This window comes from Kaistella gelatinilytica (assembly GCF_015679325.1).
Classification (GTDB): Bacteria; Bacteroidota; Bacteroidia; order Flavobacteriales; family Weeksellaceae; genus Kaistella; species Kaistella gelatinilytica.
Window position 1 is genome coordinate 346,030 of sequence record NZ_JADPVI010000001.1, and the last position, 57,671, is coordinate 403,700.

Consider the following 57,671-nt stretch of genomic DNA (forward strand, 5'->3'; position numbering starts at 1 on the left):
TCTGCATAAATATTTACCACCAGAATGTATTTTGGGTCCTGAAAAATCACCCATCGGAAAATTGAACTTAATGTACCAGTATCAAATTTTGTTAAAGCTGCCAAGAGGGAAAAATTACAGTGAGTACAAGAATTTAATTTTGAAAAGTTTTGAAGAATTTGAGGAAATCACTGCGTATCAAAGTATTAAAAAGCTGATTTTTGTGGATTTTTAACAGTATTTAACATAATTAAGATGTTTTTATTAGGGTGAGAACACGGTTCTTCAATAATAATTGATATTTTTGACCGTTGAAAGTATGTTGCTGTATTCATAAATGGTTAACATCATCAATCAGCGATAATCAAATAAATTTATATTAAATGATTAGACTTAAAAATATTTTTGTTTCTTCCGCACTTGCTGTTTCAGCTTTTGCATTCTCTCAAGGAACTTTTACGAATTCTACTTATCCTCAATCTTACGATAATCAATCTTCAAATTCACCTAAAGACTTCACTTCTACAGAAAAATTAATGACCGCCAAAGAATTGGTTGACATTAATATTAATTCTCTGATGAGTGATCCTGTTCTTCGAAATGCGAGTTGGGGTTTTGTAATTTATGATCCAAAGACCAAAAAGGTGGTGAGTTCTTACAATGAAAATACACCTTTAGTTCCGGCTTCAACTACAAAATTGTTGACTACCGAAACTGCGATGAGTTTGATGGGTGAAAAATTTCGCTGGATCACGCAACTCGAATATTCGGGAACGATCGATGCAGACGGAAATCTGCAGGGGAATTTGTATGTTGTTGGCAGCGGTGATCCTTCTTTAGGAACTAATAAAGCCGGCGCTTCTTCTTACAGAGATATTGTTTCTGATTTTGTTTTGGCAATGGCTGCAAAAGGAATAAAAAAAGTAAGCGGTGATATTATCATTCAAACTGCAGTTTTCAAAGCCAATAAATCTCAGACTTTACCCGAAAATATTGTTTGGTTAGAAAATGGCAATTATTATTTACCGGTTGGTTCTACTTTAGAAATCAGTCCTTCTAATGAAAAGTTGATCGCAAAACAATCTAATCCATTCGCTGAAAATAAAAATTTCTATTACATTTCTCCCTACATCAAACAGATGGTTTATGCCGACAAGTTTGAAGGAAAGGGTTTAACGACAAAAGTTCCAGACGCTCCTGCTTATCTAGCCAATACTTTAAGAGCAACTCTAATAAAAAGTGGTATTCACGTAACTGGAAAAGTAATTCCAAGAATGACGGATCCAAATCCTGAAAAGAGAGAACTGATCACGGCTTACCAGTCTCCAACATTGAGCGATATTATGACTTATACCAATCAGCATAGTGATAATGGTTTGGCTGAAGCTTTTTTGAGAACAGTTGGTTTTCAGAAAAGTGGCGATCAGACTTTAGAATCGGGTAGAAGTGCAGTGGTTGCTCATTTAAATTCGATTGGTTTTGATACGAGCGGCTTAAATTATATCGATGGAAGTGGATTATCTAGAAGTAATCTGGTAACGCCAATTGCTCAGGTTAAATTTCTTACAGGTTTAATGAATGAAAAATTTTATAAAACGTATTTCGACTCTTTACCAATCGGCGGGCAAACAGGAACGTTGAAAAGAATGTTTAATGGAAATGGGAACGGACAAATTTTTGCAAAAACCGGAACATTAAATAAAGTAAAAACTTTAGCAGGTTACATGAAAACAAACACTGGAAAAACATTGGTATTTTCCTTATTGATCAATAATTATGCAGGTTCTGTCGATCAGGTGAAAAGCAAAATGGAACAGCTTTTACAACCTGCGTTGAGTTTATAACAATATTTTCCTAAAATGATTAACCTTTCAATAATAATTGGAAGGTTTTTTTTATCTTTATCGCAAATTAAATTTTTAAATGAAAAAATTATACGTCCTAGTTCTTGCGATGATTTTCGTTCAAATTTATTCCCAAAAAAATGAGGAAGCTGAACGAAAAAGCATGATAAAGAGTGAGCTCAACAGATATTCAAAAATGATTGGTTACAATGAGAATCCGAATACTTTGAATTATGATTTAAAATATCAGCGTTTGGAATTGAGCTTAGATCCTGCAGCACAATTTGTAAGTGGTACCGTTACGAGTCATTTTCAGGCGAAACAAAATATGTCGAGTATTTATTTTGATCTTTCAAATGTTCTTACCGTTTCCGAAGTTAAATACCATGGAGCAAATCTTACCTTCACTCAATTATCTTCGAAGGAACTTAAAATAGATTTTCCTGTTAATATTCCAGCTGCTACTTTAGATTCTTTGTCCGTGAAATATTCTGGTGCTCCTGATACTGCCGGAAGTGCGGGTGACGCGTTCACCGTTTCTACACAGGGCGGAACTCCGGTTCTATTTACCCTTTCTGAACCTTACGGTGCACAGGAATGGTTTCCTACAAAGCAGAGTATGAATGATAAAATTGAAAAAGTCGATATGAAAATTACGACTCCTTCTCAGTATAATGTTGCCTCGAACGGAAAATTATTTTCGGAAACAATCACCGGAAGCAATAAACTAACATTTTGGCAAACCAATTATCCGATTCCTGCCTATTTAATTGCATTGGGAATTACGAATTATACCAAAATTAATGATACAATGGGAACGCCGCCGTTTCCGTTTGTAAATTATTTATATCCTGCTACAACTGCCAACACGACAATCATGTCGAACATTGCCTATACTAAAAATATTATGGAAATGTTCGAAATCTATTTAGGACCATATCCTTACAGAAATGAAAAGTACGGTCACATGGAATTCGGTTGGGGCGGTGGAATGGAACATGCAACAATGTCTTCTATGGGAGCATGGAGCAGATCAATTATTGCCCACGAATTAGCCCACCAATGGTTTGGTGATAAAGTTACTTGCGGCGCGTGGAATGATGTCTGGTTGAATGAAGGTTTTGCCACTTACGGCGCTACTCTTGCCAATGAAAAATTACTGATGACCAATGCGCAATTTATGACCTATCTTTCGAACGAGATCACCAATATAACAAGTTCTCCTGGCGGAAGTGTGTATGTTGCAGATGCTAATTTGAACAATAATAATGTGCTTTTCAGCAGCAGATTAAGTTATTCTAAAGGTGGTTATGCCTTGAAGATGTTGAAATGGATACTGGGAGATGAAGTTTTCTATTCCGCACTTCGGGATTATCATTCCCGTCCAAATCTTGCGTATAACTATGCAAAAACTGCAGATTTCAAAAATTCTCTTTTACTTTCAACTGGAAAGGATTTTACTAAATTTTTTAATGACTGGATTTACGGACAAGGATATCCTACTTATACGATCAAGTGGAATCAAAATGCAGATCAAATATTAAGATTTAAAGTGAGCCAGACTCAAAGTAATCCATCGGTGAGCTTTTTTGAATTGCCTTTACCAATCAAAGTGAACGGAACAGGAGGACAAGTTGCGTATCTTGTTTTAGATAATACCACCAATAATCAGAGTTTTGCAAAAACGGTTGGATTCCCGGTTGCATCTGTTCAGTTTAATTACGAATATCAAATTGTTCAGAAAAATTCAACCGTTACCAAAGACACGGGAATTTTGGCAGTCGGAGATTCAGAAAAAGAAGCGGTTAAAATTTATCCTAATCCTGTAAAAAATCAAATTACAGTGACTGGAATTTCAAAAGCACAATCTTTTGAAATCTACAGCATGGATGGTAAACTGATAAAAACCGGTAAATATTCTTCTGATCAAACGATCGATGTTAATATCCTGCCGAAAGGAATTTATTTCTTAAAAATTGATGATCAAGATCTGAAGTTTATAAAAGAATAAAACTAAAAGCTCTCAGTAATGAGGGCTTTTTTCTTAAATTAGCATTTCTAAAAATTTCAATTATGATTTCAAAAAAATATCTGGAAACACTGCAGGGAGAACTTCAAAATATCAAAGATGAAGGGCTTTTCAAAACCGAAAGGATCATCACTTCTCAACAATCTGCAGAGATCGATGCGAATGGAAAAAAACTCCTCAATTTCTGTGCGAACAACTATTTGGGACTTTCTAATAATCCGGAAGTCATGAAAGCTTCTCAGGATATGGTCGAAAGTCACGGTTATGGTTTGTCATCCGTGCGTTTCATCTGCGGAACCCAGGATATTCACAAAGAGCTGGAAAGTAAACTGTCGAAGTACTTAGGAATGGAAGATACCATTTTGTATGCAGCGTGTTTTGATGCTAATGGCGGTGTTTTTGAACCTCTATTTACAGAAGAAGATGCCATTATTTCAGATTCTTTAAATCATGCTTCTATTATTGATGGCGTTCGTTTGTGTAAAGCAGCAAGATATCGGTACCAAAATAATGATATGGCGGATCTTGAAGCGCAATTAATCGCAGCTTCCGAAAAAAACCACCGATTTAGAATTATTGTCACCGACGGAGTTTTCTCTATGGATGGAATTGTTGCTAACTTAAAAGGAATTTGCGACTTGGCCGATAAATACGACTGCATGGTGATGGTTGATGATTGTCACGCTACAGGATTTATTGGTAAAACCGGTCGCGGAACGCATGAAGCGAATGACGTCATGGGAAGAGTAGATCTAATCACTTCAACCCTGGGAAAAGCTTTGGGCGGCGCTCTTGGTGGTTTTACGTCGGGTAAAAAAGAAATCATCGATATGTTGAGACAGCGTTCCAGACCGTATCTATTCTCAAATTCTTTACCTCCAGGAATTGTTGGTGCTGCGTTGAAAGTTTTAGAAATGATCTCAGACGATACGACTCTTCGCGATCAGGTGATGGAAAACGCAGATTATTTCAGAAAAGGAATGAAAGCCAAAGGTTTTGATGTTCCTGATGGAGATGCGGCAATCGTTCCTGTGATGTTATATGATGCACCTCTAGCTCAAAAAATGGCCGAACATTTAATGGATGAAGGTATTTATGTCATCGGATTTTTCTTTCCCGTTGTGGCAAAAGGAAAAGCCCGAATCAGAGTGCAACTTTCTGCCTCTCATACCAGAGAACATTTAGACAGAGCCATTGCAGCTTTTGAAAAAGTAGGAAAAGATCTGGGAGTAATTTCTTAGTTCTAATTTTAAATAAATCAAGCCTTTCCGCCTACCAGAGGTTGAAAGGTTTTTTTTAGTAGAGAATTTCGCCGCGAATCGAGTCATTTTAATAATAAATTTCTCTTCATAACTTTATAAAAAAATAGGTATGTTCGCAATTCATTAATTTTATTTGAATGTTCAGCAAACAGGAAGCACAACAATACAGACAGGAGTTTTGGATCGCTTTTGGGAAAAGTTTCCCGCGAAAGTGGATTCTTTATAATACAAAAATTAAAGATTTCTCCTTTAAATTTAATGCAGATCAGAAAAAAGCGGAGGTTTCTTTAGATATAGAAATGAGTGATGAACTCTTTCGGAATGCCTACTTTGAAAAAATGTGGTCCTTGGAATCTATTCTGGAAGAAGAAGTTGGTGCGGTTCAAAAAGATGAATTTTATATTTTAGAAAACGGAAAAGTAATCTCCCGTTTCTGGATCACCAAAGAAAATGTTTCGATCTATAATAAAAATACGTGGCAAGAAATCTTCGAGTTTTTTGTAGAGAAAATGGACGCCTTTGAAAGAGTCTTCTACGAATATGAGGATTTTATCAAGGATGTTTAAAGTCATTCTCTTTCGGAATTTTAACCAAAAAAAAACCTTCAAGATTTTTACTTGAAGGTTTTCTGTTTATCCAAACTTCCTTTTTCGCCACCAATAGAAAAATCCTCCTAAAAGTGCAATAACTGCTAGTGGAAATAACAAATTGATCCATTGCCAGTATGTTTTTTCTTCGTCGATTCTTTGTCTGTCGAGTAATCTTGCTTCAATATTTCGGTTTCTTAGTTCCATTAAATTAGAATCATCCAATAGAAAATCCAGAGAATTTCTTAAAAATTGCTCGTTTCCGTACGTTTGTTTTGTCAGCAGATCTTCACCGAGCGGAAGCGCTTTTCCTTTATATATTTGATTTCTGCCCACATCACCATCTGCAATCACGATCATTTTATTGTCTTTACTTTGCGCTTTAAAATTTGGATAGGAATTTCTTTCACTTCTGGTTGCGTAAGCAGAACTAAACTTCCCCTCTAAACTGACAGCGAAAATTTTCGGCGCTGTAGGTTTATCAAATTCACTCAAGGAATCTGTTCGCACAATTTCTGCCAGAGAAACATAATTCGGAACCTGTTTGATACTCGTTCGTTCACTGGATTCAAAAAGAACATTAGTTTTAATGTTTTTCCTTCCTAAAGTATCAATAGAAGTTGGAAATTCAAATTTAACTGGATTAATATTTTTGGTAATAGGATTTTTATTTTCTGCGATTCCCAATGGAAAGTAAGGCCATAGAAAGCTGCTGAATTGAGGATTTCCCGCGACCTCTCCCGAAACAATTCTGATCAGTGCAGATTTTTTCATGTCTTTCACCAAACCTGGATTAATTCTAATTCCATAATTGAAGAAGAAATCGGTCAAGTTGATATCCATCGGATAAGCCATGATTTTTTTAGACTGAAAAAGCGTGTCCATTTCAGCATTTACCGCATCGATCATCCACAAAGTTTTTCCGCCGTTCATGATGTATTGATCTAAGATCAACTTTTCGTTTTCGGTAAAAGCTTTACGGGGTTTTGCAATAACGATTGCGTCCATATTTTTCAGTTTTGGCGCGTCAGCTAAAGAAAGTTCTTTCTGGTTTGCTGGAATAATGGGACCTGCGTTATAATTTTGCAGCGCCATATCCATAAAACCTTTAAATTGTGTCGGTCCTAATTCATCTTGATTAATGAGGATTCCCACGTTTTTTTTGCGATCTTCAGTGAGTAATTTAATGTTGGAAGCAAAATTATATTCCAGATTTTCGATGGATCGATTAAGCTGTTCAGACGCGTCAATTCCGCTTTGATTGATGATTAAAGGAATAGGAAAACTGTTAGAACTGTATTTTAATATCGCATAAGGAAACATCACGATCTCAGAAATTTTTCCGTCTTTCATATCCGGAAGAATCGAGGGTTGCAATCCCAACGCAGCCAAAGTTTCTTTGGACATTTTGCTTTTGATAGGATCGATAAATTTAAAATCGATCTTCGGATTTACCTTGCGAAATTCCTCTAACATAAATCGAGTTTCATTTTGCAATTGGCGGAAACTTGCGGGAAAATCACCTTCCAGATAAACATCGACTGTTAAAGGTTTATCTACGGATTCTAAAATTTTTAAAGTTGATGGTGAAAGCGTATATCTTTTTTCCTGCGTAAGATCGAAGCGCTTCGAAAAAATTCCGAAAACACCGAGTAGGAAGAAAATTCCAAAAATAATATAAATGATCTGTTTTTTGTTCATTTGATGAAATCTAATAAGCTGTTATTTTTTCTTTTCTACGAAAATTTTAGCCAGAAAAAGGCAAATCCCAATAACTAAAAGGAAATAGAAGACATCTTTGGTATCGATCAATCCTCGTGTAAATGCTATGAAATGCTGGTAAAATCCGAGATTGCCCAGAATATAATCGGCGCCACCCAGTAACTTGTAACTCGCTAATTGTTCAATTCCGAAATAGAAAATGAAACACAGGAAAACGCCAAGCAAATAGGCCATGATCTGATTCTGAGAAAGTGAAGAGGCTAAAATTCCGACTGAAGAAAAAGCAGCAATCAAAAGAATCAAGCCAAAATAACTGCCCAAAGTTGCGCCCAGATCGATATTTCCTTCCGGAACGCCTAAAATATAAATCGTGTAAAGATAAATGAAGGAAGGGATGATGCACAAAATTCCCACAAGCCAAACGGAAAGAAATTTACCGCCAATAATTTCAGAAATTTTCACTGGTTGAGAAAAAAGCCAGTTCAAAGTTCCCGATTGCTCTTCTTCCGCTAACGATTTCATAGAAACTGCCGGAATGATCAACATTAAAAACCAAGGTGCCAAAACGAAATAGCTTTGCAAACTCGACGTTCCGATATCGAAAATATTGGAATCATTTTCAAAGAAAAATAGAAATAAAGACCCAATTAAACTAAATGCCGCGATAATTAGCCATGCGCTCCAGTTTCCGAAAAAGGTCCAAAGTTCTTTTTTAAATATTGCGATCATATTCTGGGTTCAAGTTACGAGATTTGTGTTGTGAGGTTTGTAATCATCATTTATTAACCATTACTAATTGTTAATTAATTCTTCTTATTTTTATTCACAAGTTTCACCGTTGCCATAATAAGTCCTACCAAAACGATAAAGCCTACGATTAATTGCCACCAGTATTCAATCACCATCGATTTTAAAATCACCGTGAAGACAACTAAAAATAATATAAAAGTCGCAATTTCATTTGCCTGACGAAGTTTGATGTTTTCAATGGGCAGAATATTTCCCTCCAGATTTTTGATCTGTAGAACTTTTTTCCAGCACCAGTAGTGATAAGCTGCAAGTCCGATCAGGAAAGTGAGTTTTAAATGAAACCACGGCGTTCTCATTAATCCGAAATTTAGAAAGATCATGGTCAGACCAGTGACCAGCATTATGATTCCGGCCGGAACGGTAATAATATTCCATAATCTTCTCGTCATAAAAACATATTGTTCCCGAAGAATTTTTCTTTTCGTTTCCTCAAATTCATCGGTGTCCTTGTAATAGACGAACAGCCGAACAAGGTAAAAAATCCCTGCAAAATAACTGACCATAAAGATAATATGAACGGCTTTGAGAATGGTATAAAGCATCTGAAAAATTTAACGACAAAGATAAAAATTTAACCTTTACAAAGGGAGATTGTTTAGCTTCTGTTCGCTCATTTTTTTGAATTTTGTCTTTTGTTGGCATTATCAGTTTTTTTTACTTATTTTGTAAACTAATAAAATTTAGTTTAATGATTATGAAAAGAATTTTCCAATTATGTTTCACATTGGCATTTTTCGCTCTCGGATTTTCGCAGAGTTTAAGGCTGGTTGCTGAAAAAGTGAGCAAGTCTCACGCTGCAAATAAAACGTTTGCAAAGTATAATTTCTTCACTGTAGATCCTTCTACAGAGAAACAGCGTATTTATGATGCCGCTGCGGAAGGAATTACCGTAATGAAATTGAATACGAGTGAAATTCAGAGAATTACCACTGAAAGACCGGAAGCTTTAGAAATGAATTTTCCATTTGAAGGAAAAACGATTACGCTGGAACTGATCAAAAATAATTTTTTCACCCAAGACTTCAAGGTGAACACTGATAAAGGCTATGTTAATTATACTCCAGGAGTTTATTACCAGGGAATTGTAAAAGGGGATGATGAATCGATCGTAGCGATCAGTTTTTTCAAAGATGACGTTGTTGGTGTAACTTCAATTAAAGACATTGGTAATATTGTTATTGGTAAAGCGAAAAATTCTCAGGATTTCGTTTCTTATAATGACGTAAATCTAAAAGGAGTAAATCCTTTTTCTTGTGGTAGCGATGAATTGTTGGAAAATCAAAATACTGCGATCCCTTCCTACAATCCAAAAACCATGACTGCGAAGAAAACCGATAATTGCGTAAGAATTTATTACGAAGCCGGTTACGGTCCTTATACTCAAAATGGTTCTAACGTTACTACGACAACTAATTGGGTATCTGCAATGCATAATAATATTTCTACGCTTTATGCTAATGACGGCATTACAGTTGCGTTGAGTGAAGTTTTTGTCTGGACAACCAATGATCCGTTTTCGGGAACGCCTTCTGAGATCTTAAATCAGTTCAGAACGACGCGAACTTCCTTTAATGGTGATGTAGCTCAGCTTTTAAGAAATCCTGCAACAACAAGTATCGCCTATGTTAATTCATTGTGTACTACTTCTAAATATTCTTATTCGGGCGTAAATTTCGCTTATAGTAACGTACCCACCTATTCCTGGAATATTGAGGCGATGACTCACGAAATTGGTCATAATTTAGGATCTCCACATACACACGATTGTTTCTGGAACGGTGATAATACAAGGATCGACGGTTGCGGACCAGCTTCCGGGAATGCAGGAAATGGAACTTGTCCAGCAGGACCGTTACCAACTGGTGGTGGAACGATCATGAGTTACTGTCACCTGGTATCAAGTGTTGGAATTAATTTTACAAAAGGTTTTGGACCACAACCAGGCGCATTAATTAGAAATACCATAAACTCAAGAAGTTGTCTGGGAACAGACTGTATTACATCCTGTGTAGCAACAATTGCTGGTTTGTCTCTTACTAATCTTACGAAAACCTCTGTTACTGCGACGATCAACGACGCTAGCGGAACGAGTTGGAAATACAAACTTGCCAAAATGGACGGCACCATCATATCTTCAGGCACCACGACCAACAAAGTTATGAATTTTACAAATTTGATGGAGGGTAGTTATTACACCATCGCAGTTGGAGCTGATTGTTCTGCAGCTTTTGCTTACGAACAATTGATCTTTACTGATGCAGATTGGTGTGGTGGAGTATTGTTTACCGATTCTGGTGGTGTTAATGGGAATTATGGCGACAGTCAATCTTATTTTAAAACTATTTATCCAGTAAATGCTAATGATAAGGTTAAACTTACTTTTACTCAATTTGATATTGATGCAGGTGATTTTATGACCGTTTATGACGGACCGGGAATTGGATCCCCAAGATTTCCAAATGGAGCACAGTTAACTGGGAATACTATTCCGGGACCATTCCAGGCTACAACAGCAACAGGTGCGATCACTGTTAGATTTATTTCTAATTCAAGTGGTATAAAAGCCGGTTGGAAAGGTAGTGTTGAGTGTTTAACTTTAGCAACGGGAGAAACTTCACTTGCTAATGCTCTAAATATCTCAAGTACTGCGATAAAAGGTGTTTTTGCAATCACTTCTAAAGATAGGATCCTTTCTTACAAAGTATTTGATGCTTCAGGAAAATTGGTTAAGAATACTGGAAAACTAAACAGTTCAGAGGAAAAATTAGATATTTCGAATTATCCGGCTGGAACTTATGTTGTGAGTGTTTCTACTTCAACAGGAACGATCACTAAGAAGATCATCAGATAATCAAATCTTAATATATATAAATAGCCGGCTCTTATTGGAGCCGGCTATTTTTTTTCATAATTTATTCTTTTGAAATTATTGAAATTCGACGTAAATATTTTCGCCAACCTGAAGACCAAATAATGTTTTAGCACCATTGTGTTCGTTGCCTTTATAGATAGTGAGTTCCAGTAAACCGGCATCGTTAAAAATCGCCGCTGATTTGCCGTGATATTCATGTTCATTTTTCCAGTCGTTTACAAAGTCGGTATATTGATTGTAAATTTTCGAAAGCGCCAAATTTCTAAATTTAATGATGAAGTTTTCCAGGGCAATGTTATTCTTTTCAAAAAATTTTCTGCTGATATTGGAAACCACATTTCCAAAATTATCGATGTACATGATTTCCCCAATGATCATCTTTTCACTTTCATTATAAACAGGTCGCGGAAACGAAAGTTGTCTCGGTGTTTTAAATTTTCTGCCAATCACTTCCGGTAAACCACCATTGTGAAGATGAACTGCAACAGGCGCAAAAATGTCGGTAGAAGTGAAACTTACTTCATCATCAAACCGATTGTTTAAAGTGATTTCGTATACTGCTTCAGGTTTGATATCATAAAAGATCAAACTGAGAAGACCATTGTCTGCGGCAATAAAATAATGTCCGTCGTTTTGGTAAAGAATGCATTTTCGGTCTTTGGTGAAAAAACTGTCTACCGAAATAATATGAACCGTTCCTTTTGGAAAAAAGGAATAAGAATTTCTTACGATATATGCCGTCTGAAGTAAATTATAAGCCTGAATCTGATGAGAAATATCGATGATTTTCACGTCTTCATTTAAGCTTAAAATTTTGCCTTTCACAGAGGCGACTCTGTGATCTACCAACCCGTAATCTGATGTAAAAGTGATAACTGCCATGAAAAAATTTAGAGAATTACAAATTTAGCTTAAAAAAAATGTTTCGAGCCCCATTGTGGAAAAGTAAAACCTTATATTTCAAATAAAATTGATACATTTAATAAAAATATTAACCCAAATAGACTGTGAATGTTTGAATTGAATTATGACCTGAAAGACATCGATCCAAAAATATTTTATGGAGTCAATAATCAATATTTTAATCTTCTGAAATCACTCTTTCCAACTTTGAAGATCACTGGAAGAGACCATGTTGTTTTCGCTCATGGAAATCAGGAAACGCTTGATTTTTTCGAAAAGAAGTTAGATGATATCTTAAGTTTTATCTCCACCAATAATTCTATCACCTTAAAAGATTTCGAAAGTATTCTGAAAATTAAAAACGACTCTGAAAAACAGCTCGTTTTTGATCAGGATATAATTGTAAAAGGGGTTCATGGAAAAGTCATCAAAGCCAAGACCACAAACCTGAAAAAATTGGTAAAAGCGACCGATACCAAAGACATGGTTTTTGCGATTGGACCAGCTGGAACGGGTAAAACTTATACCAGTGTGGCTTTAGCAGTGAGATCCTTACGCGATAAAGAAGTAAAAAGAATTATCCTAACCAGACCGGCTGTGGAAGCAGGCGAAAGTTTAGGTTTTCTTCCAGGCGACCTCAAAGAGAAACTTGATCCTTACTTACAACCTTTATATGATGCACTTCGCGACATGATCCCTCACGAAAAATTAGAAGGTTTTATGGAGAAAAATGTAATCGAAGTGGCGCCACTTGCTTTTATGAGAGGTAGAACGCTCGATGAAGCGTTCGTGATCTTGGATGAAGCACAAAATACAACTCATGCGCAAATGAAGATGTTTCTCACCAGAATGGGAATGAATGCGAAATTCATTATCACCGGAGATCCAAGTCAAGTTGATTTACCGATGAGACAAAAATCTGGTTTACAGGAAGCCATGAGGATTTTAAAAGATGTGGATGAGATCGGTTTCGTATTCTTGACGGAGGAAGATGTAGTGCGGCATCCTATTGTAAGAAAAATCATTCAGTCTTATAGTAAAGAAGAACAAAGAGTGCGGGAAGAGTAAATTTTTAAGAAATAAGATAACAGTACTATAAATTAAATATTTTATAAAATTTATCTTAAAATTGTTAAATATTTGTTAATTAATAAAATTAGTTTATATTTGCTCAACTAATTTTTAAAATAAAATCATGAAAAAAGTATTTTTAGTTGGTGCTATCGCACTTTTCGGAGCAATGAATGCTCAAACATTTGGATTAAAAGCAGGTATGAATGTTTCATCTGTCTCTGAAAGTGGTACAAAATCTAAAGTAGGATTCTACGGAGGCGTTTTAATGAATGCACCTATCGCAAGCAGCTTTAGCATTCAGCCAGAGGTCCTTTACAGTGGAAAAGGTTTTAAAGTAGATTCAGGAATTGGTGATGTAACAGGAAATTTAGATTATATTTCTATCCCTGTTATGATTCAGTATAATGTAGTTCCTCAATTTTATTTAGAAGCTGGACCAGAATTTAGTTTTTTGATCAGTGCTAATGCAAAAGGTGGTGGTGCTAGTGTAGATGTAAAAGATTCTTTCAACGGTTTTGACGTAGGAGTTGGTTTAGGTGCTGGCTATTATTTCATTCCAAGTGTTGGTATTAACGCGAGATATGTTGCAGGATTTACTGATATTGTAAAAAATAACCCTGGAAGTTCTGTTAAGAATGGAGTATTCCAAGTTGGTTTGACTTATAAATTTATGAAATAGTCATAAATAAAATATATATAATCCCGCTTTTAGCGGGATTTTTTGTTTTACATGATCTGTTATTTTGAATGTTAATTTTTTATAAATGTATTTTGGCATAAATTATGTTAACGTTAAAGAAAATAAATATTATGAAAAAATTATTATTAGCAGGTGCTGTTGCATTTTTCGGAATCACAGCTAACGCACAATTGCAAAAAGGAAATATAATGGTAGGTGGTGAATTAGCTGCAGCCAACTTCGGACTGAACGAAGGTGCAGGTTACAATTTCGCAATTACCCCACAAGCAGCATTTTTTGTGCAGGATAACTGGGCAGTTGGACCATACGTACGCCTCGGATTTTCTGGAGCTAAAAATTCGCCAACTCTATTCAATTATGGAGTAGGAGCTTTATCCAGATATTATTTCTCTCCTGGAGAGCAAGGTGTAGACAGTTTGTTGAAGCACGGTAGATTCTTCCTTGAAGGAAATGCTGGAATTGGCGGTACTACGATCTCTGATGGTGGAGATTCTGCAAACGGTTTAGATTTAGGAGTAGGACCTGGCTATACTTATTTTATCACTAAGAACGTAGGATTAGATGCATCTGTTAAATTAAACGGAAATTTGGGTTTTGGTAACAGAGGTACCACTTCATCAATCGATTTCAGATTGGGAATGAACATTTTCTTACCATCAAGAATGGCGATGAAGAATATCAAATCTGAATAGTAGATTTATATAAATTATAAAATTAAAAGGCTGTGTCACCAAGTGTGATACAGCCTTTTAATTTAGAGAGAGGTCTGATTAAGCCTATTTTTTTATGATATAAATCATTTTTTTTTAGTTGAAATTTAAGATTACTTTTGCCACTTAAATTTTTAAACTATGAAAAAAATATTGCTTGTAGGTGCGGTTGCACTTTTCGCATCAGTAAACGCTCAGGAAACTGAAACAGTAGGTTTTAACAAAGGTAACACTTTCATGACCGGAGCTGTAGGATACAGTTCTCAAAAAGAGGGTGACTTCAAAAATGACAGTTTTACAGTTGCTCCGAGCGTAGGTTACTTTGTAACTTCCAACGTAGCAGTAGGAGCTAGATTGGAGTATATGAATGCTACTGCAACTACTAAAGTTCTTGATAAAGAATTTAAAAATACATCAGATGTGTTTACAGCTGGACTTTTTGGTAGATATTACTGGATGCCTGCTTCAAGATTCTCTATTTTTAGTGAATTAAATGTTAATTACGCTACTGCTAAAACAACAGTAAATAACGGAATTGGTGGTACCGTTGATAGTAAAGCAAATGGCTTTGGTTTCGGTATTGCTCCGGGTGTTAATTATTTCCTTTCGAAAAATTTCGCTTTAGAAGCTTCTGTTGGAATTTTAAACTACTCTTCTGTAAAACCAGATGCTGATGGTGCTGAGTCTACTGAAAACTTCAATATTGGATTAAATTTAAGAGATATTTCTCTAGGTTTGGTTTACAAGTTTTAATAAGACACAATCAACAAAATATAAAATCCCGATTCTTATGAATCGGGATTTTTGTTATCTGGTAATTTTTAGATTTTATTTTCCAAATAAATTTCCGCCTCCCATTCCTGGTACCTTCGGCATTCCTTTACTCATCATTTCCATCATTTGTTTTCCTTGTGGTCCCTGCATCATCTTCATCATTTTACCCATTTGCTCGAACTGTTTCATCAAAGCATTAAGATCTTCAATTTTTCTACCGGCACCTTTTGCAATTCTGTTTTTTCGTTGCGTATTAATTAAAGAAGGTCGTCTTCTTTCTTCCGGCGTCATTGAGTGAATCATCGCTTCAATATGTTTGAACGCATCATCTTGAATATCGACATCTTTAATGGCTTTTCCAACTCCTGGAATCATTCCCATCAAATCTTTCATATTACCCATTTTTTTGATCTGATTGATCTGTTTTAAGAAATCATCAAAACCAAATTCATTTTTGGCAATTTTCTTATGAAGTTTTTTTGCTTCTTCTTCATCAAACTGTTCCTGAGCTCTTTCAACCAAAGAAACAACATCACCCATTCCAAGAATACGATCTGCCATTCTTTCCGGATAGAAAACATCGAGTGCTTCCATTTTTTCTCCCGTCGAAATAAACTTAATTGGTTTTTCCACCACAGAACGAATCGTTAAAGCCGCTCCACCTCGAGTATCACCATCTAATTTCGTAAGGACAACACCATCAAAATTCAAAGCATCATTAAAGGCTTTTGCAGTATTCACCGCATCTTGTCCGGTCATGGAATCTACGACGAACAAAGTCTCATTCGGCTTAATGAAATAATGAACTGATTTAATTTCGTTCATCATTTGCTCATCGATCGCCAAACGTCCCGCTGTATCCACGATCACAACATCGTGACCATTCGCTTTTGCAAATTTAACTGCATTTTCTGCAATTGAAGATGGGTTTACGGCGCCTTCTTCTGTATAAACAGGAATTCCAACTTGTTCTCCTAATATTTTTAACTGTTCAATTGCCGCCGGACGATAAACGTCACACGCAACCAAAAGTGGTTTTTTATTTTTCTTCTGCTTTAAAAAATTTGCCAGTTTACCAGAAAAAGTAGTTTTACCAGAACCTTGAAGTCCGGCAATTAGAATAACGCTTGGTTTGCCGGAAAGATCAATTCCTTCTTGCGTTCCACCCATTAAATCAACGAGTTCTGTGTGAACGATCTTCGTCATCAATTGTCCCGGACTTAAACTCGTTAAAACATTTTGTCCTAAAGCTTTATCCTGAACTCTTTTGGTTAGATCTTTCGCAACTTTATAATTCACATCGGCATCTACCAACGCACGGCGAATTTCTTTAACCGTTTCTGCAACGTTGATTTCTGAGATTTTCCCACGCCCCGAAATATTATGAAGCGCTTTATCTAATTTATCCTGTAAACTGTTGAACATTGTATTTTATTTAAGAATTGCAAAAATAGGGAAATATTTGCGGATTTGAAATTGAAATTATTTAACCTGACATTTTATTGATGATTTCACGTAGAGACGCGATTTATCGCGTGTCAATAAAAAAAAGAATTCGATTAGAATCAAAAATATTAATTAATATAAACAAAGAAGTTCAGAGTATCTACGATCTATTTAAAACAAAATCGTTAAATTTAATTGATAATATTTTCGTTTACAAAATGCAAGATAAATTCCAAAATATGTACAATAGAAATTCCGCAAGACTGCAGTCATGGGATTACTCTTCTGATGGAATTTACTTTATCACAATTTGCACTAAAAATAGAATCAATCATTTCGGGAATATTATTAATGGTGAAATGGAATTGACAGAAGAAGGTAAAATTGTGTATAAAAATTGGCAATCAGTTCCGGAAAATTTTGATTTTGCGGAGATAGGAAAATTTATTGTAATGCCAAATCACTTTCATGCTATTTTATCAATTACAAAAAATACCAAAATTCATAATACAATCAGTGAGATTTTAGGAGAAGGGATTTTAAATAGTACAGGAGGAGGATTTGCTGGTGAGAAAAATCCGATGTTAAATGATAATGTTTCAAAGATTGTGAGATGGTTCAAAGGCAAATGTACTTTCGAAATTAGGAAAGAAAATGAAGATTTTTCTTGGCAAGCCAGATTCTATGATCATATTATTAGAGACGAACTTTCATTACGAAATATTGAAAATTATATCATTAATAATCCTGCAAATTGGGGAAAAGATATCTTAAAATAACTAATGTTTTCATTTACCGTTTTTATCGACTGTAATTGACACGCGATAAATCGCGTCTCTACGAAATGTCATCACGAAATTTTCCCTATTTTTGCAAAAACAAATTAATGGCCAACGAGAATCCTTCCAATCAGGAATTTAACGAAGAAGACCAGAAGAATTATAATAAAAATGGTCTTCGGCAATACGGTGTTTATTCCGCTATTGTTTTTCAAATGTTGGCAACGATGGGATTGGCATTTTGGGGTGGAAATAAACTGAATGAATATTTAGAACTTCCAAACAAACTTTTAACGGTCGCAATCGGCTTTCTCGGAATGGGTCTCGCATTCTACAATCTTTTAAATCAATTAAAAAAAGTCCAGAATAATGAAAATAAAAAATAACACTTTATATATCGTTCTCTATTTTGTGATGTTTTTCGTCCATTTTGCAATTTGGCAAATTTTGAATATCGGTTTCGAAACTACTTTTGTTAAATATTATCTTTTTCTGACTTTGCTTTTCGTCATGGTTTTGACAATTCTTTCGATTATTAAGAAAATTTATCCGACATATATCGGTTTTGCTTTCATGGGATTGGTCATGTTTAAGATTATGATTATGTTTTTGACAATGAAAAAGCTCAATTTAAGTGAAGTTCCAAATTATAAAATTCATTTTATAATTCCTTATTTAATTTCTTTGTTGCTCGAAACCCTTTATGCGGTGAAGTTGATCAACAAAGATGAAGTTACTGTTGAGGCAAAAGATGAATAAAATCAGTAAAAAATGATTTTTATATTATGAATATTTGTCCTATTTTTGCAAAACTTTAAAATAAGATATAGCAATGCTGAAAAGAGTAGTACTTATAATTGGTTTTTTATCGACATTTTCAACATCGTTCGCACAGCACGAAACTGCAGTTGTTTCTAATAACGAACCGGTTGGTGTAACGGCCGCTTCAAACGAAGTTGCAGCGCCGCTTTCTGAAGCTGAGAAAACTAAATCTGAAAATAAAACCTACATTGATCATCACTTGTTAGATGCGCATAGTTTCGATATTATGGTTTCTAAAAATGCTGATGGTACAGAAAATCACATTGGCTTTCCTTTGCCGGTTATTTTTTACGACAGCGCAAACGGAATTCACGCTTTTATGAGTTCAAAATTTCACCACGGTGAACAAGTTGTAGAAAGTAAAGGAGGTCATTACGCTCTTTCTCACGAGAAAATTTATAAAACAGATGCGAACGGAACCTTAAATCCTGATGAAGAAGGTCACTCAACAAATGAAAAAGTTTTAGATCTTTCAATCACTAAAAGTGTATTAATGATTTTGATTACTTCATTGATGTTAATTTTAATCTTCATTTCGATCGCAAGAAGTTATAAGAAATCTTTAGTTCCGTCTGGAGCTGCTAAAATATTAGAGCCGGTTATTTTGTTTATCAGAGACGATATTGCAAAACCAAACATCGGTGCGAACTACAAAAAATACATGGGTTATTTATTAACCATCTTTTTCTTTATCCTTTTCCTAAACATTTTTGGATTAATGCCTTTCGGGATTAATGTTACTGGGAATATCGCGATTACTTTCGCTTTAGCTCTATTAACATTCCTGATCACACAATTTACAGCGAACAAAAATTACTGGCAACACATTTTCTGGATGCCGGGATTGCCTTGGCCAATGAAAATAGTGATGATGCCGATTGAGATCATTGGATTGTTTATAAAGCCTTTCTCCCTGCTTATTCGTCTTTTTGCGAATATGTCTGCAGGTCACATTATCGTGATGAGTTTGATCGCTTTGATTTATTATTTCCAAAACGTAATTGCAGGAATTGCTTTTCCTTTCTTGACATTCGTTATTTATTTGCTGGAAGTTTTGGTAGCGTTTTTACAGGCGTATATCTTCACCATGCTTTCTGCAGTATATTTCGGTATGGCAAACGAAGAGCACGGTCATGAAGGGGAAGAAGGAATGGCTCATTAATAAAAGAAACTAATTTTTTAAAATTTATATTATGGCAGACGTTGCAACAGCAGGAATGGTAATCCCAAAAATTATTGGGGCAGGTTTAGTAGTAATCGGAACAGGTATCGGTATCGGAAAAATCGGTGCTGCTGCTTTGGAAGGAATGGCTAGACAACCAGAGCAAGCTGGTAAACTTCAAACAGCGATGTTGATCGCTGCAGCTCTTGTAGAAGGAGTTGCTTTTGCTGCATTATTCGCAGTAAACTAAGAAGTTTCTACACAATTTATCACTTGCCGGGAACGGTTGGTTACGGCAGGTGATTTTTTAAAAAATTAAAAGAATTAATTACACTATTTTATTATAACTCATATGGGATTATTAGAAAATTTTTCATCAGGTTTATTTATCATTCAATCGATAATTTTCATCATCTTACTTTTGGTTTTAAGAAAGTTTGCCTGGAAACCGATCATGGATGCTGTAAATGAAAGAGAAGTGACCATCGTAGATTCTTTGAACCAAGCTAAATTGGCAAAACAGGAAGTTTTAAATTTAAAGGCTGAAAACGAAGTAATTATCCGTGAAGCGAAAGTGGAGCGTGATAACATTTTAAAAGAAGCCAGAGAAATCAAAGACAGAATTGTTGGTGAAGCAAAAAGTTTGGCGCAAACAGAAGGCGATAAAATGATTGAGCAAGCGAGACAGTCTATTCAGGCTGAGAAAGCTTCTGCAATGTCAGATATCAAAAACCAGATCAGTACTTTATCTGTAAACATCGCAGAAACAATTTTGAAACAAAAATTGGATAACGATGGTGCTCAGAATGCTTTGGTAGAAAATATGCTTAACAAATCTAACCTGAACTAAAATGCTTACAAGTAAAGTAGCAAAAAGATACGCACAAGGTTTGCTTAATTTCACGCAGGAATCTGGAAGCACTGCTTCTGTTTTCTCTGAAATGGGCGATGTTGTGAAAACCATCAGTAATTCTAAAGAACTGCAGAATTTCTTCGGTTCGCCAATTATCGATGTAAAGAAAAAAATTAGTATTGCCTCTGAAATTTTTAAAAGCTTTTCTCCAGTTTCCATAAATATGATCACCATGGTCATTAAACACGGAAGAGAAAGTCAAATGCAGAATATTGCTCAGGAATTTGTGAATAAAGTAGAAGATCTTAATGGAGTTCAAAGAATTACTTTGACTGCTGCAACTTCACTTTCTCAGGAAAATATCCAGAATATTTTAAAATCTTCAGCTTTGGTGAATCACGACAATAAATTTGACGTGAAGACCATCATTAATCCTAATATTTTAGGAGGTTATATTTTGAGAGTGGGTGATCAGCAGATTGATGCTTCGGTAAAATCGAAATTGACACAGCTTCAAAAAGAATTTCAATTAAATTAAGACAAAAACAACCATAAAATGGCAGAAATAAATCCGGCAGAAGTATCTGCAATTCTTAAACAACAGTTAGCAAACTTTGATACACAGGCAAATGTGGAAGAAGTTGGAACTGTATTGACCATCGGTGATGGTATCGCTTTAGTATACGGTTTAGAAAATGTTCAGTACGGAGAATTGGTAAAATTCCAAAGTGGTATTGAAGGGATCGTACTAAATCTTGCAGAAGATAACGTAGGTGTTGCACTTCTTGGTGAATCTAAATTGGTAAGAGAAGGTGATACCGTTAACAGAACCAAAAGAATTTCTTCTATTAAAGTAGGAGAAGGTATGTTGGGAAGAGTAGTTGATACTCTTGGTAACCCGATCGATGGAAAGGGCCCAATTGCTGGTGTTACTTATGAATTGCCTTTGGAAAGAAAAGCTCCGGGAGTAATTTTCCGTCAACCGGTAACTGAACCATTACAAACTGGTATTGTTGCGATCGACTCTATGATCCCTGTAGGAAGAGGTCAGAGAGAATTGATTATTGGTGACCGTCAAACTGGTAAAACTACCGTTGCGATTGACACGATCATCAACCAAAGAGAATTTTATGATGCAGGTGAACCTGTATTCTGTATATATGTTGCGATTGGACAAAAAGGTTCAACCGTAGCACAAATTGTTAAAACATTAGAAGACAGAGGTGCGATGGCTTATACAGTAATTGTAGCAGCAAACGCATCAGATCCAACTCCAATGCAGGTTTACGCGCCAATGGCAGGAGCTGCGATCGGTGAGTTCTTCCGCGATACTGGTAGACCAGCTTTAATTATTTATGATGATTTATCAAAACAAGCGGTAGCTTATCGTGAGCTTTCTTTATTATTAAGAAGACCACCGGGTCGTGAAGCTTATCCAGGAGACGTTTTCTACCTTCACTCCAGATTATTGGAGAGAGCTGCAAAAGTGATCAAAGATGATACAATTGCATCTCAGATGAATGATTTACCAGAAACTTTGAGACCAATTGTAAAAGGGGGTGGTTCTTTAACTGCACTTCCTATTATTGAAACTCAAGCAGGTGACGTTTCTGCATACATCCCAACGAACGTAATTTCAATTACAGACGGTCAGATTTTCCTGGAAACAGATTTGTTTAACTCAGGAGTTCGTCCAGCGATCAACGTAGGTATTTCTGTATCTCGTGTTGGAGGAAATGCTCAGATCAAATCAATGAAAAAAGTTTCCGGAACTTTGAAATTAGATCAGGCACAGTACAAAGAATTAGAAGCATTTGCTAAATTCGGTTCTGACCTTGATGCTTCTACACAAGCAGTTATTTCTAAAGGAGAAAGAAACGTAGAGATCTTGAAACAACCTGTAAATTCACCACTTCCAGTTGATGCGCAAGTTGCGATGATCTATTCCGGAACTGAAAATCTTTTGAAAAATGTTCCTATCAACAAAGTGAAAGAATTCCAGATAGAATATGTTGCATTTTTGAGATCAAAACACCCTGAAACAATGGCAGCCATTAAAACAGGTAAAATTGATAACGACATTACAGGAGTTCTAAAACAGGCGGCAGCAGAATTAGCTTCCAAATACAACTAAAAAATATTCAAACTTCAGTATTCAAAATCTTGGTTTTGAATACTGAATTTTTTAAACTTTGAATTCAAAGAATGGCAAATTTAAAGGAAATACGGGCAAGAATTACTTCGATCTCTTCCACAATGCAAATTACGAGTGCTATGAAAATGGTTTCAGCAGCGAAACTAAAGAAAGCAACCGATGCAATTGTGATGTTGAGACCTTACTCTGAAAAACTGCAGGAAATTATTGAAAATGTAAGTTCCACTACAGATCTGGAAGGCGTTTCGATGTACACTGCGGAAAGAGAAGTAAAGACGGTTCTTTATATTGTAGTGACTTCTAACAAAGGTCTTGCCGGTGCATTTAACTCTTCAGTAATCAAAGAATTAAATACATCGATCAGCAATACCAAACATGAAGTTGAAATTCTTTCTGTGGGTAAAAAAGTATATGACGCGGTGAGAAGAAGCCGAAAAGTATATGATAACCAAAGCGCAATTTTTGATTCGATGAGTTTTCAGGGCGTTTCCAATTTCGTGGAAAATGTGATGAATGATTATAAAGAAGGAAAATTTGATAAAGTTTTTGTGATCTATAATAAATTCATTAATGCTGCGACTCAGGAAGTGCATTCTGAGCAGGTTTTACCTATTGCAATGGCCGAAAAGAAAGACGCTGTAAATACAGATTATATTTTCGAACCAAATGCGGCAGAAATTTTGAATGTTTTAATGCCTAAATCTATTAAAACTCAAGTTTACAAAGCGATCTTAGATTCAGTAGCATCAGAGCACGGAGCGAGAATGACGGCAATGCACAAAGCGACCGACAACGCTGAAGCACTAAGAAATGAGTTGAAAATATTTTATAACAAAGCTCGTCAAGCTGCAATTACCAATGAGATCCTGGAGATTGTTGGTGGAGCGGAAGCTTTGAAGAATTCTTAAGCGATAAATTTTTAATCGATATAAAAGACTGTGAATTTTCACAGTCTTTTTTTTGTGCAAATTTGGGTTATTCCACCTTTTCAAATTGGGTTATTACACTCTATATCATAGCTAAGACATATTCTACTTTTACGCTCTAAAAACAATAAATCTGGGTTTAGATAAAGGTAAAATGTTCCAAAATAGAAGCCTTTGGAGAAAAAAAATATTTAGAAATATATAACATTTCAGAACGATGCAAATGAATATTAAATCTTCTTTTTTCTTAAACTACTATAACTACGATCACCAATTAAATTAATAAAGATGAAGAAAAAATTGCAACTAATGATTTTGTTGCTTTTGTGCTTTGGGATTTGTCCTGCACAACAGGCAACTGATGCTTCTGGTGGAAATGCCACCGGAACAAATGGAAATGTAAGCTACTCCTACGGTCAGGTATTTAATGAAAGTACTTCAGGAAGTGGTGGTTCAGTAAGTCAGGGGGTCCAACAACCTTTTGAAATCGCAACACTGGGAACTGAGAATTTTGCCGGAATTACGCTACAAGCGATAATTTATCCCAACCCAACCGCGGCAGATATTACCTTGAAAATGGAAAATTATTCTTTAAAAAATATTACTGTAATTCTCTATGATGCTCAGGGACGACTGCTTCTTAAACAAAATATTACCCAAACTGAAACTAAAATTATGATGGGAAAATTCCCTAGTTCAACTTACATTCTCCAAGTTCTTGATAATCAGAAAGCAATTAAATCTTTTAAAATAATAAAAAATTAACACAATATGAAAACAATTTACAACATCTTGAAAAAAGTGCTCATTGTTAGCTCTTTTTTCTATTTTATGAACACTTTTGCGCAAGCTCCAAACTTAATGAGTTATCAGGCAGTGGTGCGAAACAGCAGTAATGCGTTGATTACTAATAGCAATGTAGGCATGAAAATTAGTGTTTTACAAGGATCAGATGCGGGTACACCGGTTTTTGTTGAAACTCAAACTACAACTACCAATAATAATGGATTGGCAACATTAAAGATAGGTAGCGGAACTGCGGTAAATGGAACTTTTGCCGCAATAAACTGGGCAACAGGACCGTATTTTATTAAAACCGAAACCGACCCAACTGGTGGAACTTCTTACACCATCACTGCAACGTCGCAATTAATGAGTGTACCATATGCGCTTTTTGCAGCCAACGGCGGTAGTTCTACAGGATCTGGAACCGTAAATTATGTCTCAAAATTTACCACAACTTCAACTTTAGGCAACAGTCAGATATTCGATGATGGAAATGGTGTAGGAATAAACAATGCTACACCTACCTCAAAATTTTATGTAAATGGGCAAGGTTCCGTAGATATCCCATTAGGTGATATCGGGTATACAGGTGGTACTAATAATAATACAAGGGTGGGAACAATTGCGAATAATTCAGTTGTTACAGCAGCTGCCAATGTGGGAACGTATAGCAATGCGGGGAAAGCAAAAAACAATGTTGCTTTTTACGGGACCACTGATCAAAGTTCTGATGCGGCGGCTTCCTACACAGGAGTACTGCTAGATAATTATAATAACCACATCACCACAAGCGGATCAGTTAACGGTATTTTTAATGATGTGGGTAATTTTGGAACTGGAAACGCATCCGGAATTAGAACTTTTATTCGTCAAGGAGGTGCTGCTGCAAATGCGACCGGAATCTACAACAATATTTCAGCGCTCGGAAAAGCAATAGGAATTGATATGATCACACAAACCAGTGGCGATAAAGACATCACTGGAATCAACAATATTACAGCAGGTGGACCCGATGGAGGAAGCAGCATGACCACAGGTGCAATAAATATTGGTGATGGCTTTGGGCAATCCGCAGGAGCTGCTAATATTGGATATGGAGAGGATGTTGCTCCTGCGTATGGTGCTTACAATGAAGCAGATGGCTATGGAACAGGTATCGTTTACGGAAGCAATAACATAGGACTTTCCTTAGCTGAAGGTGATGCGTACGGCGCAAACATTAGTGCGACTGGTGGTTCTGGTTCAGGATCGAGTACAACGAATGGTAAAACCATCGGTGCAAATGTAATCACAAGTGGTAATAATGATATTCCTCTAACGACAGTTGGAATTAAGATCGTAAATAATAACAATGATCATATAACAAATGTAAGTTCTTATGCTGATCCTGCAAATCCAGCTGGTTATTTCAGTGGAGCTAATGGTAGCGGGCAGGGTATTTACGCGGAATCTGTGGGCAAAGGATATAATGTGAGCGGAAGTTCCGTTGGAGTTGGAGTCACAGGTACTTCCACAAGTGCTGTAAATAAATATAATTATGGAGTTTTGGGAATGGCTTCCGGTGGCGCAAACAGTAGTATAGGAGTAGTAGCAGTTACCGATAGTAATTCATCCAGTGTAGGATTCGACATAGCGCTTTTCGGACAGGATGAAATAGCAGCAGCTAATTCTTATGCGGGATATTTTGTCGGTAAAGTCTTCGTTAATGGAACATTGACAACAACTGGTCCAAAGCCGTTTACCATAGATAATCCAATGGATCCACAGAATAAATTGCTTCGACACTTTGCGGTTGAAGGACCAGAGGTTTTAAACAATTACAGTGGAAATATTGCCACCAATGCAAGTGGGAAAGCAATCGTAAAATTACCCAATTATTTTGAAAGCATCAATAAAGACTACCGTTATCAGTTGACTGCTATTGGTACGTTTTCTCAAGCAATTGTAAGCAAAGAGATAAGCAACAATCAATTTGAGATTACAACCAGTGTACCGAATGTGAAAGTAAGCTGGCAAGTAATGGGTGTTCGAAACGATGCCTACATGCAAAAAGTTAATAATCTACAGGCTGAAGAAGATAAACCTGCTTTTATGAGAGGTAAATATCTTACACCAGCTGCTTATGGTCAACCTGAATCGATGAGTGCATTTTATTTGCCAACAGATAAAAAATCACAATTTAAAAATACGGCAGTTAGAGATGCTGCTCAACAAACTAAGCAGCAATTAGAACATAGTAAAGCTTTTAGATCAAAAATAAAAGCCGCCATTGATGCCGCTAAAAAAGAAAGTGAACTAAAAAGTACATCTAAAATAACTAAATAGCAAATAGATAATCTTATAATTGCCAACTTCACTGTAAATCTATAAAGAGTTGGCAATTTTTAATTTGTTGAAAGAAAATTTAATATTATAATTTAAATTTAAGCTCGTCTCAAGTGGTTGAAAGTAACTTCGAGTCTGGTTAAGTGAACGAATACTATTTCAGAGAAATATAAGTTGGCAGGGAATTAGATCAAATGAAATGTGGAAAGTTATCGATAATGCGAATTATTATGCAGATAATTTTAAAATATCTTTTAATAATTCAAATAGAGTGTTGATGATGCCGATAATTTAGAGTTCTTTCCTCATAAACAACAACTTAATATTTCTTGAATTTTCCTTCAAATATAAAATTGAGACTGTGATTTTTCACAGTCTTTTTTTTTTAATATTAAAAGTGGGTGTTTTAATGGTAAAGTTGGTGGAAAAGAGTGTTTAAATTTGTACAATAACTAAACCTAATACATCATGAAAAAACTTTACTTTATTGCAATCAGCTTAATTGCATCAAATTGTCTTGTACAAGCACAAATTTTCCAAAACACAACCGCTACAGCGGCAGTAGATGCAACAACTCGAATTTCCGGATGCGGATTTGGAACGCAGCCTGGTGTGAATATGTCAGATATCACGATCCCACTTGCTGGAACGATCGCTGATGCCACAAAAATTACAATTAACGTAGCCATTTCAGCAGCATGGCTTGGTGATGTTGCGGTGGATATAGTAAATCCGCAGGGACAAGCTATAACACTAATCAGACGAATTGGTGCAAATATTAATAGCAGTTGTGGGGATTCATCGTCATTTATTGCTGCGAATATCTTAAGTTTTAATTCTGCCAATACGGGTCTTATCGATGCGGCTTCCATCGCACTAGGTGTTCCTGTTCCTTCTGGAAATTATGCACCAACACTAAGTGCTGCACCATATCCAACTCATAATCCGGGGAGCATGACTCCATTTTTAACGGGTAAAACGTTGAATGGAACTTGGAGAGTGGTTGTGTATGATTATGGTCAGGGTGATGCATCAAGCGTTGCCTCCTGGCAAATTGTTGTTGCACCTGGAGCTTTATTAAAATCAAATGAAGGTGGGGTTTTCAGCAATGACATTTCTTTACAACAAAATCCGGTAAAAGATTTTCTTAAATTAAATGTGCAGAAAGATTTCAAAAATTTAGTTTTCGAGATCTATGATGCTAGTGGAAAAGTGGTAAAGCAAGAAAGTATGTTGAACAGCGCAAAAGATTTTAATATTGATGTCAGAACATTATCTCCGGGAATGTATCTTTTAATTCCTGTTAAAGATGGTGAGCGTAAACAAACGATCAAGTTTATTAAACAATAGCTCAAAATTATTTTAAAGTGAAAGCATCTGTATTACAGATGCTTTTATTACGGATCGCAATTTTTCAAAGATTACAAAGGGAAATTATAATTATTTTATTTACGTATCTTTGCATCAATTATTTTAAAAAATTAAATGGACTCAGACGTCGTCAAGCTTTTACTGGCTTTATTCTTAGTAGTACTCAATGGTTTCTTCGTAGCCGCAGAATTTTCTATCGTTAAGGTTCGTTACTCCCAAATCCAACTCAAAGCCGCCGATGGAGATTCCATGGCGAAACAGGCCGAACACATAATTAAACATTTAGATGAATACTTATCGGCAACTCAGTTAGGTATCACCTTGGCTTCACTTGCTTTAGGTTGGGTCGGCGAAAGTGCGATGCATCATGTGATTGAAAATGTTTTTCATTATTTTAATTTAGCAGTTGCAGACGGCACCATCACGACTATTTCTTTAGTTTTAAGTTTCCTTATAATCACCGTAATGCATATTGTTTTCGGAGAGTTAATCCCGAAATCAATTGCGATCAGAAAGGCAGAACCTACGGTGATGGCGATCGCCATGCCGCTTCGTATTTTCTATACCGTTTTTAAACCATTTATCTGGTCGATGAATCATATGTCGAATGCCTTTTTGCGTTTGATAAAAATTCATCCTGCCTCAGATCAGGAAATTCATTCGACTGAAGAATTACAATTACTGGTGAAGCAGTCGGCAGACTCAGGCGCGATCGAAGAAGAAAACTACGAAATCATAAAAAATGCTTTTGATTTTACAGATCACTCTGCGAAACAGATCATGATTCCGAGACAGAACATTTCTTCCATCGATATTGAGGAACCGATTGAAAATATCATCAACATCATTATGGAAGGTGGTTATTCCCGACTACCTGTTTACGAAAATTCTATTGACAACATTATAGGAATATTTTATGCCAAAGAAATTATTCGGGAATATGTTAAAAGAAAAGGCGCAATTAATCACGACGATTTAAAAGAATTAATGCGTGATCCATTTTTTGTTGTTGGAAGTAAAAAGATCTCTGACTTGTTGAAAGTTTTCCAGCAGAAAAAGCAGCATTTAGCGGTGGTGATCGATGAATTTGGTGGAACGGAAGGAATCGTCACTCTGGAAGATATTTTAGAAGAATTAGTCGGTGAAATTCAGGATGAAGAAGACGATGAGGAGAGAATCGTTGACAAAGTAGGCGAAAATGTGTTCTGGGTAAAGGCGACGCAGCCTTTAGATGAGATCAATGAAAATCTCCCCAAAAAATTCCCGCTTTCTGAAGATGGTGAATACAATACTTTAGCAGGATTCATATTGCATGAACTGGAAGATATTCCAGAAGAAAATCAGGAGTTCAACATAAATAATTATCACGTAAAAATTCTTAAAATGCAGAATAAAAGTGTCGATTTAGTTGAACTGGTTTATGACGAACCAAGTCTTCTCGATGAGCTTTCAGACGAAATGACAGAATTGTAAGAGTCTAACATGTAAATTCAAAAAATATGTTCAGTACAGTTTATAACATTAAGGATTACGAAAATCCACAGCGGGAATACGACGAAGATGTCGCATTGCTCGAAAAAGAAGACGAAGTTTACAAAATTGTCCTTTGGAACGACGACGTAAATACTTTCGATGACGTGATCGATGCCTTAGTTGAAATTTGTGGACACACTTTAGAACAGGCAGAACAATGCACAATGCTCGTTCATTACAAAGGAAAATGCACTGTAAAAACCGGCAGTTTAGAAATTCTGAAGCCGATGCATGAAAAATTACTTTCCCGGAGTTTAACTTCAGAAATTGTTTAACTAAAGTTTCGTTTTTCGAAACTTTTCTTTTTATAAAAAAATATGAATTCAGTTTTATTAATCATTATTGCAGCCACGTCGATCATCAGTTATATCGGTTTTACGAATCAGTCACTGTTCGAAAAATACAAGTTCAATGTCGGAGCGATTATACGCGACAAAGAATATATAAGATTGATTTCTGCGGGTTTTTTACATGCAGATTTCATGCACTTACTGCTGAATATGTATGTATTGTACATGTTCAGTCAACCAATTCTCGAGTCTTTCGGCCCAGCTGGGTTTCTTTTGATCTATTTCGGTTCCATTTTACTCGGCAATTTATTCAGCCTTTATTTGTATAAAAACCAATCCTGGTATTCCGCGATCGGCGCAAGTGGCGGTGTTTCGGGAATTATTTTTGCCAGTGTTGCATTGTATCCGAATTTGATTAAAATTGGGATTATTTTTCTTCCACCGCAGTTCAGTCTTCCCGGTTATATTTTCGGATTTTTATACTTCGGTTACTCCGTTTATATGATGTTGAATCCGAAACAACACGATAATATTGGTCACGCTGCCCATTTAGGAGGCGCATTTTTCGGTTTGGTTTATGTTGTAGCAACTTTCCCGCAGATGGCGATCGAAAACGGTTTTTATCTCGGAATTATGGCTTTACCATTGTTGTATATGGCGTTTCAAGTATTTGTAAAAAAGAAAATTAACTAATTTTTTAGAAGCCCGAAGATTTCCGCTTTGTTCCCGGATCATACCCGTTTTCCGCTACAATCTTTTTTATAATTGTTTTACAACAATCATAAAAAAGGATTTCCACTACAACCGGGGCTAAAACTTCAGGTGTTTTTTCTAAAAATCAATAGGAACGGGCTTTAGCCCGTTTAAAAATTGCCGAAAGTAAGTTGGCTTTAGCCAAAACCTATTTTCTTCCTCAAACAAACCGCTCGTTTCGCGACAGATCCTTCATCCAATTATCTTCAAATATTAAATAATTTATTTACAGTTTGGCGATTTTTGTCATTTCGACTAAGTGTGAATATCAAAAAGAAAAAGTAATAGATTAAAATAAAAATCTATTTTGGGTAAAACTCTCTATTAAAACTTGTCGACGCTCGCTTCGCTCGCGCCAAACCTCAAAAAATCAATAGGAGCGGGCTTTAGCCTATTCAAAAATTTTCAAAAGGAAGTTGGCTTTAGCCAAAACCTATTTTCTTCCCCAGACAAACCTCTCATTTCCCGACAGATCCTTCATCAACTCAACTTCAGACAAAACACCAACAAACAATTTCCTCGTTTCAATCCCTAATTTCTGATTGATCTCTAGAAAAACCAATCCATTTTCCACCAAATATTTTTCACAATCCTGTGCAATTTTTTCATAAAAAACCAAAGCATTTGAATTCGGAGAAAATAAAGCCATTTTCGGCTCAAACTCTTTCACCGAATCTGCGATCTCATCTTCTTCCTCAATCCCAATATAAGGTGGGTTAGAAATGATCACATCAAAAGATTCCTTTAATTCTTCATTCAGATAATCCTGATGAATAAAATTAATTTCAACCTCGTGAAAATCTGCATTTCTTTTCGCAGTCTTCAAAGCATCTTCCGAAAAATCAATCGCAGAAACTTTCGCTGCAGGAAAATGCTTTTTCAATACGATCGGAATAATTCCAGAACCGGTTCCAATATCCAAAATCTTCAGCTCATTTTTTAATCCTGATTTTTTAATCTTATCAATCGCTAACTCCAGCAATTCTTCCGTTTCCGGACGTGCGATTAAAACATTCTCATCCACGAAAAATTTCAAGCCATAAAACGCTGTTTCTCCCAAAATCTGTTGAAAAGGTTTACCCGTTTTCAATTGAGAAATTATATTATTTAAATTTTCAATCTGGATTTCAGAAAGCCTTTCATTCCCAGATTGTCGTTGCTCAAATTTACTGTAGCCGATTTCTCTTTCAATAAAAATAGAGTAGAGTTCTGCGCTTTCTGGGTGAGTGTAAAGTGAAGATAAATTTTCGGTAAATATTTTTTTAAATTCTAAAATAGTCATGATTATTTCGGCAATAAAGTAATTTTTAAATATAATTCCTTTTTAGCAAAATCAATTCAAAATCATTCAAAACATTTATTAAATCACGGAAAAATTCTAAAAGTTCTGTCAAATGAAAATAATTTTACTATTTTTGAGAACCACTAAAATAAAATATGAAAAAGTGTTTATTTGCAATCCTTGGATTTCTATTTTTAGTTTCTTGTGGAGCTTCAAAAACTGTTGTTAAGAGATCAATTCCTACCAAAACAGTCGCTAAAACTGCAGATCTCAAAACCCTCGAATCCAACTTCTCCGGAAGTTTAAATGGCGAGATCAAAGAAATTTTAAAAGATGCCGAAAAATATCTCGGTGCTCCTTACAAATATGCCGGAAATACTTCTTCTGGCTTCGATTGCTCTGGATTTACAACCAAAGTTTTCGACGAGAATAACACCAAACTTCCACGCCGTTCCGAAGATCAGTCCAACGCGGGGAAACAAATAACCATCAGAGAGACAAAACCCGGTGATTTGCTCTTTTTTGCAACAGCAGGTGGAACCAAAGTCACGCATGTCGGAATTGTACACGACATTGGAAACGAAGGTGAAGTGAAATTTATTCACGCCTCCACTTCCAAAGGTGTTATTATTTCTTCTCTCAACGAAAAATACTGGAACAAAGCCTACCTTTTCGCAAGAAGAGTTTTGTAAATTTGCTTCCAAACTTCAATTAAAATAAATAAGTAATGACATTACAGGAAACAATAGAAAATATTTGGGATAACCGCGAATTATTAAAAAATGAAGACAACCACAAATCGATTCGCGAAGTTATTCGTCAGTTGGATCTTGGTGAACTTCGTGTAGCTGAACCTACTGAAACCGGTTGGAAAGTGAACGAATGGGTAAAAAAAGCAGTGGTAATGTATTTCCCAATTCAAAAAATGGAAACCATTGAAGTTGGTCCTTTTGAATTTCATGATAAAATGCCTTTGAAAAGAAATTATGCAGAAAAAGGAGTGCGTGTTGTTCCTCCTGCAGTCGCTCGCGAAGGCGCTTATATCGCACCCGGCGTAATTTTGATGCCTTCTTATGTCAATATCGGAGCTTATGTAGATTCAGGAACAATGGTCGATACCTGGGCAACTGTTGGTAGTTGTGCACAGATCGGAAAAGACGTTCATCTCAGCGGCGGAGTAGGAATTGGTGGCGTTTTAGAACCACTTCAGGCGGCTCCCGTAATTATTGAAGATAATGTTTTTGTAGGTTCGAGATGTATTGTTGTAGAAGGTGTTCATGTTGAAAAAGAAGCAGTTTTGGGTGCAAATGTTGTGCTTACCGCTTCCACGAAAATTATTGATGTGACGGGTGAAACTCCAATAGAAATTAAAGGCAGAGTTCCCTCAAGATCTGTAGTGATTCCCGGAAGTTATACGAAGAAATTTCCTGCTGGCGAATATCAGGTTCCATGCGCTTTAATTATCGGACAAAGAAAAGAGTCAACCGACAAAAAAACTTCTCTTAATGATGCTTTGAGAGAAAATAATGTATCGGTTTAAATATTAATTCTAAACAATTTTGAAAAATAAATTTTTAAAATTCATTTCAAATCCCAAATATATATTTGGGATTTATCTGCTTGTATCGGTTTTGTCAGCAATTGCAAAATTCCGCGGCGGTCCAACGAAATATAATAATTATTTGATCTTCAAAAACGTTTTCTATAATACGATCAGCGAGAATAATATTTACCTTCGGTATCCCGAAGTTCATCTGGATTCCAATCATTACGGCGTATTTTTTAGTTTACTCATAGCTCCTTTTGCGATGTTTCCCGATTGGTTAGGAATGCCTCTTTGGAATGTAGCGAATACTTTGGTTTTTCTTTTTGCGATTCATAAACTTCCTTTTTCTAATCAGAAAAAAGCCTTTTTTGCGTGGCTCTGTTTGCAGGAATTTATCACAGCTGCAGTGAGTTTGCAATTTAATATCGCTTTAACAGGATTGTTAATATTGTCTGCAATTTATATTTATGAAAGAAAAGAAACCCAGTCGGCTTTTGCGATAATGATCGGTTTTTTTGTAAAACTATATGGGATTGCTGGACTTTCCGCCTTCTTTTTTGTAAAGAATAAATTAAAATTTATTTTAGCATTAATAGGATTCGGAATTTTGTTTTTTGTTTTGCCAATGTTGCTTTCGAGCTATCATTTCGGAATTCAGTCTTATGCAGATTGGTTTCTGTCATTGTCCGAAAAAAATGTATCGAATCAGGTTTTAGGAAATCGACAGGATTTTTCTTTGATGGGAATTGTAAGAAGAGTTTTAGGTGATGCATCGATTTCTAACCTTACTTTTTTACTTCCGGGAATGTTCGTTTTCGCACTTCCTTATTTAAGGATCAAGCAATACAAAAACCTTCCGTTTCAACTCTTGATTTTATCCTCAACGCTTTTATTTATTGTGCTTTTTAGTTCTGGATCAGAATCTCCCACGTATATTATTGCAGTTGCTGGTGTGATGATCTGGTTTATTATTCAGAAAGAAAAAACACCTTTAGTAATTGGATTGTTGATTTTTGTCATTATTTTAACTTGCTTTTCCTTCTCAGATCTATTTCCGAAATTCATCAAAGAAAATTATGTCATTAAATATTCTCTAAAAGCCTTACCTTGTTGTTTCGTTTGGTTCAGAGTAATTTACGAACTCCTGACCAAAGATTTTCAAAAAGATTATAAATTAGATTAAAAGTGAAGAAAATTTCCATCGTCATTCCCGCTCATAATGAAGAAGGCAATATTCTTTTGATCCATCAGAGAATCAAAGAAGTTTTTTCTAAACTCGAAAATTACCGTTTTGAAATAATTTTCGTCAATGATGGAAGTCGGGATCAAACTCAAGCGAAATTAGAAGAATTAGCAAACCAGTTTGAGGAAGTAAAGTTTATAGAGTTTTCCCGAAATTTTGGTCATCAACCTGCCGTAAAAGCTGGTATGGACCTTTCCTACGGAAACGCTGTAATATCGATGGATGCTGATTTGCAACATCCACCAGAATTGATTCCGGAAATGATCAAAAAGTGGGAAGAAGGATTTGATATCATTTATACGATACGAACTTATCCTAAACAGATCTCTGCTTTTAAGAGAAAAACTTCGTCTTTATATTACAAATTTTTATCTGCTATTTCCGATGTTAATCTTGCAGAAGGCGGCGGTTCTGATTTTAGATTAATGGATGCTTCCGTCGTAGATGTTGTTCGCAATATGAATGAAGCTGATATATTTCTTCGTGGCTTATCTAACTGGATGGGTTTCAGACGAGCCGGAATTCGTTTTACAGCTGGTGAACGCGCCTTTGGAGAAAGCAGTTATGATCTTAAGAAAATGATGAAGTTTGCTTTCACAGGAATAACAGCTTTCAGCGTAAAACCATTGTATTTAGCGGCGTATCTTGGCTTCATCTTTTCTATTTTTTCTATCATCGGATATGGGATTTATGTTATTCATTCTTTTATTTCGCAGACCGAAATTTCAGGTTGGGCTTCCTTAATTATGACCGTCGTTTTCTTTGGAGGACTCCAGTTAATTATCCTCGGGATTATAGGAATTTATCTGGGGAAAATTTTTAAACAGGTAAAAGAACGACCGAATTATATCATCCGTTCTAAAAATTTCTAAAGATGAAAATTGCTTTTGATGGAAAACGTTTTTTCAATAACAGCTCAGGTTTAGGAAACTATTCCCGCGATCTGGTCCGGATTTTAGCGACTTATTTTCCTGAAAATAAATTTGTACTTTTTAATAAAAATCAATCAGAAAAAGGCATCGATATTCTAAAACTTCCCAGTGTTTCATTTGTCGAAACTTCGAAAGGGAATTTTTCCCGACAGTTATTAATGGGAAAAGATGCACAACAGAACGATGCTGATATTTTCCACGGACTTTCCGGCGAACTGCCATTAAAATGGAATGATAAACCTATAAAAAAAGTTGTCACCATTCATGATTTAATCTTCCTCAGATTTCCCCAATATTATTCTTTCTTTGATAGGAAAATCCATTTCTGGAAGTTCAAAAAAGCTGCGGAACAGGCAGATTTAATTATTGCCATTTCTGAACAGACGAAGCGAGATATTATTCAGTTTTTAAAAGTTGCGGAGGATAAAATCAAAGTTATTTACCAGGGTTGTCATCAAGCCTTTAAAGAAGAACAAAACGAACACTTTATCAATTCAGTTAATGTAAAATACAAGCTTCCAGAGAGATTTATTTTAAATGTTGGAACGATCGAGGAGAGAAAGAATTTATTGAATATCGTAAAAGCCATTAACGGAACCGAAATTCCATTAATTGTAATCGGTAAAAAAACAAAATATTTTAAAAAAGTTCAGAAATTTTTAAGAAGGAATAAATTAAATAAACAAGTTTGTTTTTTAGAAAATGTTTCGATGGACGAGCTTGCCGTGATTTATAAACTCGCAGATATTTTTGTTTATCCAAGTTTATTTGAAGGTTTTGGAATTCCCGTAATCGAAGCTTTATTTTCAAAAACTCCTGTTATCACAAGTAATGTAAGTTGTCTTCCGGAAGCGGGCGGAAAAGATTCGGTTTATGTAGATCCTTACAATTTTGAAGATATAAAAGCTAAGATCTTATTTCTGTGGAACAATGAATCGGAAAGAAGGCGAAGAGCTGAAAAGAGTTTAGAATTCATTCAAAAATTTAATGACGATAAAATTTCCAATGAATTGATGCAAGCTTACGAAAGCATTTTGTAATTTAGTTTTGGTAAAAAATTCTTTTTCCAATTCAAAAATTAAAATCTTTATTCAAAAGTTATGGATGAACCTAAAGATATTTCGATTCAACCTTTAGACTTTAATCAATTCAAAGAGAAATATGGAACCGATATTTCTAATAAAAATGAAATTTTAAAGTTGTTGAAAAATGATATTGAAGAGCTTGCTAATTTTGCAATAGCTCCTTATTTTTGGTTTGTTTCGAGCAAAGATTTGCAGGTTTTAGACAGTAGCGACAATATTCATCAACTAACGCCATTTGGAAAAGATGAATGGAAAAAACATTATCCCAATTTTTTGCAGCACATCATTCCACCAGAAGATTTCAGTTACTTTTTTGGTGCTACAGATTTTATGGTTGATTTTCTTGAAAAAGCAGATCAGAACGAGAAAAAATATTTGAAGTTCAGTATCTACTGTAGAATGCAGGATAAAAATAAAATGTTGCGGTGGGTTGTTTTTCAGTTCCCCAAAATTATTTATGATGACTTTGGTAAATCACTTGCCGGCTTAGTTTGCATCACAGATCTTGGTGCTTTTGAAATTGTGAATAAGCCGAGAATGACCATTATGAATACAAAAAATAAGAAAAACCCTTATTATTTGGCGGTCGTCGACCAAAAGAAAATTGAGAATTTAGATATTCCTCATATCACAAAAAGAGAACGGGAGATCTTAGTGTGTGTAATCAATGGTTTAAAAACGCCGGAGATCGCCGAAAAACTTTTTATTTCTTATCACACCGTGGAAAATCATAAACGGAATCTTCGTACAAAAACGCAATGCAGAACTTCTGGTGAGCTGGTAAACTATGTTCTTCAAAACCAATTGATGTAAATAATCGATTTACTAGCTTGTTTTTTTGTGTTATCTCGCAAGTTCTCCCAAATAGACTTTCAATATAATTTTGTACTCATTTTATCACCTTAAATTCAACCCTTCGATTTTGCATTTTATCTTTTTCAGAAGAATTTTCGTTTAAAGGTTCAGATGCTCCTTTGCCAAAAGTTTCTAATATTGATGCCGAAATTTTGAATTTAGTTTTAAAATAATCTGCAACTGCTTTTGAACGGTTTTCCGAAAGTTTTTGATTATCAGCATCTTTCCCCACATTATCGGTATGACCGGTTATACTTATGTTCACCTTTGGATTTTCTCTTAAAACATTTCCCAGTTCGTCTAAAATTTTAAAACTTGAGGGTTTAATGATTGTTTTGTTGGTGTCAAATAATATATCAGTCGTGCTAAAACTTCCGTTTTCCAAAAGTTGATGCCGAAGATCTTCTCCTGCTTCTGCCAGTTTAATATTAGAAATGAACAGTTTATCATTAGAATTCTTATAAGTTCCAATGAAGAAAATTACCTGATTGTAATTCACGTCGCCAAACGCGGAGGGCAGATCCCAAAATTTCTTACCATCAACATACATTCTGAAGCGCGATTTTTGTCGCCAAACCTGCACGTGAACTGTTTTATTGTTTTTGCTAAAAACCGGAACATCAACTTTATTTTTGATAAATTCTTTCTTGTCTGCAATTACAAAAACTTCGCTTCGGCCGCTTCCGGACAAGGAACTTGCTGGATGAATATTAAAAATAACTGCTTCTTTGCGCTTCAGTGTGGTGTTCCAAATTTGATCGATCTTGGTTTTTTTCTCCGTAAAAACAACTTGCAGTGGAGTGGAATAGAAATTATAATTATCAGTGGTAGTAACATCAAATTCGAAGGTGAAATTTTCCGGAAGCTGCGTTAATTTAATTGGTGTAAAACTTCCTTTATCAGAAAGCTGCAGCCATTTTTTATTATTAATGGTTTTAATTTCTCCACTGCTGTTCGTGAACCATTCAACTGGAAAATCGCCTTCTGCATCATTCCTGAAATTTTCTTCAAACAATACTTTTGTGCCCGATATAAAATCTGAATTTTGTGCTGAGGATTTTCCACCTGACCTGGAGTCTTCGGAGGAATCTGGTTTTTCGTTTGTTCTATTGTACACTTTTTTCTCAAAAGCTTTTTCTGTAGAATTCTGGGCCTTTTTACCGAGGTTGTTAGTGATCTGAGAGTAAGAAAAAGTAAAAAGAAAAACGAAAAGTGTTGTTATTAATATCTTCATGACGAGACTATTTTATTTTTTGATGAATTTTTTCTGAACAGTTTTTCCATCCGTCAAAATTTCTAGATAATAAATTCCCACAGGAAGATTTTGAACGTTGATCGAGTTAATTTGTTCTTTTTCTTCCATTACTATTTTACCACTTGCGTCGGTAATATTAACTTTCTTTATTTTAACATTACTATTATTTTGAATCATAAGTTTTGACTGTGCGGGATTCGGATAAATAGTAAAATTGTTATCTCTACTATCTTCAACATTTAAAACTAAAACATTGCAGGTATTTACTACAGTAGGAATTGATTTATTGATCAAAGTGCCGTCGCCAAGTTGTCCGTACTCATTTTTTCCCCAGGTACTTATATAATTAAAAACAATAGACCCAACTGATTGTCCTAAAGAATAATACCCACCTGCAAAAAGATTCGTCCAGCTGTCCGAGGTTCCAATTTGTGTAGGAACTTTTTTATTGATCAAAGTATTATCTCCTAATTGTCCGTAAGTATTTTGTCCCCAAGTCCAGATCGTTCCCGTACCTTTTAATGCAGCGGAGTGAAAACCTGCTCCCGAAATTGAGAACCAGTTTGTATCTGTACCGATTTTTGTAGGGCTGGTTTTGTAAATAATAGTATTATCGCCTAGCTGACCGAAATCGTTATTTCCCCATGCCCAGAGTGAACCATCACCTTTAATTGCAAGTGTATGAAGTCTACTGGCTTTTATTTTTTGAAAAGGAACTGCGGACGGAATTAAAACTGGTAAATACCTGATGATCAGAGTTCCGTCTCCTAATTGTCCCTGATCATTTTTCCCCCAAGCTCTGAGCGTTCCATCTAATTTCAATCCGAGTGAATGAACATAACCGGCGGAAATCGAAAGCCAGTCAGTATCTGTTCCCAGTTTTGTAGGCGCTTTCTTTGCGACAGTTGTTCCGTCGCCTAATTGACCTTGCGCATTGTCACCCCAAACCCATAAAGTACCATCAGTTTTCAAAGCTAAAGTGTGAATTCCTCCTGCCGAAACGCTATCCCAATTTGTTGCGGTTCCGATCTGAACAGGAACATTGCTTGATACATTAGAATTATTTCCCAACTGGAAGAACGTGTTATTTCCCCATGCCCATAGTGTGCCATCAGTTTTAATTCCAAATGAGTGAATATCGCCTGCTTCAACTTTTGCCCAATTAGTTGCTGTTCCAATTTGAACTGGTAAACTTTTACTTACAGTTGTTCCATCGCCTAATTGGGAATATCCATTATTTCCCCAACCCCACAATGTACCATTTGATTTTATTGCGAGGACATGACCAAATCCCGCGGATATTTTTGTATAACACTGCGCGTTAATTTGAAGAACAAAAAATAAAGACAGAAAGAATATAGAGATTGTTTTCATGGTTTTCATTTTTAAAAAAAACCAGTTAAGCTGTATTTCCATAGAAGGAAAAGATGATTAAATTAACTGGTAGTTTTCGTGGTTATTAGTTTTAACGTAAAAATCAATAAAAAAAAAGAATTAGAAAATAGTAGATATCTGTCATTTTTAAAGAAAAAATAGTAGCATAAAGTTTGAAATTTTTGCGAGTTGAACTAAAACATTTTTTAAAACTTAAATTTAAAATGTTACTATTTTAAAAAAATTGTATAATTAAATTAAAATAATGGCGCTATTTTTCAATGACTTATGAGAAAATGAAAGAATATATTTGCGTAGTAAAAAAATTATTAGATATATTTGCAGAGTTATTATAACATGAAAAATACAATCGCTTTATTCCATCATCATCATCTCATCTAAAGACGAGTTGATTTAATATGGTCCAAAGTGACTACAAATAATAAAAACCGTCTGAACAGAGACGGTTTTTTTTTGTATTATGCATCAAATCATTTGTTCAGACCCAATCTTAAAATTGAAACATGAACAAGTTAAAAATTGCAATACAGAAAAGCGGACGTTTAAGCGAAAAGTCCCTGGAACTTTTAAAAGAATGTGGAATTAAAATTCCTGATTTTAAAAGCAAACTGAAAAATTCAGCCACCAACTTTCCTTTAGAAATTCTCTTTCTTCGCGACGATGATATCCCAAAATATGTAGAGCAAGGAATTGTAGATATTGGAATTATTGGAGAAAACGAAGTTTTGGAGCAGAATAAGAACGTAGATCTGGTACGCAAATTAGGTTTCGCCAGCTGCAGATTATCTTTGGCAATTCCGAAAGAGCAAGAATACTCTGGTTTAAACTTTTTCGAAGGAAAAAAAATAGCCACTTCTTATCCTGCCATTGTAAAAAATTATTTTGAAAGTAAAAATATCAATACAGAAATTGTAGAGATTTCCGGCAGCGTGGAAATTGCGCCAAGTATTGGTTTAGCAGATACCGTCGCCGATTTGGTGAGTTCCGGAAGTACGCTTTTGCACAATGGTTTGAAAGAAGTAGAAGAAGTATTAAAAAGTGAAGCGGTTATTATTTCCAATAAAAATATTGCAGATGATGTATCCATCATATTAGAATCATTTTTGTTCCGAATTCAAGCCGTTATCAATTCCCGGGAGAACAAATACATTTTGTTAAACGCTCCGAACGATTCCATCGAAAAAATAATTGAAATTTTGCCAGGCATGAAATCTCCAACGGTTTTACCTTTAGCAGAATCTGGATGGAGTAGTATTCATTCGGTTGTTCGGGAAAATGAATTCTGGAGAATTATCGATGAGTTGAAAAAGTTTGGGGCCGAAGGAATTTTGGTTATTCCAATTGAAAAAATGGTAATGTAATTTAAGGAAAATGAAAAATATAATTAAACATCCAGAACGAAACTCTTGGGAAAGTTTGTTAGAAAGACCAGCTTTGGAGAAAAAGGATTTGAGAAATACCGTTCAGCAAATCTTTTTGAAAGTACAAAATGAAGGAGATGCTGCTTTAAAAGAATTCTCTGAAAAATTTGATCAAGTCAATATTGAAAACTTATTGATTTCTGAAAAAGAAATTGAATTTGCAATCAACGAGGTTTCAGGTCAATTAAAAACCGCCATCAATCAGGCTAAAGAAAACATCTATAAATTTCACGTTGCTCAAAAAGGAAATACCGAAGAAATTGAAACGACCGAAGGAGTTGTTTGTTGGCGCGAATCCCGAGCGATTGAAAAAGTTGGATTATATATTCCAGGCGGAACAGCGCCACTTTTTTCAACGGTCTTAATGTTGGCTGTTCCCGCTCAAATTGCAGGTTGTAAAGAAGTGATTCTTTGTACACCGCCACAAAAAGATGGTTCGATTAATCCCGCAATTTTATACACCGCGCAATTATGTGGAATTACAAAAATTTTTAAAGTTGGCGGTGCTCAAGCCATTGCAGCTTTAACTTTTGGAACAGAAAGCATTCCCAAAGTTGATAAAATTTTCGGTCCCGGAAATCAATATGTGACGCAAGCGAAACAATTGGCGATGGAATATAATGTGGCCATCGATTTACCAGCTGGTCCAAGCGAAGTTTTGGTCATTGCCGATGAAACTGCAAATCCTGAATTTTGTGCCGCAGATTTATTATCTCAGGCAGAACACGGGACCGATTCTCAAGTCATTTTTATTTCTACAGATGAAATTATTTTTAATGAAACTTTAAAGGAAATTGAAAAACAGTTAGCAGAACTTCCAAGAAACGAAATTGCAAAATCTGCTTTAGAGAACAGCCGTTTTATTTTATTGAAATCGATTGAAGAAGCAATTGAAATGAGCGATTATTATGCGCCTGAACATTTAATTTTATCGGTGGAAAATCCGAGGAATTATATTCTTAAAATCTCGAACGCAGGTTCTATTTTTCTCGGAAAATACACGCCGGAATCAGCCGGAGATTATGCGAGCGGGACCAATCACACTTTGCCAACAAACGGTTTTGCTAAAAATTATAGTGGCGTTTCGCTCGACAGTTTTGTGAAGAAAATTACCATTCAGGAAATTACAAAAACGGGACTGCAAAACATTGGAAAAACCATCGAATTGATGGCAGAGGCGGAAGGTTTGAACGCTCACAAAAATGCTGTTTCACTGCGCTTAAAATCTTTACAAAATGGAATTTAATTTAAATAAAATGATTCGTCCGCATTTGGCTGGAGTGAAATCTTACCAAACTTTGCGCGATTCTTACATCAATAAACAAGCGGTTTATTTGGATGCGAATGAAAATCCGTTCGGTCAATTTAACCGGTATCCAGATGGTGATCCGATTCAGTTAAAAAAGATACTGGCTGAAATTAATCAAGCAAAAACCGAGAATTTATTCTTAGGAAATGGCAGCGATGAATTGATCGATTTGACCATGCGGATTTTCTGCGAACCAGCGAAAGATTCGATTATGATTATGAATCCGAGTTTTGTGATGTACGAAATTTATGCAAAAATGAATAATGTTAAGGTTGAAAAATTACAACTGAATTCTGATTTTCAATTGGAGAAAGAGCAGTTTTTAGATACAATTTCGAAAAGTCAAGCTAAAGTTTTATTTCTCTGTTCGCCAAATAATCCAACAGGAAATTCTATTGATGACTTAGAATTTTATATTCAGAATTTTAAAGGAATTGTAGTCGTTGATGAGGCGTATATTGAGTTTTCTCCAGAAGATTCTGCGGTCAAATTATTGAATAAATATCCAAACTTAATGGTTCTAAAGACTTTATCAAAGGCTTTTGGAATGGCAGGTTTACGAATTGGAGTTGGCTTTGCCTCAGCAGAAATTGCGAGTTTGTTCATACAACTAAAACCTCCTTACAATATCAGTTCGGAAAGTCAAAAATTGGCTTTGGAACAATTTAATAATATCGAACAAATTCAAAATAATATAAAATTTATTTTGGAAGAAAAGAAAAAATTAAAAGAAGGTTTAGATCAAATTAATGAGGTCGTAAAAATATATCCTTCCGATGCTAATTTTTTCCTCATTGAATTTAAAGATGCACAATTAATATATCAGAAATTGTTAGGCAAAAATATTTTGACAAGTTTAAGACATCCCAATTTAAAAAACTGCCTTCGAATAAGTGTCGGAACTGCTCAAGAAAATTCAGAACTATTAAAAGTATTATCAGAAATAAAGTAATCATGAAAAAAGTATTATTCATCGACCGCGACGGAACTATAATTATTGAACCGCCGACAGATTTACAAGTAGATTCTTTAGAAAAATTAGAATTCTATCCAAAAGTGATTCAGAATTTAGCCAAGATCGTAAAGGAACTGGATTACGAATTGGTCATGGTCACGAATCAGGATGGTTTGGGTACGGATTCTTTTCCGCACGAAGATTTCAGAATTCCGCAGGAAAAAATGCTGAAAACATTAGCCAATGAAAATATCAACTTTTCAGATATTTTAGTTGATAATAGTTTTGAATCAGAAAATTCGCCCAACAGAAAACCACGAACTGGTTTGCTTCAAAAATACATTTATGGAAATTACGATCTGAAAAACTCCTTTGTTATCGGTGATCGAAAAACAGATGTTGAGCTGGCAAAAAATTTAGGAACGCAATCAATTTTTATTTCTGATGAAAATTTTGAGGCAGCAACTTTAACAACGAAAAACTGGGATGAAATCTATCAATATTTAAAACAAATTCCGCGCAAATCAAAGGTCAATCGAAAAACCAAAGAAACTGAAATATCTATTGAATTGAATCTTGACGGAAGCGGAAAATCAAATATCAACACTGGTTTGGCGTTTTTCGATCACATGCTCGAACAGATTTCAAAACACGGGAATTTCGATTTAGAAGTTTTGGTCAATGGCGATTTAGAAGTTGATGAGCACCACACAATTGAAGATACTGCTTTGGTTTTGGGAACATGTTTTGAGCAAGCTTTAGGATCGAAAAAAGGAATTGAACGTTATGCTTTTGCATTACCCATGGACGATTGTCTGGCGCAAGTCGCATTAGATTTCGGTGGACGAAACTGGTTGGTTTGGAATGTTGATTTTAAAAGAGAAAAAATTGGAGATGTCCCAACTGAACTATTTTATCACTTTTTTAAATCATTTACAGATACCGGAAAATGCAATCTCAATATTCAATGTGAAGGCGATAATGAACACCACAAAATTGAATCGATCTTTAAAGCGTTTGCGAAAGTTTTACGGGATGCAGTGAAGCGAGACGACAATAATTTCTCCATACCAAGTACCAAAGGAATATTATGATAGCCATTATCGATTACGTTGCCGGAAATGTAAAATCAGTTGAAAATGCTGTGAGAAAGTTGGGTTACGAAACTTTGATTACTTCAAATTCGGAAGAAATTAAAAATGCTGAAAAAGTGATTTTTCCCGGAGTTGGTGAAGCTTCAACCGCAATGAATTATTTGAAATCTTTAAAATTGGATGAATTAATTCCAACTTTAAAACAACCTTTTTTAGGAATTTGTTTAGGACAACAATTATTGTGTGATTTTTCAGAAGAAGGAAATACCAAATGTCTTGGAATATTCGACTTGAAAGTAAAACAATTCCCCTCCACAGATATTGTTCCGCACATGGGTTGGAATAATTTGCAGAAGATGGATGGTCCACTTTTCGAAGGGATTTCTGAAGATGAAAATTTCTATTTCGTCCACAGTTATTATTGTGAAGTAGGAGAAAACACGACTTCAGAATGTGATTATATAATGCCTTTCAGTGCGACTTTACAAAAAGATAATTTTTACGGAACACAGTTTCACCCGGAGAAATCTGGCAATGTTGGCTCCAAAATTCTAGAAAACTTTTTAAAAATTTAATAATGAAAATAATTCCAGCCATAGATATTATCGACGGGAAATGTGTTCGACTTTCAAAAGGAGATTACGATACGAAAAAAGTCTACCACGAAAACCCACTCGATATTGCCAAAGAATATGAAGACAACGGAATCCAATATTTGCATTTGGTAGATTTGGATGGTGCAAAAGCGAAAACGATTAAAAATTTAAAAACGCTAGAAATTCTAGCTTCTAAAATAAATTTGATTATTGATTTCGGAGGCGGAATAAAAACACGGGAAAGTTTGGAAAGTGCTTTTAATGCAGGAGCAAATCAAGTGACTATAGGAAGTATTGCCGTCGAAAATCCAGAAATGTGTGAAGAATGGATCCATGAATTTGGCGCAGAGAAATTAATTTTAGGCGCGGATTGTTTAGACCGAAAAGTAAAAACTTCAGGTTGGTTAGAAAATTCAAATTTGGATGTAATTGACTTTATTCAATCGTACCAAAAAAAAGGAATTAAGGATGTGATTTGCACCGATATTTCTAAAGATGGAATGTTGGAAGGACCTTCTTTCGAGTTGTATAAAGAAATTTTAGACCAGTGCAAAGTATCCTTAATCGCAAGCGGCGGAATTTCCTCCATGAAAGATTTAGAGGATTTAAAAGAACAAGGCTGTTCCGGCGCCATCATCGGAAAGGCTTTATACGAAGGGAAAATTACTTATAAAGAACTTCAGAAATTTTTATAAAATGTTAAAAAAAAGAATCGTTCCGTGTTTGGACATTAAAGATGGAAAAACGGTAAAAGGAATTCAGTTTGAAGATTTACGTATTGCCGGAGATCCAGTTGAACTCGCAAAAAAGTATGTCAAAGATGGCGCTGATGAATTGGTTTTCCTGGATATTACGGCAACTTTAGAAGGACGAAAAACTTTAATAGAATTGGTAGAAAAACTAAGTTTAGAAATCAATATTCCTTTTACGATTGGTGGTGGAATCTCTTCCGTTCAAGATGTTGAAGCCTTACTAAAAGCAGGAGCCGACAAAGTTTCCATCAATTCTGCTGCAGTTCGACGTCCGGAATTAGTTCGGGAAATCGCCCAACAATTCGGAAATCAATGTGTTGTGGTTGCGATTGATACAAAGCAAATTGACGGTGAAGATTATGTTTTCATCAACGGCGGAAAAATTAAAACCGAATTGAAAACTTTAGACTGGGTAAAAACCGTCGCAGATTTAGGAGCCGGAGAAATTCTGCTGACTTCCATGGATTTTGACGGAACGAAAAATGGGTTTGATATCCGAATGCTGCAGAACGTTTCAGAAGTGTGTCACCTTCCAATTATCGCGTCTGGCGGTGCTGGAAAGATGGAAGATTTTACAGAAGTCTTTACCAAAACGAAAGTAACCGGCGCTTTGGCGGCGAGTATCTTTCACTTTAATGAAATAAAAATCTCCGACTTAAAAGACAATTTAAAACAAAACAAAATATCCATAAGATGATGAAATCGCCAGGAACCAGTTACAAATAAATACGAATACTGTTTAAGGCGATTGCATATGACATTTAAAAACAATAAAAAATCACATATGAACTTAGATTTTGAAAAAGGAAACGGTTTAGTTCCTGTAATTATCCAGAATGACCGAACACAACAAGTTTTAATGTTGGGTTACATGAATGAAGAAGCCTTAGAATTAACTCAAAAAGACGGACGAGTTCATTTTTTCAGCCGGACCAAAAATAGAATTTGGCTCAAAGGAGAAACCTCTGAAAATTACCTATACGTAAAAAGCATTAAAGAAGATTGTGATTCTGATGCGCTTTTAATTCAGGCAAAACCTGCCGGAAATGTTTGTCACACTGGAAGTTTCAGTTGTTTTGAAGAGAAAAATTCAAAAGGTTTTTTATATGAATTAGAAGAAACCATTTCAGAGCGAATTGATCAAAAAGTTGAAAAATCCTACACGTATGATTTGTATAAAAGAGGCATCAATAAAATGGCGCAGAAAGTAGGAGAGGAAGCTGTGGAATTAGTTATAGAAGCAAAGGACGATAATGCTGAATTATTTAAAAATGAAGCCGCAGATTTGCTCTATCACTTCTTAATTTTACTCAAAGCGAAATCGTTTTCATTTGAAGAAATCGAAGAAGTATTGATGGAAAGGAGCCGGAAATAAAAAAAATCCTAAAGTTTATACTTTAGGATTTAAATTTTCTTTAACTTTTAATTTATCTTACTATAAACTTCTTAGATGTTTTTTTATTATTAAAATCTAAGGTTCCAATATAAACCCCAGGTTTTAAAGATGAAACTGAAATTCTTTCTTTATTTTTTGTTTTAGAAATCAGCTGACCGCTCATATCTGAAATTTCAAAACCATAATTCTTAACTTTTGAATCTAACAATAAGTTAATAAAATCTTTTGCTGGGTTGGGATGGATAAAAAACTCATTTACATCAATTGTTGTATCAACCGAATGTAAAGTACCACTAATACTGGCCACGGAGAAGTGCTGCATAGCGCCGAGTGCTGATTTAGTAATTTGAAAAAGATATGGATATGATAAATTAGCGATAGTATCGGTATTATTGTGATAATAAGTATTAGAAACTACATTATTATTATTGTAATTGGTATTTATTGTAGCACTAGATGTTGGTCTTTCATAAAAACCAGTAATAATTTCACCATTATTTTCGAAAGGAATATAGTCTGAACTATAAGCGTAGTTTAAAGCTCCAGTTAATGAAGAATAATATCCTACATACTGAACTAAACTATTTGTAAATGCTAAACTCGCTGCATCATTTGTCGTTTTTGTCCCTGCTGTGTGAACAGTTCCCAATTCGTCAACAAATCTATCTGCTTCGCAAGTAACGGTATTATTAACCTTATTTGCCATTCCTCCAACCTGATCTAGATTGAAAACCAGCCTAATTTTCATTTTGGGATTAGTAGCATTTACGACTTGTGAAACATAACTTTTGCTGCCATATAATCCTTGCTCCTCTCCAGAGAAATTTATAAATTTGATAGAATATTCAGTTGGGACATCCTTCAAAATTCTAGCGATTTCTAAAATCGCAGAAACTCCAGATTCGTTGTCATTTGCACCAACGCTAATGTTACTTCCAGTCGTACTGAAAGTATCATAATGGCCACAGATAATAACATACTCATTGGGATAAGTTGTACCTGTTTTTGTAACAATTATGCTTTTAGAATCTCCCGTAGTAAATACTTTGTAGGTATCATTTGTAATTTGACTTGCAGTATATCCAAAATCTTTATACTTTTTTGTTAAATAAGCTAAAGCATTTGCATTTTGGGTAGATCCACTTTTTTTAACTCCGATATTTACAAGTTCGGTATTAAATTTTATAATACTATCCTGTTTTATTAGGTTCACTCGATCTTGATAAGAAGATACTGCTTGCCCATGAAGAACTGAACTCAGAACAACACCTGAAATTAATAGAAATTTATTCATTTTTAGTAACGTTTTTATTTTTCCCAAATATAGATAAAAATCCTAAACAAACGTTTAGGGTTTTTCATTTCATAACTAAAACTTTTGATTTATTTTGATGAATTTACAGTCCTTTACAGACGTTCTGTAGACAAATAACAATACTATTGTTAGCTATTGAAAAAAGCATAATACTTCCCGCGCTTTGCTACATTTAAAAACTACGTACAGAAATTTAGTCTGTCATATGGAAATCAAAATGTACTAAACCAAGCAAAGAATTTCCATTTGCGGTTGAGCGTTTTTAAAGGGAACCTAATACTATTGTCGCTGTTATAATAACAATCTACGCGATATTCTAATTGGTATTTAGAGATTTATTAAACAAAACTTAACCAACTGTTATAATAGAGCAATTGGTATTTCTCTGTTTTAATGGGAATTTTTAACATTATATAAAATTTCGAATAGATATCAAATAAAAAAAATCCCACACCAAATGGTATGAGATTTATAATTGATAACAAAAATTCTACATTTATTTTAATGAATCTACGATCGCTTTGAAAGATTCAGGGTGATTCATTGCTAAATCAGCTAAAACTTTTCTGTTCAATTCGATGTTGTTCGTTTTTAGAGCGCCCATAAACTGGGAGTAAGACATTCCGTGTTCTCTAGCCCCTGCGTTAATACGCATGATCCACAAGCTTCTGAAACTTCTCTTTTTCTCTTTTCTACCACGGTAAGCATATTGCATTGCTTTTTGTACCGCATTTTTAGCAACAGTCCAAACGTTTTTTCTTCTACCGAAAAAACCTTTAGCCAGTTTCATAACTTTTTTTCTTCTAGCTCTAGAGGCTACTGCATTTACTGATCTTGGCATAATTAAATTTGTTTTTTTGAAAAGGGCGGTAATTTATTTCATTACACTTTTTTGCACCGTTTCAGGGTTAAATTTTCTGAATTTGTTAATTCTTATAAACCGGTTGATTTATAAAAACTATCTTAAAGCTAATTGACGTAAAACGCTCTTTTTGTCCACTTCTGCAACATAAGAAGTCTGCGTAAGATTTCTCTTTTGCTTCGTTTCTTTTTTGGTCAAGATGTGGCTTTTAAAAGCACCTTTTCTTTTAATCTTTCCGGTTCCGGTCAGCTTAAAACGCTTCTTAGCACCTGATTTAGTTTTTAATTTTGGCATTTTGCTTAATTTTATCTATTTGTTATCAATGTCGTTTCTCTGTGTAAGTGAGGACCTCGCGGTATTCTGCACATTTTTCAGACTGCAAAAGTACGAATTCTCACCCAATTAAAAAAGACATTCTCCTTTATTATTTTCAGAATTTGGGCGTGCCCTTCAGTCGTTCATTATTGCGCTCGCTTCGCTCGCGCAACCATTCACTTCTTCAGGTCGGGCTATACACTCATACTCCTCACGCCAAAACTTTCCCATCTGCTTGTTCCGGGGTAACCGTTTCTATCCCTCACGCGAAAGTCATTTACGTTTCGATTAATGTATAACAATAGAATATTCAATTTAAATAATTTAAAAAAGAAGATTTTTTGTATTTTTACAAGTGACTAGGCAATACTAACAACTGTTTTAAATCGATTATGGTAATTGATCCTGAAAGCTCGAAAGAAATTATTAGCGAAGCAAAAGCTTTGGCACCTGAAATTTACAAAGATTTAGCGAGGCCTGCTTTGCAAGAAATTGGTACTGTAGCAGGGAGAACTGTAAAATCTTTGCTCGCGCCTTTGAGAGGCTTGTTGTGGGGTTGGGAAAAAATAGAAGAATATGTAGAAATTGAAGTAAAAAAGAGAATAGATAGAATTCCCGAAGAAAATAGAAAATCACCCGACCCAGAAATTGCTGTTCCGCTTATTCAAGCCTTAACTTATACTGCACAAAATGAAAGTTTAAGGGAAATGTACATTAATCTTTTAGCAAATGCGATGGATAAAGATAAAGACAAGATTGTTCATCCATCATTTGTAGAAATAATAAAGCAGATGAATACGTTAGATGCCAAAGTATTCGAGAAAATATCTCAAAATTTTGGCTATCAATTAATTGTTAATCCTTTTATTCAGATAAAAAATGAAAGTAATTTTATTGGAAGCGCTTTTCCTGATTGGTATATTGGTTGGAAATTAGAAGGATATAATGAATTTGATATTTCTGCAAGTATGGTTAGGTTAAGTAAGTTTGGACTAATCGAACTTATGCGTAACCAACAACTTGAACAAGGTGGCTATGAAATTCTGAAAAATAATACATACTTAACTGATACTTTAAATATATTTATAAGTAAGAATAAAGATTTGGAATTAGAAATTGTAAGCATTGAAAGTATGTTGTATGTAAATGAATATGGCAGACAATTTAAATCAGCTTGTAAATAATAAATACACTTTTCTGCGCAAGTTATAATATTTCACCCATTTTAGATCCCAAACAATCATGAAAAGAAGCGATTTTTTAAAGAACACAGCTTTAGCTGCAATCGGTATTCCAACACTACTTGCCGCAAACTCATTTGCCGAAAATAAAATAGATTCCAAACCAGAAAATACTGCTGAAGAATCCGACAATAATTTTGAATTAGATGAAATGACGGTTTCAGAACTTCAGGATAAAATGGAGAAAAGAACTTATACTTCGGCACAAATTACCCAACTTTATCTGGGTCGAATTGAAACCATTGATAAAAATGGTCCGAAGCTTAACTCAATGATAGAAGTTAATCCAGACGCTTTAAGTATTGCAAAAGCCATGGACCAGGAAAGAAAAGAAGGCAAAGTCAGAGGTCCTTTACACGGAATTCCGGTAGTTATAAAAGACAATATCGACACCGCAGATCAAATGATGACGACAGCCGGAGCACTTGCTTTGGTCGGACATATCGCAAAAAAAGATGCCTTTATTGTGACACAACTCAGAAATGCGGGTGCCGTAATTTTAGGAAAAACCAATTTGAGTGAATGGGCTAATTTTCGCTCCACTAATTCCTCTTCTGGTTGGAGTAGCCGTGGTTTACAAACCAAAAATCCTTATATTTTAGATCATTCTCCATGTGGTTCCAGTGCAGGTTCTGGCTCAGCGGTTTCTGCAAATTTATGTGCGATTGCGGTGGGGACAGAAACGGACGGTTCGGTAACTTGTCCGGCTTCGATCAATGGCGCAGTTGGTATAAAACCCACGGTTGGTTTGGTGAGTCGTTCCGGAATAATCCCAATTTCAAGAACGCAGGATACAGCAGGACCTTTGACGAGAACGGTTACCGATGCAGCCATACTTTTAGAAGTTTTGGCAGGCGTCGACAGCGCAGACGGTGTAACTAAAGAAAGCCATGGCAAAAACACCAGTTACACCAAATTTTTAAATAAGGATGGTTTAAATGGAAAAAGGATCGGCGTAGAAAAGAAAAAATATACCAATCAATTCCTCAATGAATTACAGGAAAAAGCTTTGGAGGTTTTAAAAAAGCAAGGAGCCACCATTATAGAACTCGATTATTTAGACAGCATCAATAAGTTGGCAAATGATGAATTAGAAGTGTTGAAGTATGAGTTTAAAAGTGGCGTAAATAATTATCTTTCAAATACGAATGCTAAAATGAAAACTTTGGCAGCAGTCATAAAATTCAATAAAGAAAATGAAGATGCAGCGATGCCGACTTTTAAGCAGGAACTCCTGGAAGAAAGTGAAGCCAAAAAAGATTTAAATGATCCTGTTTATATTAAAGCATTAAAAAATAGTCATAACGGATCTCAGAAAATTATTGACAGTGTTATGAAAAAAAATAATCTCGATGCACTCACTGGTTTGACAATTGGACCAGCGTGCAGTATCGATGTAATATATGGCGACAAATGGGGCGAAGTTTCTCTCACGGCGCCGGCTGCAATGAGTGGTTATCCGCACATTTCTGTGCCGTGTGGGAAAGTTTACGATCTTCCAGTTGGATTGTCTTTTTTTAGCGGTGCTTATCGCGAAGGTGAAATTATTTCTTTAGCTTACGCATTTGAACAAGCCACGAAACACAGAGTGAAACCGGAATTTAAAAAGTCGTTTTTGGCTTAATGATTTATTTAAATTAAAGTTAAAGCCTTTAAGGCGTTTAATGAAATATTTTTGACAACCAGTACATAAAAAAGAGACTCCAAAAGAGTCTCTTTAATATTATAATTTTAAAGCGATTGTAATTATCAAATAGTCACATCACTAAATTTTCAAATTATTTAGCCGGTTTTTTCGGGCTCATCATCATGATCATTCTTTTACCCTCTAATTTAGGCAATTGATCAACTTTTCCGACGTGCTCTAATTCCTGTGCTAATTTAAGAAGAAGGATTTCTCCCTGATCTTTGAATATGATTGAACGTCCTTTAAAGAAAACATAGGTCTTCAATTTTGAACCTTCTTCTAAAAATTTTTCAGCGTGTTTTTTCTTGAAGTCGTAATCATGCTCATCGGTTTGAGGACCGAATCTGATCTCTTTTACGACAACTTTAACCTGTTTCGCTTTTAGCTCTTTTGTCTTTTTCTTTTGCTCGTAAAGAAACTTTTTATAATCCAGAATTCTGGAAATAAAAGGTTCTGCTTTATCTGAAATAACCACTAAATCTAATTCCAGATCTCTAGCTATTTCCAATGCTTTTTCTAGAGGATAAACGCCGGGTTCCACGTTATCACCTACCAAACGAACTTCTCTTGCACGGATCTTTTGATTGATCTGGTGCAAATCTTCCTGAACTCGTCTTTGTGGACCTCTACCTCTGTAGTTAAATTTCTGTGCTATGGTGTCTTATTTTAATTGTTTAAATTCTAATTGCTAATTTTTGCTTCTTTTTTGAAGTAAGTGATGAAGTCTTCTACGCTCATTTCGCCCAAATCGCCTTCGCCTCTTCTTCTTACAGAAATAGTGCCATTCAATTCTTCGTTTTCCCCGACTATGAGCATAAATGGTAGTTTGTTCATTTCCGCATCGCGAATTTTTCTACCTGTTTTTTCGTTTCTTTCGTCAACTATTCCGCAAATATCGTGATTTTCCAGCAATTGTGAAACTTTTTTTGCATAATCCAAATATTTTTCGCTGATCGGCAAAATTGTGAATTGATCCGGAGCCAGCCACAATGGGAAATCTCCCGCTGTATTTTCCAGTAAGATCGCTATAAACCTTTCCATAGAGCCAAACGGCGCTCTGTGAATCATGACCGGTCTGTGTTTTTCACCATCGCTTCCGGTATACCAAAGATCAAATCTTTCGGGTAAGTTGTAATCAACCTGGATCGTTCCTAGCTGCCATTTTCTACCCAATGCATCTTTAACCATGAAATCGAGTTTCGGTCCGTAAAATGCAGCTTCGCCATATTCTACAACATAGTTTAATCCTTTTTTAATGGCTGCCTGAACGATTGCATCTTCTGCTTTTTTCCAGTTTTCGTCGCTGCCGATGTATTTTTCTTTGTTTTCTGGATCTCTTAAAGAAACCTGCGTAACAAAATCTTCAAAACCTAAAGATTTGAAAACATATAATGTTAAGTCAATTACATTTTCAAATTCTGACATTAACTGATCTGGTGTACAGAAAATGTGTGCATCATCTTGAGTAAATCCACGAACTCTGGTTAAACCATGTAATTCACCTGATTGTTCGTATCTATAAACGGTCCCGAATTCTGCAAAACGTTTTGGCAGATCACGGTAAGACCATTGACCAACTTTGTAAATTTCACAGTGGTGTGGACAGTTCATCGGTTTCAACATAAACTCTTCACCTTCGTTTGGAGTTTTGATGGGTTGAAAACTGTCTGCGCCATATTTATCCCAGTGACCGGAAGTGACGTACAATTCTTTGGACCCAATATGTGGCGTCATCACGAATTCATAGCCTGATTTTTTCTGTGCTGCGGAAAGAAATTCTTCTAATTTTTTTCTTAAAGCCGTTCCTTTTGGTAACCATAACGGTAATCCTGCACCCACTTTTTCAGAGAAAGCATAAATCCCTAATTCTCTACCGAGTTTTCGGTGATCACGTCTTTTTGCTTCCTCTAAAAGTTCCAGATATTCTGTTAAGTCTTTTTGTTTCGGGAAAGAGATCGCATAAACTCTTGTGAGCTGTTTGTTTTTCTCATCACCTCTCCAGTACGCGCCGGCTGCGTTTAATATTTTTACGGCTTTTACAATTCCTGTTGCAGGAATGTGACCGCCACGACATAAGTCAGTGAAGTTTTCGTGCGTACAGAAAGTAATTTCACCATCATTTAAGTTGGTGATCAATTCTGTTTTATAAGGATTGTCTGCATATTCTTTTAATGCGTCGGCTTTTGAAACCGGATAAATACTGAAGGTTGCGTTTTTCTTGGCATTCTCCAACATTTTCTTTTCGATCTTCTCAAAATCTTTCTCTGATAAAACCTCATCACCAAAATCAACATCATAATAGAAACCTTGCTCAATTGCAGGTCCGATCGTTAATTTAGCTTCCGGATAAAATTCCATGATCGCTTGCGCCAAAAGGTGAGCGGAAGAATGCCAAAATGCTTTCTTGCCCAAATCGTCATTCCAGGTGAGCAGCTGAACCGTAGAATCTGTCGTCATCTGCGTGGTATTTTCAACCTGTGTTCCGTTTACCAAAGCAGAAATAACATTTCTGGCTAAACCTTCACTGATTGATTTTGCGACGTCAAGCGGAGTTACTGCGCTTTCAAATTCTTTGATGCTCCCATCGGGAAGAGTAATTTTTATCATTTTGAACGAGAAATTTTAAGTGGCAAAAATACGGTTTTTCTGCGAAAGGGTCTTTTAGTTTTGAGGTTTTTATAAGATTTTACTTTTATTTTCCTAAAATTTTTTAGAATTAATGTGCTGCATCCCTGATTAGAAAATAGAAATGAAGTTTTAGCACCGATTGAACGGCGTGTTTGAGCTCTCCCGATTTATCGGGAAGCGAGTAGTGAAAGCGGTTAGAATATTGGAGATTCAAAAAGATCTTCGGGCTTCTAAAGAAAAATCGATCTCAAAAATTGAAACCGATTGTATTAATATGAAAAATGTTTTTAGAAAGTATTTCTGCTTCCGTCCGGATCCATGTCTGATTCCATACCGTCGCTTGTTGCATCATAAAATCTTTTATCATCAGTCATATAGAGATTGTTTTTTGCCTTGCTGATAATTCTGGCTCGTTGCGCTTCACTTAAATCATCGTGTTTAGCGGTGTTTTCCGTATTTGGATACCGTTCCTTTGTGAAGTCATTTACATTGATCGCACCCTGATCATTCATAATGTCTCTTGCTTTTTCTGCGCGATCCATATCATCTGTATAAACGGTTACCAGATTACTTTTGGTTCCTGCATAACTGTATTTATTCTTTTCATGTTCGTCATCACCAAAAAGCCAGTTCCAGAAGCCGGAAGTTTTTTCGTCCTCTTTGTAATGGTAATTGCTGGATGATTTATCGTAATTTCCGGTGGTCGCGTAGTGCGAAACTTTATAGTCTTCTTTTGCGAAACCGGCGCTGTCTAATTTATTTGATGCTTTGTCTGCATCCTCGGTAGTTGGGAACATTCCCACGATCGTGTAAGCCATAATTTTGAAGTTTTAATGTTAATGAATTGTGATTTGGTATTTAACATAATATCAAAAACTGTGACAAAAGAGATGTGGTGCATAAAATTTACGAATTTTTTAACACATCAAATAATGAATGTTTTTACTGCAAATTCAGTTTTAAGAAAATATTAAAACTTGATTACAACCCATAAAAAAAGCGAAAAATTAATTTTCGCTGTTCGTTTCTGTATTGTCGGTTTTGCCGTCTTCGTGCAGTTTCGATGTTTTCTTGATCTGCTTTTTCATTTTCTCGCCAGAATCTACTTTTTCTGAGGATATCGGCATATTAGGAAAATCTTCATTTTGTTTTTGAACTTCGGATTCATTGCTTTTTTTGATGTTCTTTTTGTCGTTCATGATATTGTTTTTAGATGTTAAATATTTAATGTTCAAAAGTGTTGCCAAATAGTTCAGCAATTTGATTTCTCTTTTAATATTTTAAAGTTAAACTTTTTGAAATGGAGAAGATCTATCAAAAAAAAGCCGCCTCAAAGAAAACTCTGAGGCGGCTGAATAAAATTCTTAAATTTATTTTTTGATAAATTTATTGGTGATTTTACTACCGGTTTTGTCGGTAAGCTCGATGATGTACGTTCCAACAGTAAGTTTCTGAACATTCACTTTTTTATCTGCAGAAGTACCGTTGTTCACGATCTGTCCTGCTGTATTAAATATCTTGTAAGAAAACTCTCCGCTCACTTTGCTTTGAATATTGATAACATCTTTTACAGGATTTGGATAAATTGCTGTAGTAGTATTATTTACATTTGAAGCTGCTAAAATTTTGTCTTTAACATTTAAAGTGTAATCTTCAATTTGACCATAAGGAATTGTTCCACAAGCGGTCGTTGGAGTAGTACTAAATCTCATGATCACTCTCATACGAACCGGTCCTGTATAAGTGTACGTCGGAGGAACCGTAATATTTCCCACCACTGGGGTAACTGTAGAGGCCGCTTTCGTAAATGCGGTTTCGCCTGCATCTAAGAAATCACCGTCATTATTCCAATCTACAAATACAGCATACGCTTCACTGTAAACGGTAGAAGTCCATTCCGGGGTAATTGTAATCGGATAACTGGATTCTTTCGTTACATCTGTAGTAAGGTATGAGAAATCTTCATAACCTGCGAGACTTGTACTTGGATTGTCGATCGTTCCGATTTGTACCCGTTTGATTCTCTCGTCTGTTGTACTG

General features: G+C 35.4%; 57 protein-coding genes (2 of these 57 only partly in view). 41 read left to right on the forward strand and 16 right to left on the reverse strand.

Going from position 1 to position 57,671, the window contains the following annotated elements; translation table 11 throughout:
* From priA to IV494_RS01465, 5 genes are all read left to right on the forward strand, one after another.
* Positions 1-214: the end of a replication restart helicase PriA gene (gene priA, locus IV494_RS01445; protein ID WP_196079469.1), read on the forward strand. 2,240 nt of this gene lie to the left of the window's left edge; only the last 214 of its 2,454 coding nucleotides appear in the window; its start codon lies off the left edge, out of view; it ends in the stop codon at positions 212-214.
* Between the two features lie 148 nt (positions 215-362).
* Positions 363-1,823: a D-alanyl-D-alanine carboxypeptidase/D-alanyl-D-alanine endopeptidase gene (gene dacB, locus IV494_RS01450; protein ID WP_196078396.1), complete on the forward strand. Its 1,461-nt coding sequence runs from the start codon at positions 363-365 to the stop codon at positions 1,821-1,823.
* A gap of 79 nt (positions 1,824-1,902) precedes the next feature.
* Entirely contained in the window at positions 1,903-3,834 is a 1,932-nt protein-coding gene (locus IV494_RS01455) for a M1 family aminopeptidase (RefSeq protein WP_196078397.1), read from the forward strand.
* Positions 3,835-3,896: 62 nt separating this feature from the next.
* A complete protein-coding gene (gene kbl / locus IV494_RS01460) occupies positions 3,897-5,093 on the forward strand; it encodes a glycine C-acetyltransferase (protein ID WP_196078398.1) in 1,197 nt (398 codons plus the stop codon).
* Positions 5,094-5,251: 158 nt separating this feature from the next.
* A complete protein-coding gene (locus IV494_RS01465) occupies positions 5,252-5,680 on the forward strand; it encodes a DUF4268 domain-containing protein (protein ID WP_196078399.1) in 429 nt (142 codons plus the stop codon).
* A 66-nt stretch (positions 5,681-5,746) separates the two neighbouring features.
* Here IV494_RS01465 and gldG read toward each other — a convergent pair whose 3' ends face one another.
* From gldG to IV494_RS01480, 3 genes are all read right to left on the reverse strand, one after another.
* Positions 5,747-7,402: a gliding motility-associated ABC transporter substrate-binding protein GldG gene (gene gldG, locus IV494_RS01470; protein WP_196078400.1), complete on the reverse strand. Its 1,656-nt coding sequence runs from the start codon at positions 7,400-7,402 to the stop codon at positions 5,747-5,749.
* A 21-nt stretch (positions 7,403-7,423) separates the two neighbouring features.
* Positions 7,424-8,152: an ABC transporter permease subunit gene (locus tag IV494_RS01475; RefSeq protein ID WP_196078401.1), complete on the reverse strand. Its 729-nt coding sequence runs from the start codon at positions 8,150-8,152 to the stop codon at positions 7,424-7,426.
* Between the two features lie 74 nt (positions 8,153-8,226).
* A complete protein-coding gene (locus IV494_RS01480; RefSeq protein WP_196078402.1) occupies positions 8,227-8,775 on the reverse strand; it encodes a CopD family protein in 549 nt (182 codons plus the stop codon).
* A gap of 152 nt (positions 8,776-8,927) precedes the next feature.
* Between IV494_RS01480 and IV494_RS01485 the strand changes: the two genes are divergently transcribed.
* On the forward strand, positions 8,928-11,084 hold the full coding sequence (locus IV494_RS01485; protein ID WP_230379807.1) for a M12 family metallo-peptidase: 2,157 nt from the start codon (positions 8,928-8,930) through the stop codon (positions 11,082-11,084).
* 75 nt (positions 11,085-11,159) lie between these two features.
* Here IV494_RS01485 and IV494_RS01490 read toward each other — a convergent pair whose 3' ends face one another.
* Positions 11,160-11,987 (reverse strand): SAM hydrolase/SAM-dependent halogenase family protein, encoded by an 828-nt coding sequence (locus IV494_RS01490; protein ID WP_196078403.1) that lies wholly within the window; start codon positions 11,985-11,987, stop codon positions 11,160-11,162.
* A 129-nt stretch (positions 11,988-12,116) separates the two neighbouring features.
* On the opposite strand from IV494_RS01490, the gene IV494_RS01495 reads away from it, so the two are divergent.
* The 4 genes from IV494_RS01495 (at position 12,117) to IV494_RS01510 (ending at position 15,245) form a co-directional block, all read left to right on the forward strand.
* A complete protein-coding gene (locus IV494_RS01495) occupies positions 12,117-13,076 on the forward strand; it encodes a PhoH family protein (protein WP_196078404.1) in 960 nt (319 codons plus the stop codon).
* Between the two features lie 127 nt (positions 13,077-13,203).
* Entirely contained in the window at positions 13,204-13,761 is a 558-nt protein-coding gene (locus IV494_RS01500; protein WP_196078405.1) for a porin family protein, read from the forward strand.
* A gap of 131 nt (positions 13,762-13,892) precedes the next feature.
* Positions 13,893-14,474: a hypothetical protein gene (locus IV494_RS01505; RefSeq protein ID WP_196078406.1), complete on the forward strand. Its 582-nt coding sequence runs from the start codon at positions 13,893-13,895 to the stop codon at positions 14,472-14,474.
* Between the two features lie 159 nt (positions 14,475-14,633).
* On the forward strand, positions 14,634-15,245 hold the full coding sequence (locus IV494_RS01510) for an outer membrane beta-barrel protein (RefSeq protein ID WP_196078407.1): 612 nt from the start codon (positions 14,634-14,636) through the stop codon (positions 15,243-15,245).
* A 75-nt stretch (positions 15,246-15,320) separates the two neighbouring features.
* Here IV494_RS01510 and ffh read toward each other — a convergent pair whose 3' ends face one another.
* Positions 15,321-16,691 carry a signal recognition particle protein gene (gene ffh / locus IV494_RS01515; protein WP_196078408.1) on the reverse strand — a complete coding sequence of 457 codons (1,371 nt, stop codon included), beginning with the start codon at positions 16,689-16,691 and terminating at the stop codon, positions 15,321-15,323.
* 239 nt (positions 16,692-16,930) lie between these two features.
* On the opposite strand from ffh, the gene IV494_RS01520 reads away from it, so the two are divergent.
* From IV494_RS01520 to IV494_RS01590, 15 genes are all read left to right on the forward strand, one after another.
* Positions 16,931-17,491: a transposase gene (locus IV494_RS01520; protein ID WP_196078409.1), complete on the forward strand. Its 561-nt coding sequence runs from the start codon at positions 16,931-16,933 to the stop codon at positions 17,489-17,491.
* Positions 17,492-17,598: 107 nt separating this feature from the next.
* Complete coding sequence (locus tag IV494_RS01525) at positions 17,599-17,877, forward strand: AtpZ/AtpI family protein (RefSeq protein WP_196078410.1); 279 nt, start codon at positions 17,599-17,601, stop codon at positions 17,875-17,877.
* Positions 17,861-18,250 carry a hypothetical protein gene (locus IV494_RS01530; protein ID WP_196078411.1) on the forward strand — a complete coding sequence of 130 codons (390 nt, stop codon included), beginning with the start codon at positions 17,861-17,863 and terminating at the stop codon, positions 18,248-18,250. The genes IV494_RS01525 and IV494_RS01530 overlap by 17 nt, the downstream gene beginning before the upstream one ends.
* Positions 18,251-18,323: 73 nt before the next feature.
* Complete coding sequence (atpB, locus tag IV494_RS01535) at positions 18,324-19,475, forward strand: F0F1 ATP synthase subunit A (protein WP_196078412.1); 1,152 nt, start codon at positions 18,324-18,326, stop codon at positions 19,473-19,475.
* Between the two features lie 55 nt (positions 19,476-19,530).
* Entirely contained in the window at positions 19,531-19,725 is a 195-nt protein-coding gene (atpE, locus tag IV494_RS01540; RefSeq protein ID WP_039348418.1) for an ATP synthase F0 subunit C, read from the forward strand.
* Positions 19,726-19,827: 102 nt separating this feature from the next.
* Positions 19,828-20,325: a F0F1 ATP synthase subunit B gene (gene atpF / locus IV494_RS01545; RefSeq protein ID WP_039348210.1), complete on the forward strand. Its 498-nt coding sequence runs from the start codon at positions 19,828-19,830 to the stop codon at positions 20,323-20,325.
* 1 nt (position 20,326) lies between these two features.
* Positions 20,327-20,866: an ATP synthase F1 subunit delta gene (gene atpH / locus IV494_RS01550; protein WP_196078413.1), complete on the forward strand. Its 540-nt coding sequence runs from the start codon at positions 20,327-20,329 to the stop codon at positions 20,864-20,866.
* A gap of 18 nt (positions 20,867-20,884) precedes the next feature.
* Positions 20,885-22,462, forward strand: a complete 1,578-nt coding sequence (atpA, locus tag IV494_RS01555; RefSeq protein ID WP_196078414.1) for a F0F1 ATP synthase subunit alpha — start codon at positions 20,885-20,887, stop codon at positions 22,460-22,462.
* Between the two features lie 71 nt (positions 22,463-22,533).
* On the forward strand, positions 22,534-23,391 hold the full coding sequence (atpG, locus tag IV494_RS01560; protein ID WP_196078415.1) for an ATP synthase F1 subunit gamma: 858 nt from the start codon (positions 22,534-22,536) through the stop codon (positions 23,389-23,391).
* Between the two features lie 306 nt (positions 23,392-23,697).
* Positions 23,698-24,174 (forward strand): T9SS type A sorting domain-containing protein, encoded by a 477-nt coding sequence (locus tag IV494_RS01565; protein ID WP_196078416.1) that lies wholly within the window; start codon positions 23,698-23,700, stop codon positions 24,172-24,174.
* Positions 24,175-24,180: 6 nt separating this feature from the next.
* Positions 24,181-26,520 carry an autotransporter outer membrane beta-barrel domain-containing protein gene (locus tag IV494_RS01570; protein WP_196078417.1) on the forward strand — a complete coding sequence of 780 codons (2,340 nt, stop codon included), beginning with the start codon at positions 24,181-24,183 and terminating at the stop codon, positions 26,518-26,520.
* A 618-nt stretch (positions 26,521-27,138) separates the two neighbouring features.
* Positions 27,139-27,870, forward strand: a complete 732-nt coding sequence (locus IV494_RS01575) for a T9SS type A sorting domain-containing protein (protein WP_196078418.1) — start codon at positions 27,139-27,141, stop codon at positions 27,868-27,870.
* A gap of 135 nt (positions 27,871-28,005) precedes the next feature.
* Entirely contained in the window at positions 28,006-29,364 is a 1,359-nt protein-coding gene (locus tag IV494_RS01580) for a hemolysin family protein (protein WP_196078419.1), read from the forward strand.
* Positions 29,365-29,390: 26 nt separating this feature from the next.
* Entirely contained in the window at positions 29,391-29,699 is a 309-nt protein-coding gene (locus IV494_RS01585) for an ATP-dependent Clp protease adaptor ClpS (RefSeq protein WP_196078420.1), read from the forward strand.
* Between the two features lie 42 nt (positions 29,700-29,741).
* Positions 29,742-30,407 carry a rhomboid family intramembrane serine protease gene (locus IV494_RS01590; protein WP_196078421.1) on the forward strand — a complete coding sequence of 222 codons (666 nt, stop codon included), beginning with the start codon at positions 29,742-29,744 and terminating at the stop codon, positions 30,405-30,407.
* 493 nt (positions 30,408-30,900) lie between these two features.
* On the opposite strand, the gene prmC is transcribed toward IV494_RS01590, so the two are convergent.
* A complete protein-coding gene (gene prmC / locus IV494_RS01595; protein WP_196078422.1) occupies positions 30,901-31,749 on the reverse strand; it encodes a peptide chain release factor N(5)-glutamine methyltransferase in 849 nt (282 codons plus the stop codon).
* Positions 31,750-31,904: 155 nt separating this feature from the next.
* Here prmC and IV494_RS01600 point away from each other — a divergent pair, with 155 nt between their 5' ends.
* From IV494_RS01600 to IV494_RS01625, 6 genes are read left to right on the forward strand one after another with little or no spacing between them, the layout of a single operon-like run.
* Positions 31,905-32,441 (forward strand): C40 family peptidase, encoded by a 537-nt coding sequence (locus IV494_RS01600; protein WP_196078423.1) that lies wholly within the window; start codon positions 31,905-31,907, stop codon positions 32,439-32,441.
* Between the two features lie 35 nt (positions 32,442-32,476).
* On the forward strand, positions 32,477-33,289 hold the full coding sequence (locus IV494_RS01605; RefSeq protein WP_196078424.1) for a 2,3,4,5-tetrahydropyridine-2,6-dicarboxylate N-succinyltransferase: 813 nt from the start codon (positions 32,477-32,479) through the stop codon (positions 33,287-33,289).
* A 19-nt stretch (positions 33,290-33,308) separates the two neighbouring features.
* Positions 33,309-34,478 (forward strand): glycosyltransferase family 87 protein, encoded by a 1,170-nt coding sequence (locus IV494_RS01610; RefSeq protein ID WP_196078425.1) that lies wholly within the window; start codon positions 33,309-33,311, stop codon positions 34,476-34,478.
* 2 nt (positions 34,479-34,480) lie between these two features.
* Positions 34,481-35,410, forward strand: a complete 930-nt coding sequence (locus tag IV494_RS01615; protein WP_196078426.1) for a glycosyltransferase family 2 protein — start codon at positions 34,481-34,483, stop codon at positions 35,408-35,410.
* 2 nt (positions 35,411-35,412) lie between these two features.
* On the forward strand, positions 35,413-36,510 hold the full coding sequence (locus IV494_RS01620; protein WP_196078427.1) for a glycosyltransferase family 4 protein: 1,098 nt from the start codon (positions 35,413-35,415) through the stop codon (positions 36,508-36,510).
* Between the two features lie 60 nt (positions 36,511-36,570).
* The gene (locus IV494_RS01625) at positions 36,571-37,368 is read left to right on the forward strand and encodes a response regulator transcription factor (RefSeq protein WP_196078428.1); all 798 of its coding nucleotides are present in this window, start codon (positions 36,571-36,573) and stop codon (positions 37,366-37,368) included.
* Between the two features lie 76 nt (positions 37,369-37,444).
* Here IV494_RS01625 and IV494_RS01630 read toward each other — a convergent pair whose 3' ends face one another.
* Both IV494_RS01630 and IV494_RS01635 read right to left on the reverse strand, forming a co-directional pair.
* Positions 37,445-38,644 carry an OmpA family protein gene (locus IV494_RS01630; RefSeq protein WP_196078429.1) on the reverse strand — a complete coding sequence of 400 codons (1,200 nt, stop codon included), beginning with the start codon at positions 38,642-38,644 and terminating at the stop codon, positions 37,445-37,447.
* A 12-nt stretch (positions 38,645-38,656) separates the two neighbouring features.
* Positions 38,657-40,039: an RCC1 domain-containing protein gene (locus IV494_RS01635; protein ID WP_196078430.1), complete on the reverse strand. Its 1,383-nt coding sequence runs from the start codon at positions 40,037-40,039 to the stop codon at positions 38,657-38,659.
* 524 nt (positions 40,040-40,563) lie between these two features.
* Between IV494_RS01635 and hisG the strand changes: the two genes are divergently transcribed.
* From hisG to hisIE, 8 genes are read left to right on the forward strand one after another with little or no spacing between them, the layout of a single operon-like run.
* Positions 40,564-41,421: an ATP phosphoribosyltransferase gene (gene hisG / locus IV494_RS01640; RefSeq protein ID WP_196078431.1), complete on the forward strand. Its 858-nt coding sequence runs from the start codon at positions 40,564-40,566 to the stop codon at positions 41,419-41,421.
* Between the two features lie 10 nt (positions 41,422-41,431).
* A complete protein-coding gene (gene hisD / locus IV494_RS01645; RefSeq protein WP_196078432.1) occupies positions 41,432-42,727 on the forward strand; it encodes a histidinol dehydrogenase in 1,296 nt (431 codons plus the stop codon).
* Positions 42,717-43,742: a histidinol-phosphate transaminase gene (gene hisC / locus IV494_RS01650; RefSeq protein ID WP_196078433.1), complete on the forward strand. Its 1,026-nt coding sequence runs from the start codon at positions 42,717-42,719 to the stop codon at positions 43,740-43,742. The genes hisD and hisC overlap by 11 nt, the downstream gene beginning before the upstream one ends.
* Positions 43,743-43,744: 2 nt before the next feature.
* A complete protein-coding gene (gene hisB / locus IV494_RS01655; RefSeq protein ID WP_196078434.1) occupies positions 43,745-44,839 on the forward strand; it encodes a bifunctional histidinol-phosphatase/imidazoleglycerol-phosphate dehydratase HisB in 1,095 nt (364 codons plus the stop codon).
* Positions 44,836-45,414, forward strand: coding sequence for an imidazole glycerol phosphate synthase subunit HisH (gene hisH / locus IV494_RS01660; protein WP_196078435.1), 579 nt, complete (start codon positions 44,836-44,838; stop codon positions 45,412-45,414). Before hisB ends, hisH begins: the two co-directional genes overlap by 4 nt.
* Before the next feature lie 2 nt (positions 45,415-45,416).
* Positions 45,417-46,130: a 1-(5-phosphoribosyl)-5-[(5-phosphoribosylamino)methylideneamino]imidazole-4-carboxamide isomerase gene (gene hisA / locus IV494_RS01665; RefSeq protein WP_196078436.1), complete on the forward strand. Its 714-nt coding sequence runs from the start codon at positions 45,417-45,419 to the stop codon at positions 46,128-46,130.
* A 1-nt stretch (position 46,131) separates the two neighbouring features.
* Entirely contained in the window at positions 46,132-46,884 is a 753-nt protein-coding gene (gene hisF, locus IV494_RS01670; protein WP_196078437.1) for an imidazole glycerol phosphate synthase subunit HisF, read from the forward strand.
* Between the two features lie 57 nt (positions 46,885-46,941).
* Positions 46,942-47,562 carry a bifunctional phosphoribosyl-AMP cyclohydrolase/phosphoribosyl-ATP diphosphatase HisIE gene (hisIE, locus tag IV494_RS01675; protein WP_196078438.1) on the forward strand — a complete coding sequence of 207 codons (621 nt, stop codon included), beginning with the start codon at positions 46,942-46,944 and terminating at the stop codon, positions 47,560-47,562.
* A 52-nt stretch (positions 47,563-47,614) separates the two neighbouring features.
* Here hisIE and IV494_RS01680 read toward each other — a convergent pair whose 3' ends face one another.
* The 3 genes from IV494_RS01680 to rpmI form a co-directional block, all read right to left on the reverse strand.
* Complete coding sequence (locus tag IV494_RS01680; protein ID WP_196078439.1) at positions 47,615-48,877, reverse strand: M28 family peptidase; 1,263 nt, start codon at positions 48,875-48,877, stop codon at positions 47,615-47,617.
* 517 nt (positions 48,878-49,394) lie between these two features.
* Positions 49,395-49,739, reverse strand: coding sequence for a 50S ribosomal protein L20 (gene rplT, locus IV494_RS01685; protein ID WP_196078440.1), 345 nt, complete (start codon positions 49,737-49,739; stop codon positions 49,395-49,397).
* A gap of 117 nt (positions 49,740-49,856) precedes the next feature.
* On the reverse strand, positions 49,857-50,054 hold the full coding sequence (gene rpmI, locus IV494_RS01690) for a 50S ribosomal protein L35 (RefSeq protein ID WP_012782450.1): 198 nt from the start codon (positions 50,052-50,054) through the stop codon (positions 49,857-49,859).
* 413 nt (positions 50,055-50,467) lie between these two features.
* Here rpmI and IV494_RS01695 point away from each other — a divergent pair, with 413 nt between their 5' ends.
* Positions 50,468-51,259 (forward strand): DUF4393 domain-containing protein, encoded by a 792-nt coding sequence (locus IV494_RS01695; protein ID WP_196078441.1) that lies wholly within the window; start codon positions 50,468-50,470, stop codon positions 51,257-51,259.
* Between the two features lie 58 nt (positions 51,260-51,317).
* Positions 51,318-52,940: an amidase gene (locus IV494_RS01700; RefSeq protein WP_196078442.1), complete on the forward strand. Its 1,623-nt coding sequence runs from the start codon at positions 51,318-51,320 to the stop codon at positions 52,938-52,940.
* Positions 52,941-53,094: 154 nt separating this feature from the next.
* On the opposite strand, the gene infC is transcribed toward IV494_RS01700, so the two are convergent.
* The 5 genes from infC to IV494_RS01725 all read right to left on the reverse strand — a co-directional run.
* Entirely contained in the window at positions 53,095-53,601 is a 507-nt protein-coding gene (gene infC / locus IV494_RS01705) for a translation initiation factor IF-3 (protein WP_196078443.1), read from the reverse strand.
* Between the two features lie 83 nt (positions 53,602-53,684).
* The gene (gene thrS / locus IV494_RS01710) at positions 53,685-55,610 is read right to left on the reverse strand and encodes a threonine--tRNA ligase (protein ID WP_196078444.1); all 1,926 of its coding nucleotides are present in this window, start codon (positions 55,608-55,610) and stop codon (positions 53,685-53,687) included.
* Between the two features lie 308 nt (positions 55,611-55,918).
* Positions 55,919-56,449, reverse strand: coding sequence for a hypothetical protein (locus tag IV494_RS01715; RefSeq protein ID WP_196078445.1), 531 nt, complete (start codon positions 56,447-56,449; stop codon positions 55,919-55,921).
* Positions 56,450-56,638: 189 nt separating this feature from the next.
* Complete coding sequence (locus IV494_RS01720) at positions 56,639-56,830, reverse strand: hypothetical protein (RefSeq protein WP_196078446.1); 192 nt, start codon at positions 56,828-56,830, stop codon at positions 56,639-56,641.
* Between the two features lie 171 nt (positions 56,831-57,001).
* A protein-coding gene (locus IV494_RS01725) for a M4 family metallopeptidase (protein WP_196078447.1) crosses the window boundary here: on the reverse strand, positions 57,002-57,671 show its 3' portion. 2,084 nt of this gene lie beyond the right edge of the window; only the last 670 of its 2,754 coding nucleotides appear in the window; its start codon lies beyond the right edge, outside the window; it ends in the stop codon at positions 57,002-57,004.

Bases quoted from the DNA above. Each gene is read 5' to 3' on its own strand.
- dacB (WP_196078396.1), top strand. From the start codon at position 363: ATGATTAGACTTAAAAATATTTTTGTTTCTTCCGCACTTGCTGTTTCA.
- IV494_RS01455 (WP_196078397.1), top strand. From the start codon at position 1,903: ATGAAAAAATTATACGTCCTAGTTCTTGCGATGATTTTCGTTCAAATT.
- kbl (WP_196078398.1), top strand. From the start codon at position 3,897: ATGATTTCAAAAAAATATCTGGAAACACTGCAGGGAGAACTTCAAAAT.
- IV494_RS01465 (WP_196078399.1), top strand. From the start codon at position 5,252: ATGTTCAGCAAACAGGAAGCACAACAATACAGACAGGAGTTTTGGATC.
- gldG (WP_196078400.1), bottom strand. From the start codon at position 7,402: ATGAACAAAAAACAGATCATTTATATTATTTTTGGAATTTTCTTCCTA.
- IV494_RS01475 (WP_196078401.1), bottom strand. From the start codon at position 8,152: ATGATCGCAATATTTAAAAAAGAACTTTGGACCTTTTTCGGAAACTGG.
- IV494_RS01480 (WP_196078402.1), bottom strand. From the start codon at position 8,775: ATGCTTTATACCATTCTCAAAGCCGTTCATATTATCTTTATGGTCAGT.
- IV494_RS01485 (WP_230379807.1), top strand. From the start codon at position 8,928: ATGAAAAGAATTTTCCAATTATGTTTCACATTGGCATTTTTCGCTCTC.
- IV494_RS01490 (WP_196078403.1), bottom strand. From the start codon at position 11,987: ATGGCAGTTATCACTTTTACATCAGATTACGGGTTGGTAGATCACAGA.
- IV494_RS01495 (WP_196078404.1), top strand. From the start codon at position 12,117: ATGTTTGAATTGAATTATGACCTGAAAGACATCGATCCAAAAATATTT.
- IV494_RS01500 (WP_196078405.1), top strand. From the start codon at position 13,204: ATGAAAAAAGTATTTTTAGTTGGTGCTATCGCACTTTTCGGAGCAATG.
- IV494_RS01505 (WP_196078406.1), top strand. From the start codon at position 13,893: ATGAAAAAATTATTATTAGCAGGTGCTGTTGCATTTTTCGGAATCACA.
- IV494_RS01510 (WP_196078407.1), top strand. From the start codon at position 14,634: ATGAAAAAAATATTGCTTGTAGGTGCGGTTGCACTTTTCGCATCAGTA.
- ffh (WP_196078408.1), bottom strand. From the start codon at position 16,691: ATGTTCAACAGTTTACAGGATAAATTAGATAAAGCGCTTCATAATATT.
- IV494_RS01520 (WP_196078409.1), top strand. From the start codon at position 16,931: ATGCAAGATAAATTCCAAAATATGTACAATAGAAATTCCGCAAGACTG.
- IV494_RS01525 (WP_196078410.1), top strand. From the start codon at position 17,599: ATGGCCAACGAGAATCCTTCCAATCAGGAATTTAACGAAGAAGACCAG.
- IV494_RS01530 (WP_196078411.1), top strand. From the start codon at position 17,861: ATGAAAATAAAAAATAACACTTTATATATCGTTCTCTATTTTGTGATG.
- atpB (WP_196078412.1), top strand. From the start codon at position 18,324: ATGCTGAAAAGAGTAGTACTTATAATTGGTTTTTTATCGACATTTTCA.
- atpE (WP_039348418.1), top strand. From the start codon at position 19,531: ATGGTAATCCCAAAAATTATTGGGGCAGGTTTAGTAGTAATCGGAACA.
- atpF (WP_039348210.1), top strand. From the start codon at position 19,828: ATGGGATTATTAGAAAATTTTTCATCAGGTTTATTTATCATTCAATCG.
- atpH (WP_196078413.1), top strand. From the start codon at position 20,327: ATGCTTACAAGTAAAGTAGCAAAAAGATACGCACAAGGTTTGCTTAAT.
- atpA (WP_196078414.1), top strand. From the start codon at position 20,885: ATGGCAGAAATAAATCCGGCAGAAGTATCTGCAATTCTTAAACAACAG.
- atpG (WP_196078415.1), top strand. From the start codon at position 22,534: ATGGCAAATTTAAAGGAAATACGGGCAAGAATTACTTCGATCTCTTCC.
- IV494_RS01565 (WP_196078416.1), top strand. From the start codon at position 23,698: ATGAAGAAAAAATTGCAACTAATGATTTTGTTGCTTTTGTGCTTTGGG.
- IV494_RS01570 (WP_196078417.1), top strand. From the start codon at position 24,181: ATGAAAACAATTTACAACATCTTGAAAAAAGTGCTCATTGTTAGCTCT.
- IV494_RS01575 (WP_196078418.1), top strand. From the start codon at position 27,139: ATGTCAGATATCACGATCCCACTTGCTGGAACGATCGCTGATGCCACA.
- IV494_RS01580 (WP_196078419.1), top strand. From the start codon at position 28,006: ATGGACTCAGACGTCGTCAAGCTTTTACTGGCTTTATTCTTAGTAGTA.
- IV494_RS01585 (WP_196078420.1), top strand. From the start codon at position 29,391: ATGTTCAGTACAGTTTATAACATTAAGGATTACGAAAATCCACAGCGG.
- IV494_RS01590 (WP_196078421.1), top strand. From the start codon at position 29,742: ATGAATTCAGTTTTATTAATCATTATTGCAGCCACGTCGATCATCAGT.
- prmC (WP_196078422.1), bottom strand. From the start codon at position 31,749: ATGACTATTTTAGAATTTAAAAAAATATTTACCGAAAATTTATCTTCA.
- IV494_RS01600 (WP_196078423.1), top strand. From the start codon at position 31,905: ATGAAAAAGTGTTTATTTGCAATCCTTGGATTTCTATTTTTAGTTTCT.
- IV494_RS01605 (WP_196078424.1), top strand. From the start codon at position 32,477: ATGACATTACAGGAAACAATAGAAAATATTTGGGATAACCGCGAATTA.
- IV494_RS01620 (WP_196078427.1), top strand. From the start codon at position 35,413: ATGAAAATTGCTTTTGATGGAAAACGTTTTTTCAATAACAGCTCAGGT.
- IV494_RS01625 (WP_196078428.1), top strand. From the start codon at position 36,571: ATGGATGAACCTAAAGATATTTCGATTCAACCTTTAGACTTTAATCAA.
- IV494_RS01630 (WP_196078429.1), bottom strand. From the start codon at position 38,644: ATGAAGATATTAATAACAACACTTTTCGTTTTTCTTTTTACTTTTTCT.
- IV494_RS01635 (WP_196078430.1), bottom strand. From the start codon at position 40,039: ATGAAAACAATCTCTATATTCTTTCTGTCTTTATTTTTTGTTCTTCAA.
- hisG (WP_196078431.1), top strand. From the start codon at position 40,564: ATGAACAAGTTAAAAATTGCAATACAGAAAAGCGGACGTTTAAGCGAA.
- hisD (WP_196078432.1), top strand. From the start codon at position 41,432: ATGAAAAATATAATTAAACATCCAGAACGAAACTCTTGGGAAAGTTTG.
- hisC (WP_196078433.1), top strand. From the start codon at position 42,717: ATGGAATTTAATTTAAATAAAATGATTCGTCCGCATTTGGCTGGAGTG.
- hisB (WP_196078434.1), top strand. From the start codon at position 43,745: ATGAAAAAAGTATTATTCATCGACCGCGACGGAACTATAATTATTGAA.
- hisH (WP_196078435.1), top strand. From the start codon at position 44,836: ATGATAGCCATTATCGATTACGTTGCCGGAAATGTAAAATCAGTTGAA.
- hisA (WP_196078436.1), top strand. From the start codon at position 45,417: ATGAAAATAATTCCAGCCATAGATATTATCGACGGGAAATGTGTTCGA.
- hisF (WP_196078437.1), top strand. From the start codon at position 46,132: ATGTTAAAAAAAAGAATCGTTCCGTGTTTGGACATTAAAGATGGAAAA.
- hisIE (WP_196078438.1), top strand. From the start codon at position 46,942: ATGACATTTAAAAACAATAAAAAATCACATATGAACTTAGATTTTGAA.
- IV494_RS01680 (WP_196078439.1), bottom strand. From the start codon at position 48,877: ATGAATAAATTTCTATTAATTTCAGGTGTTGTTCTGAGTTCAGTTCTT.
- rplT (WP_196078440.1), bottom strand. From the start codon at position 49,739: ATGCCAAGATCAGTAAATGCAGTAGCCTCTAGAGCTAGAAGAAAAAAA.
- rpmI (WP_012782450.1), bottom strand. From the start codon at position 50,054: ATGCCAAAATTAAAAACTAAATCAGGTGCTAAGAAGCGTTTTAAGCTG.
- IV494_RS01695 (WP_196078441.1), top strand. From the start codon at position 50,468: ATGGTAATTGATCCTGAAAGCTCGAAAGAAATTATTAGCGAAGCAAAA.
- IV494_RS01700 (WP_196078442.1), top strand. From the start codon at position 51,318: ATGAAAAGAAGCGATTTTTTAAAGAACACAGCTTTAGCTGCAATCGGT.
- thrS (WP_196078444.1), bottom strand. From the start codon at position 55,610: ATGATAAAAATTACTCTTCCCGATGGGAGCATCAAAGAATTTGAAAGC.
- IV494_RS01715 (WP_196078445.1), bottom strand. From the start codon at position 56,449: ATGGCTTACACGATCGTGGGAATGTTCCCAACTACCGAGGATGCAGAC.
- IV494_RS01720 (WP_196078446.1), bottom strand. From the start codon at position 56,830: ATGAACGACAAAAAGAACATCAAAAAAAGCAATGAATCCGAAGTTCAA.